Annotated in this window: 55 protein-coding genes (2 of these 55 cut by a window edge); 29 read left to right on the top strand and 26 right to left on the bottom strand. The window is 60.0% G+C overall.

All coding sequences use genetic code 11. From position 1 onward, the window contains the following. From ODQ19_RS19570 to ODQ19_RS19560, 3 genes are all read right to left on the bottom strand, one after another. A protein-coding gene (locus ODQ19_RS19570; RefSeq protein WP_330210983.1) for a neuraminidase-like domain-containing protein crosses the window boundary here: on the bottom strand, nt 1-2,648 show its 5' portion. The gene continues 2,032 nt to the left of window position 1, outside the view; 2,648 of the gene's 4,680 nt are visible here — the first part of the coding sequence; it begins with the start codon at nt 2,646-2,648; its stop codon lies off the left edge, out of view. Nucleotides 2,649-2,682: 34 nt separating this feature from the next. Then, the gene (locus ODQ19_RS19565) at nt 2,683-5,319 is read right to left on the bottom strand and encodes a Tc toxin subunit A (RefSeq protein WP_330210982.1); all 2,637 of its coding nucleotides are present in this window, start codon (nt 5,317-5,319) and stop codon (nt 2,683-2,685) included. 183 nt (nt 5,320-5,502) lie between these two features. Then, nucleotides 5,503-5,979 carry a hemerythrin domain-containing protein gene (locus ODQ19_RS19560; RefSeq protein ID WP_003191732.1) on the bottom strand — a complete coding sequence of 159 codons (477 nt, stop codon included), beginning with the start codon at nt 5,977-5,979 and terminating at the stop codon, nt 5,503-5,505. 303 nt (nt 5,980-6,282) lie between these two features. Between ODQ19_RS19560 and ODQ19_RS19555 the strand changes: the two genes are divergently transcribed. Beyond that, entirely contained in the window at nt 6,283-6,489 is a 207-nt protein-coding gene (locus tag ODQ19_RS19555) for a hypothetical protein (RefSeq protein ID WP_032896961.1), read from the top strand. A 132-nt stretch (nt 6,490-6,621) separates the two neighbouring features. Here the strand turns inward: ODQ19_RS19555 and ODQ19_RS19550 are convergent, their stop codons facing one another. Both ODQ19_RS19550 and ODQ19_RS19545 read right to left on the bottom strand, forming a co-directional pair. After that, nucleotides 6,622-7,188, bottom strand: coding sequence for a type 1 glutamine amidotransferase domain-containing protein (locus ODQ19_RS19550; RefSeq protein WP_330210981.1), 567 nt, complete (start codon nt 7,186-7,188; stop codon nt 6,622-6,624). Between the two features lie 30 nt (nt 7,189-7,218). Then, nucleotides 7,219-7,722, bottom strand: a complete 504-nt coding sequence (locus ODQ19_RS19545; RefSeq protein ID WP_330210980.1) for a DUF4142 domain-containing protein — start codon at nt 7,720-7,722, stop codon at nt 7,219-7,221. Nucleotides 7,723-7,918: 196 nt separating this feature from the next. On the opposite strand from ODQ19_RS19545, the gene ODQ19_RS19540 reads away from it, so the two are divergent. Beyond that, the gene (locus tag ODQ19_RS19540) at nt 7,919-8,137 is read left to right on the top strand and encodes a hypothetical protein (RefSeq protein WP_330210979.1); all 219 of its coding nucleotides are present in this window, start codon (nt 7,919-7,921) and stop codon (nt 8,135-8,137) included. A gap of 170 nt (nt 8,138-8,307) precedes the next feature. Next, a complete protein-coding gene (locus tag ODQ19_RS19535; protein WP_116668802.1) occupies nt 8,308-9,102 on the top strand; it encodes a class II aldolase/adducin family protein in 795 nt (264 codons plus the stop codon). Nucleotides 9,103-9,196: 94 nt separating this feature from the next. Here the strand turns inward: ODQ19_RS19535 and ODQ19_RS19530 are convergent, their stop codons facing one another. Beyond that, nucleotides 9,197-10,042 carry an AraC family transcriptional regulator gene (locus ODQ19_RS19530; protein ID WP_330210978.1) on the bottom strand — a complete coding sequence of 282 codons (846 nt, stop codon included), beginning with the start codon at nt 10,040-10,042 and terminating at the stop codon, nt 9,197-9,199. Between the two features lie 109 nt (nt 10,043-10,151). Here ODQ19_RS19530 and ODQ19_RS19525 point away from each other — a divergent pair, with 109 nt between their 5' ends. From ODQ19_RS19525 to glsB, 3 genes are all read left to right on the top strand, one after another. After that, nucleotides 10,152-10,562 carry a hypothetical protein gene (locus ODQ19_RS19525; protein WP_330210977.1) on the top strand — a complete coding sequence of 137 codons (411 nt, stop codon included), beginning with the start codon at nt 10,152-10,154 and terminating at the stop codon, nt 10,560-10,562. A gap of 73 nt (nt 10,563-10,635) precedes the next feature. Beyond that, nucleotides 10,636-10,980, top strand: a complete 345-nt coding sequence (locus tag ODQ19_RS19520) for a hypothetical protein (RefSeq protein WP_014718790.1) — start codon at nt 10,636-10,638, stop codon at nt 10,978-10,980. A 55-nt stretch (nt 10,981-11,035) separates the two neighbouring features. After that, nucleotides 11,036-11,944, top strand: coding sequence for a glutaminase B (glsB, locus tag ODQ19_RS19515; RefSeq protein ID WP_014718789.1), 909 nt, complete (start codon nt 11,036-11,038; stop codon nt 11,942-11,944). A gap of 272 nt (nt 11,945-12,216) precedes the next feature. On the opposite strand, the gene mddA is transcribed toward glsB, so the two are convergent. From mddA to ODQ19_RS19490, 5 genes are all read right to left on the bottom strand, one after another. Continuing rightward, the gene (gene mddA, locus ODQ19_RS19510; protein ID WP_330210976.1) at nt 12,217-12,984 is read right to left on the bottom strand and encodes a methanethiol S-methyltransferase; all 768 of its coding nucleotides are present in this window, start codon (nt 12,982-12,984) and stop codon (nt 12,217-12,219) included. Nucleotides 12,985-13,105: 121 nt separating this feature from the next. Next, entirely contained in the window at nt 13,106-14,374 is a 1,269-nt protein-coding gene (locus ODQ19_RS19505) for an NAD(P)/FAD-dependent oxidoreductase (protein WP_034135756.1), read from the bottom strand. Further along, the gene (locus ODQ19_RS19500; RefSeq protein WP_330210975.1) at nt 14,371-15,123 is read right to left on the bottom strand and encodes an amino acid ABC transporter ATP-binding protein; all 753 of its coding nucleotides are present in this window, start codon (nt 15,121-15,123) and stop codon (nt 14,371-14,373) included. The genes ODQ19_RS19505 and ODQ19_RS19500 overlap by 4 nt, the downstream gene beginning before the upstream one ends. Next, nucleotides 15,120-15,788 carry an amino acid ABC transporter permease gene (locus ODQ19_RS19495; RefSeq protein WP_003191710.1) on the bottom strand — a complete coding sequence of 223 codons (669 nt, stop codon included), beginning with the start codon at nt 15,786-15,788 and terminating at the stop codon, nt 15,120-15,122. Before ODQ19_RS19495 ends, ODQ19_RS19500 begins: the two co-directional genes overlap by 4 nt. Further along, nucleotides 15,785-16,567, bottom strand: a complete 783-nt coding sequence (locus tag ODQ19_RS19490) for an ABC transporter substrate-binding protein (protein WP_003191708.1) — start codon at nt 16,565-16,567, stop codon at nt 15,785-15,787. Before ODQ19_RS19490 ends, ODQ19_RS19495 begins: the two co-directional genes overlap by 4 nt. Before the next feature lie 215 nt (nt 16,568-16,782). Here ODQ19_RS19490 and ODQ19_RS19485 point away from each other — a divergent pair, with 215 nt between their 5' ends. After that, entirely contained in the window at nt 16,783-17,562 is a 780-nt protein-coding gene (locus ODQ19_RS19485; protein ID WP_330210974.1) for an IclR family transcriptional regulator, read from the top strand. A gap of 480 nt (nt 17,563-18,042) precedes the next feature. On the opposite strand, the gene ODQ19_RS19480 is transcribed toward ODQ19_RS19485, so the two are convergent. Together ODQ19_RS19480 and ODQ19_RS19475 are read right to left on the bottom strand one after the other, a co-directional pair. Next, complete coding sequence (locus ODQ19_RS19480) at nt 18,043-19,287, bottom strand: saccharopine dehydrogenase family protein (protein WP_019817179.1); 1,245 nt, start codon at nt 19,285-19,287, stop codon at nt 18,043-18,045. Nucleotides 19,288-19,315: 28 nt separating this feature from the next. Beyond that, nucleotides 19,316-20,413 (bottom strand): carboxynorspermidine decarboxylase, encoded by a 1,098-nt coding sequence (locus ODQ19_RS19475; protein ID WP_032896982.1) that lies wholly within the window; start codon nt 20,411-20,413, stop codon nt 19,316-19,318. 344 nt (nt 20,414-20,757) lie between these two features. Here ODQ19_RS19475 and metE point away from each other — a divergent pair, with 344 nt between their 5' ends. After that, the gene (metE, locus tag ODQ19_RS19470; protein ID WP_330210973.1) at nt 20,758-23,046 is read left to right on the top strand and encodes a 5-methyltetrahydropteroyltriglutamate--homocysteine S-methyltransferase; all 2,289 of its coding nucleotides are present in this window, start codon (nt 20,758-20,760) and stop codon (nt 23,044-23,046) included. Nucleotides 23,047-23,177: 131 nt separating this feature from the next. Here the strand turns inward: metE and ODQ19_RS19465 are convergent, their stop codons facing one another. Then, on the bottom strand, nt 23,178-24,332 hold the full coding sequence (locus tag ODQ19_RS19465) for a DUF1624 domain-containing protein (RefSeq protein WP_330210972.1): 1,155 nt from the start codon (nt 24,330-24,332) through the stop codon (nt 23,178-23,180). A gap of 62 nt (nt 24,333-24,394) precedes the next feature. On the opposite strand from ODQ19_RS19465, the gene ODQ19_RS19460 reads away from it, so the two are divergent. Next, complete coding sequence (locus ODQ19_RS19460; protein ID WP_116667303.1) at nt 24,395-24,937, top strand: DUF924 family protein; 543 nt, start codon at nt 24,395-24,397, stop codon at nt 24,935-24,937. Here ODQ19_RS19460 and ODQ19_RS19455 read toward each other — a convergent pair. After that, nucleotides 24,934-26,364, bottom strand: coding sequence for a hypothetical protein (locus ODQ19_RS19455; RefSeq protein ID WP_330210971.1), 1,431 nt, complete (start codon nt 26,362-26,364; stop codon nt 24,934-24,936). The genes ODQ19_RS19460 and ODQ19_RS19455 overlap by 4 nt on opposite strands. Nucleotides 26,365-26,510: 146 nt before the next feature. Between ODQ19_RS19455 and yfcF the strand changes: the two genes are divergently transcribed. Continuing rightward, nucleotides 26,511-27,143 carry a glutathione transferase gene (gene yfcF / locus ODQ19_RS19450; RefSeq protein WP_330210970.1) on the top strand — a complete coding sequence of 211 codons (633 nt, stop codon included), beginning with the start codon at nt 26,511-26,513 and terminating at the stop codon, nt 27,141-27,143. Here the strand turns inward: yfcF and ODQ19_RS19445 are convergent. After that, complete coding sequence (locus tag ODQ19_RS19445; RefSeq protein WP_116667306.1) at nt 27,102-27,386, bottom strand: hypothetical protein; 285 nt, start codon at nt 27,384-27,386, stop codon at nt 27,102-27,104. The genes yfcF and ODQ19_RS19445 overlap by 42 nt on opposite strands. Nucleotides 27,387-27,524: 138 nt before the next feature. On the opposite strand from ODQ19_RS19445, the gene ODQ19_RS19440 reads away from it, so the two are divergent. Beyond that, entirely contained in the window at nt 27,525-28,169 is a 645-nt protein-coding gene (locus ODQ19_RS19440) for an ATPase (protein WP_330210969.1), read from the top strand. Between the two features lie 46 nt (nt 28,170-28,215). Beyond that, nucleotides 28,216-28,557, top strand: coding sequence for a hypothetical protein (locus ODQ19_RS19435; RefSeq protein ID WP_116667308.1), 342 nt, complete (start codon nt 28,216-28,218; stop codon nt 28,555-28,557). Nucleotides 28,558-28,729: 172 nt separating this feature from the next. Here the strand turns inward: ODQ19_RS19435 and ODQ19_RS19430 are convergent, their stop codons facing one another. Both ODQ19_RS19430 and ODQ19_RS19425 read right to left on the bottom strand, forming a co-directional pair. Further along, entirely contained in the window at nt 28,730-29,476 is a 747-nt protein-coding gene (locus ODQ19_RS19430; protein WP_044274105.1) for a creatininase family protein, read from the bottom strand. A gap of 30 nt (nt 29,477-29,506) precedes the next feature. Further along, nucleotides 29,507-30,235 carry a murein L,D-transpeptidase catalytic domain family protein gene (locus ODQ19_RS19425; RefSeq protein ID WP_116667309.1) on the bottom strand — a complete coding sequence of 243 codons (729 nt, stop codon included), beginning with the start codon at nt 30,233-30,235 and terminating at the stop codon, nt 29,507-29,509. 39 nt (nt 30,236-30,274) lie between these two features. On the opposite strand from ODQ19_RS19425, the gene ODQ19_RS19420 reads away from it, so the two are divergent. Further along, on the top strand, nt 30,275-31,876 hold the full coding sequence (locus tag ODQ19_RS19420) for a L,D-transpeptidase family protein (RefSeq protein ID WP_330210968.1): 1,602 nt from the start codon (nt 30,275-30,277) through the stop codon (nt 31,874-31,876). Nucleotides 31,877-31,999: 123 nt separating this feature from the next. Here ODQ19_RS19420 and ODQ19_RS19415 read toward each other — a convergent pair whose 3' ends face one another. Continuing rightward, a complete protein-coding gene (locus ODQ19_RS19415) occupies nt 32,000-33,391 on the bottom strand; it encodes a sensor histidine kinase (RefSeq protein WP_330210967.1) in 1,392 nt (463 codons plus the stop codon). Beyond that, nucleotides 33,369-34,052, bottom strand: a complete 684-nt coding sequence (locus ODQ19_RS19410) for a response regulator transcription factor (protein ID WP_003191687.1) — start codon at nt 34,050-34,052, stop codon at nt 33,369-33,371. The genes ODQ19_RS19415 and ODQ19_RS19410 overlap by 23 nt, the downstream gene beginning before the upstream one ends. 375 nt (nt 34,053-34,427) lie before the next feature. Between ODQ19_RS19410 and ODQ19_RS19405 the strand changes: the two genes are divergently transcribed. Further along, on the top strand, nt 34,428-35,333 hold the full coding sequence (locus ODQ19_RS19405; protein ID WP_014718774.1) for a hypothetical protein: 906 nt from the start codon (nt 34,428-34,430) through the stop codon (nt 35,331-35,333). A gap of 229 nt (nt 35,334-35,562) precedes the next feature. On the opposite strand, the gene ODQ19_RS19400 is transcribed toward ODQ19_RS19405, so the two are convergent. Both ODQ19_RS19400 and ODQ19_RS19395 read right to left on the bottom strand, forming a co-directional pair. Then, complete coding sequence (locus ODQ19_RS19400) at nt 35,563-36,471, bottom strand: MurR/RpiR family transcriptional regulator (RefSeq protein ID WP_005787722.1); 909 nt, start codon at nt 36,469-36,471, stop codon at nt 35,563-35,565. An 82-nt stretch (nt 36,472-36,553) separates the two neighbouring features. Next, complete coding sequence (locus ODQ19_RS19395; RefSeq protein WP_133298311.1) at nt 36,554-36,757, bottom strand: hypothetical protein; 204 nt, start codon at nt 36,755-36,757, stop codon at nt 36,554-36,556. Here ODQ19_RS19395 and ODQ19_RS19390 point away from each other — a divergent pair. From ODQ19_RS19390 to ODQ19_RS19325, 13 genes are all read left to right on the top strand, one after another. Next, nucleotides 36,756-38,693 (top strand): bifunctional 5-dehydro-2-deoxygluconokinase/5-dehydro-2-deoxyphosphogluconate aldolase, encoded by a 1,938-nt coding sequence (locus ODQ19_RS19390; RefSeq protein WP_330210966.1) that lies wholly within the window; start codon nt 36,756-36,758, stop codon nt 38,691-38,693. The genes ODQ19_RS19395 and ODQ19_RS19390 overlap by 2 nt on opposite strands. Before the next feature lie 149 nt (nt 38,694-38,842). Continuing rightward, the gene (gene iolE, locus ODQ19_RS19380) at nt 38,843-39,730 is read left to right on the top strand and encodes a myo-inosose-2 dehydratase (RefSeq protein WP_330210965.1); all 888 of its coding nucleotides are present in this window, start codon (nt 38,843-38,845) and stop codon (nt 39,728-39,730) included. Between the two features lie 3 nt (nt 39,731-39,733). After that, nucleotides 39,734-40,522, top strand: coding sequence for a 5-deoxy-glucuronate isomerase (gene iolB, locus ODQ19_RS19375; protein ID WP_330210964.1), 789 nt, complete (start codon nt 39,734-39,736; stop codon nt 40,520-40,522). A gap of 26 nt (nt 40,523-40,548) precedes the next feature. Beyond that, nucleotides 40,549-41,370 carry a TIM barrel protein gene (locus tag ODQ19_RS19370; protein WP_330210963.1) on the top strand — a complete coding sequence of 274 codons (822 nt, stop codon included), beginning with the start codon at nt 40,549-40,551 and terminating at the stop codon, nt 41,368-41,370. Nucleotides 41,371-41,518: 148 nt separating this feature from the next. Further along, a complete protein-coding gene (gene iolD, locus ODQ19_RS19365; protein ID WP_330210962.1) occupies nt 41,519-43,450 on the top strand; it encodes a 3D-(3,5/4)-trihydroxycyclohexane-1,2-dione acylhydrolase (decyclizing) in 1,932 nt (643 codons plus the stop codon). Between the two features lie 19 nt (nt 43,451-43,469). Further along, nucleotides 43,470-44,480 carry a Gfo/Idh/MocA family protein gene (locus ODQ19_RS19360; RefSeq protein WP_330210961.1) on the top strand — a complete coding sequence of 337 codons (1,011 nt, stop codon included), beginning with the start codon at nt 43,470-43,472 and terminating at the stop codon, nt 44,478-44,480. 150 nt (nt 44,481-44,630) lie between these two features. Continuing rightward, nucleotides 44,631-45,659: a Gfo/Idh/MocA family protein gene (locus tag ODQ19_RS19355; RefSeq protein WP_330210960.1), complete on the top strand. Its 1,029-nt coding sequence runs from the start codon at nt 44,631-44,633 to the stop codon at nt 45,657-45,659. A 126-nt stretch (nt 45,660-45,785) separates the two neighbouring features. Then, the gene (locus ODQ19_RS19350; protein WP_003191673.1) at nt 45,786-45,962 is read left to right on the top strand and encodes a hypothetical protein; all 177 of its coding nucleotides are present in this window, start codon (nt 45,786-45,788) and stop codon (nt 45,960-45,962) included. A gap of 50 nt (nt 45,963-46,012) precedes the next feature. Further along, a complete protein-coding gene (locus tag ODQ19_RS19345; protein WP_116665694.1) occupies nt 46,013-46,948 on the top strand; it encodes a sugar ABC transporter substrate-binding protein in 936 nt (311 codons plus the stop codon). A gap of 65 nt (nt 46,949-47,013) precedes the next feature. Further along, nucleotides 47,014-48,567, top strand: a complete 1,554-nt coding sequence (locus ODQ19_RS19340; protein WP_032897009.1) for a sugar ABC transporter ATP-binding protein — start codon at nt 47,014-47,016, stop codon at nt 48,565-48,567. 26 nt (nt 48,568-48,593) lie between these two features. Beyond that, nucleotides 48,594-49,616: an ABC transporter permease gene (locus ODQ19_RS19335; RefSeq protein ID WP_003191668.1), complete on the top strand. Its 1,023-nt coding sequence runs from the start codon at nt 48,594-48,596 to the stop codon at nt 49,614-49,616. A 438-nt stretch (nt 49,617-50,054) separates the two neighbouring features. Continuing rightward, nucleotides 50,055-50,459 (top strand): TraR/DksA family transcriptional regulator, encoded by a 405-nt coding sequence (locus ODQ19_RS19330; protein ID WP_003191666.1) that lies wholly within the window; start codon nt 50,055-50,057, stop codon nt 50,457-50,459. A gap of 158 nt (nt 50,460-50,617) precedes the next feature. Further along, complete coding sequence (locus tag ODQ19_RS19325; protein ID WP_014718764.1) at nt 50,618-50,821, top strand: hypothetical protein; 204 nt, start codon at nt 50,618-50,620, stop codon at nt 50,819-50,821. Between the two features lies 1 nt (nt 50,822). On the opposite strand, the gene ODQ19_RS19320 is transcribed toward ODQ19_RS19325, so the two are convergent. The 3 genes from ODQ19_RS19320 to ODQ19_RS19310 all read right to left on the bottom strand — a co-directional run bounded on the left by ODQ19_RS19320 (nt 50,823) and on the right by ODQ19_RS19310 (nt 51,751). Continuing rightward, nucleotides 50,823-51,065 (bottom strand): DUF2789 domain-containing protein, encoded by a 243-nt coding sequence (locus ODQ19_RS19320; RefSeq protein ID WP_072434054.1) that lies wholly within the window; start codon nt 51,063-51,065, stop codon nt 50,823-50,825. A 69-nt stretch (nt 51,066-51,134) separates the two neighbouring features. Beyond that, nucleotides 51,135-51,365, bottom strand: a complete 231-nt coding sequence (locus ODQ19_RS19315) for a hypothetical protein (protein ID WP_330210959.1) — start codon at nt 51,363-51,365, stop codon at nt 51,135-51,137. 110 nt (nt 51,366-51,475) lie between these two features. Continuing rightward, nucleotides 51,476-51,751, bottom strand: a complete 276-nt coding sequence (locus ODQ19_RS19310; protein WP_165861602.1) for a hypothetical protein — start codon at nt 51,749-51,751, stop codon at nt 51,476-51,478. Between the two features lie 398 nt (nt 51,752-52,149). On the opposite strand from ODQ19_RS19310, the gene ODQ19_RS19305 reads away from it, so the two are divergent. Continuing rightward, nucleotides 52,150-52,599, top strand: a complete 450-nt coding sequence (locus ODQ19_RS19305) for a hypothetical protein (RefSeq protein WP_178088100.1) — start codon at nt 52,150-52,152, stop codon at nt 52,597-52,599. Nucleotides 52,600-52,729: 130 nt separating this feature from the next. Continuing rightward, entirely contained in the window at nt 52,730-53,737 is a 1,008-nt protein-coding gene (locus tag ODQ19_RS19300; protein ID WP_330210958.1) for an ABC transporter substrate-binding protein, read from the top strand. Between the two features lie 157 nt (nt 53,738-53,894). Here ODQ19_RS19300 and ODQ19_RS19295 read toward each other — a convergent pair whose 3' ends face one another. After that, nucleotides 53,895-55,473, bottom strand: partial view of a TonB-dependent receptor gene (locus tag ODQ19_RS19295; protein WP_330210957.1) — the 3' portion only. The gene runs 548 nt beyond the window's last position; the window shows 1,579 of its 2,127 coding nt (coding positions 549-2,127); the start codon falls outside the window, past its right edge — the gene reads right to left on this strand; the stop codon is at nt 53,895-53,897.

Below are 55,473 nucleotides of genomic sequence, written 5' to 3'. Positions count from 1 at the left end.
GGGTGGACGGGATCGAACACGTAGCGTATCCACGTTTCGGCCTCGGCGTATTGCTGTTCCTGGTTCAGGCGTTGCGCCAACAGCCAGGGCAGGTAGAGAAACAACTCCCAGTAATACGCGCCATAGGGGCCCTGGAAGTCCAGTGAGCTGGTGTCTTTTTCGTCCGGCAATGGCGGCTCGCGCCAGGCATCCGGCGCCAAGGCGAACAGCTGCTGCAAACCTGCGCCAGCGGTTTTTGCCAGGAGCCCCGCCACGCAGGTGTTGGTGCGTATGGGCGCTCGTTTGTTTTCAGGCTTATCAAGAGACTCGATGGTGGACCCGTTGAAGTCGATGAACTCTGCCGTGCCATAGGGCGGGGTAGCGAGTCGCCGGATAAACGGAGCCAGTGGAATGATCGGGGTGCTGTTATTGGGCGGCAGGGTGAAGGTCGCGGTTTTCAACGCGTAGCCCAGGATGATGGGGTCGGGGTAGTGCACATCGCTCTCCAGCAGCAATACGCCGTGAATCAGCGTCAATGAGGAAGCCGTCGTGCTAGTGAGATCCTCGTGGTAGGGGTGCAAGGTCTTGGGGGAGAGTTCTATCTGCGCTTCAAGTGTGTGCGTCTCGGACAGTTCGGTGAAGGTGTCGCGCAGGGTGCGCCGGGAGGCGTCTGCCAGGCCGACGAGTACCGTGTTATTGCGGTGGGGGCTTTCTGGTAAGGCGCTTTGTCCCTGCTTCGGATACATCAATACGGGTTTGTACAGGCGTTGTTTCTGTTGAACCTGGACCTTGTCTAGCAACAGATCGTAGGCGTGGCTGCTGGACTCCGCCTGGTGGTTGTAGAACGACAGGGTAGCGGTGTAGGTCGCGTCCGGGGTGTTGAAAAAATAGTCGAAGGCTTCCTCGCTGATGCGTTTGTCGCGCAGATTGAATGTCGTGCTTTTCGGGTTTTCTTCATCTTTTCCAATCTGCGGCAGGGTAAAGGTCGCCGGCTGATTCGCTGCATTTTTTATGAAGTGGGCATAGCTGACCCCGGTCTCATTGCACTTGAGGGTCAAGTCGATACGCACGTTGGAGAAGGTTGCCAGCTTGGCGCCCTCCAGAAATATTTCAGCGGTGGGGCCTAAAGCCAGCGTCGCGTTTTGGGCAGGCCCGCTGGTGCTGAGTGTGATGGTCAAATTGACCAGTGCATCTGCCTTGCTGAACCTGACAGTGCGGTGCGGCTCGAAGCGTTTTTCCAGGCGGGTGGTGACCTCCAGCACTGACGTCGTGCGGTCGAACCGGATATCGCTTTCAGCCGAAAGACTGCGGATATGCTGCTGATTGTCTTCGTAATTCCAGCCATTGGTGGCGTGATGGGGCGTGTGGTTCTCCAGGGAATCGACTTTGACCTGGACCGTTTCGGGCGCCCTGAACTGAAATCTGGCCCTGTTGTGGTGCCCGAACAGGGCCAGGTAGCGCCCGGCCAGTTCCGACTCTTTATGCCAGGAGAACATCCGCCGAGTGCTGCCCAGGGTTTCAAGCCAATGGACGTTGAAGTGTTGATCCAGCCGTATCGCTTGAAAGAAATGCCGATGCAGGCCGTTGTGCGAGGAAGCCGTTTGATGGTTCGGCTGTGCGCTCAGGCCCAGGAACAGTGACGGCGGTTGGCTTTTTGAATCGAGTACGGCGATGGACGCCGTGGCGCTCATCAGGTCTTCCGAGCTCAAACCGTCCAGGCCCTGTGCCAGGCTGTATTCCTGAATGCAGGCCTGCGGCACGCTCCAACTGTCATCCAGTTTTTTATAGGAAAAGTACAAGCGCAGCTGCAAGTAGGTGGTCTTGATCCGGGTTTCCAGCCGTTGCTGGTATTCCTTTTCCGATTCGAGATCGCCTCGTCCAATCGGGGTGATGTCTCTCGACGACGATGTGGGGTTGATGCATTGAGCCCACACCACGAAGAGGCGCCCATTGAACACCACCGGACGAATCGTCTGTTCGGGGACGTTATCGTCAATCGACAGCGGGATCTTTTGCCAACCGGACCAGGCTGCCGGGACGGCCGCGTCGCCCGAGGCCATCTTCAGCGTGCGCCAGTAATAGGTGTTTTCCGAGCTGGACTTGCCGGTGAAGTAATAAGTACTGCTGGCGAAGCTGTCTTTATCACCGTCTATATAGCCATTGAGGGTCTTGATGTTGGCGAGCGCTTCGAAGCCGCTTAAGTAGCTGTGGACGGCGGTGTGCAGCGGTGCAGGCTCGATACGAAATTGATTGAGCTGGTTTTCCAGTTGCCTGAAGTTGTCGCTTTTGTCATGACGCAAGGTGGGGCTCAGAAAGCTTGCCGGATAGTGCTGGAGTTGCTGGTGTGCACGCCACAGCGAATAGGACTGCAACTGGTCCTGCCACTCGGTCTGTTCGTCAACGCTCATGCCCTGTTCGTCGTAGCCAGGCTCCAGGCCCAGGTAAATGCCGTTGATGTACTGCTGCACGCTGGCAATTGCACTGGCGATACGGGTGGTGGGTACCGTATGGCTGACTTGAGGGTCGAGCAGCCAGTAGGCATAGATATCGTCGACGGACTTGACGGTGTCGGCTACTGCAGCGTCTTGGGGCAGTACGCTGTTGAGGTAAAACCCCAGCATCGCATCGCGCAGGTGTTCGTTGAGGTGTTGAGTGAGGGTGTGAGACATGGTCATTCCTTGAACCGGTCGAAATACAACGGGGTTATGGCGCTGCGGCGAACAATGCGGAGCCGACGTGTTGCCAGTCTTCATTCATCAAGGTGGCATGCAGGTCGGTGGCCTTGAGCAAGGCCCTGGCAGAAAGCCCGGTGAGCCTGACGGCTTCATGGCAACGCAGGAGCCAGTCCAGGTCGGCCAGGGTCTTCACGTGCTTGGCAGGCAGGTATTCAACGAGCAGGTTGATTTCATCGACATCCCACTGGAGCAACGCGGCCAGTTGCGCGGTGCAAGCTCCATCGTCAGTCACGGTGGAGCCTTCATCGGAGGATGAATTGGCGCACTGCAAGTAGGCGAGCACGCTGTCCTGTGCCAGCCCGTAGGTGTTGAGGCAATGGGCAAAGCGTTGCAGCAGGTACAGCGTGTTCAGCGTCAGTTTGAGCAGCGAGGCTGCGGCGTGGTCCGGGCTCAGCCAGTGCGGATGGAGCACGAAGGCCTGCAAGGCCTCACGGCTCACCGCCAGCCCCAATGACACCTCGGCACCCGGCAGGCTCAGCAGCACATTTTTCAATAGCTCCGTGGTGGATTCGGCAGTGGCAGTGCGGGCAATCTGCCGAACCATGACTTTGCGCCATTGCAGGTGCGTTGTCGGGTCGCCAGCAAGGTGCGAGGGGACACCGAGCAGCGTGTCGATTTTTTCTTTCAGCGGCCGCATTTGTTGGTAGAACGCGCCCAGCTTCTTGGCCACTGCTTGTTTGGCGTCGTTGTGCAGAACCGCATTGCGGTCCGGGTCCAGGCTCAGGGTTTGTGCTTCGATAAGCTGCACCAGCCCATTGGGCAGTTCTTTGGGCGGTGCCGGCTTGAGCTGCGGATTGCTGCGCAGCAGCCCTTGTACGAGGAGGGCATGCCAGGCAATGGGCGTCACCTTGGTGTCGGGCTCGGGCTGGGGTAATGACAGGTCAGCGAGGTCTTCTTGCACCAGCAGGCCATGTCGGGTCAGTTCGATCACGTCATTGAGTTGCGTGATATGCGTTTGCACCTGGGGCGGCGGGGACTGGGCGTCCAGGAGCAACTGGCGGCGAAGCTGATCTACCGTTTGACCCGTGTCATTGAGCCAGGTGACCAGCCAGTCCATCTGCATCAGCACATCGAGCAGGTCGGCAGGTGCATTGGCACCGGAGCGACGCAGGCTCGGGTTGACCAGTTGGGCGGTGTAAACCTTATCGCCCAGCAGCGCCGCCACATGGTAGCTGTCGAGCACTGACAGCCCGAACAACTGTGCGATCCGGGCTTGGCGATACAGCGCGCTATAAAACGTCAACGTCGGGCAAGAGGGGGGTAGATGCAGGCGGGCCTGCTTGATCAGCCAGTGCAACGAGTCCGGGGTATCGCTCAGGTGCAAGCCGGCGCAAAGCTGGTGGCGCAGGGTGGCCGGGATCTCCTCCTTCAAGACCAGCGTCAACGTGTCCAACGTCAGCGCCTGGCCTGGCAATGGGGCGGGGTTGAACAGCTCGTCATACAGTGACAGGCGAATGCCGGGTGCCCAGACGGGGATCTCATTTAACACTGCCGCAAAGGCTTGCAACGACAGGCCGCGACGGCGCTCCAGGTAGCGATACACACCCAGTGCCCGCAGGGTGTTGTCATTGGCGGGCTGGGCCGGGTCACCGTCCGGCTCGCGCCGCATGACGGCCATCAATAGGGTATCGAGTTCGTCAAAGGGCAATTGCGTCCAGCGTTGCAGGCGGATCATTCGGTGCAGGCGCTGGTAACGGTCCCACGAGGTGTTTTGCAGGTGGGCGTCACGTTTGTCCTTGGGGGCGATCGACAGGGGCGTCTGGGTCTCGGTGGCCGTGGTGATCGGACCATTCACGTACGCGGCGCCGTTATGCAGGCTCAGCGTGGTCGGCGTGGTTGGCAATGCGCTTGGTAGGACGTTTTTCGACAGCGCCGGCACATACTTGCCACAGGCCAGTAGCGCTTCGGTTTGATCGGCCGTCAGTCCGGTCATTTGCGACCAATGGGACAGCTCCTCGAGGAGCGGCTCCTGGGTACCGTAGTGGCGGGTAAAAAAATCCTTCGCCTGTAGGCTTTCAGGTCTTTGTACAAAGGGCTCCGTCAATAACATTTGCTGTGCAGGGCTCAGTCCGCTGAGCAAACGTTGCGCTTCATAGGCCTCGTGCCTGACCACTCCGTAAGTGTTTTGCGCGCGCTGGCTGGTGGGCAGCTTGAGGCTGATGCGATAACTGAGTTCGCCCAATTGTGGCTTGCCGCCGGACAAACCGAGCCAGCACTGCCGATGCGCACGTTCGAACGGCAGCACGAAGGGGAAACGTTGCTTGCCGAGCACCTCATCAAGGGAGCGACCGCGGTATTCACGACGGGTTTCTTTGAGGTGGGCGTCAATCAGGCTGGACAGGGTTTCGTTGATCATCGAGAGTTGAGGAATCACAGTGCTGAGGCTGCGTTCGTCCAGGGGCAGTGTCTTGAGTTCGGGGCGTCGCTGGTCGAGGGTGACTTTGGGCTGTTTGCCTCTACCGCTTTTTTCCAGCGCTTGGGCAAACAGGTATAACGCCTTCAGATAGGCGACCGGGGAGTCGATTGCTGCCATGGAAGACGCTGAACACAACAGGTGCCAGTCCTCTTTGAACAGGTGGGTGTAGGTGGGGGAATGCGCGTCCATTGTGATGAATCTCCTGAAAACCCCCGGCCACTGCCAAGGGCAATGGCACGCTAGCATGGGCCGCCAGGCCGGCTCGGTCGGCCGGATCGCTGAGTGAGCGAGGAGAAATCATCGGTGCAAATCGATAGCGCGACAGGGCCTGTGGGTCGCTGTCGCGCGAACCTTGCTGCGAGGAGGCAGCCGTTACGCCGCCAGCGGTTTTTTCGCCATGGCTTTTTTATGCGCGGCCTTCATCGCTTCCATCTCGGCCCCCAACTCTTCGAGCAGCGCTTTACCTAGCAGCTTTTTAGCCTGGGGGAACATCTCGGTTTCTTCCTCTTCGATATGGTGCTCAAGCAGCTCCTTGACCACTTTGACGCGACCGGAAAACTCGGTGGACGAGGGGTCGGTTTTCTTCAAGTCCGGCAGTACCAGCGAGTCGACGGTACGGTGCTCCTCCTTGGCTTCGTGGTACATGATGTCTTGTTCCTTGCCCCCGGCTTTTCTGAACGCGGGGTAGAGGATCTCTTCTTCAAGTTGGGTATGCAGGGTGATCTCCATCTCGAGTTTGGCCAACAACTCGGTACGCTTTTTTACTCCGCGTTCAGTGGATTCGCTCAACTGGGTCAGCAGGGTCTTGACGCGTTCGTGGTCGGCTTTGAGAAGGTCGATGGCATTCATAGGTAACCTCACGGAGGGTGTGCGGGCGTGTCGAAGTGCACGCCTCGTGGTGAGGGAGTTTGCATCAGGCGTACCAATTTTCAGGTTTATGAAATTCTGTTTAAAATCAAAATGTTGTGTTTATTTTTTGGCTTGGCTGTCGTGCAGCTTGCATGGTCCGGTCGCGTTGACATTGCACAACGCCTAACCGGTGGCTGACGTTCAGACGCAATGGAGCAGGGGGGCATAAAACGGGGCCTGAAAATCTAATGGAACCCTTGGGGCATCTGCTGGACCTAACCCTTAGACTTCAGGAGGTGAATCATGCAAATAGAATATATCTGGATCGTATTGGCGGTGATTCTGCTGCTCTTGGAACTCTGGGCGATCAATATCGTTTTGCGCAGCACTGGCGGATGGGAGACCAAGGGGTTGTGGGTCGTGGTGCTGGTGTTCGTGCCGCTGCTGGGGTTGATTGCGTGGGCGATGTTCGGACCCAAGCGTGAAATGGCGCAGCAGCGTAAAAGCTGAAGATCGAGCGAACAATCGGTAACCTGTGGCGAGGGAGCTTGCTCCCGTTGGACTGCGCAGCAGTCCCTTTTTTTGGGGGCGCTGCGCACCCCAGCGGGAGCAAGCTCCCTCGCCACAGTTACTGTTACTGTCTTAATGGTTTGGTCCTACAGCCTTGGCAATCGCCTCATTGAACGCCGGTAGATCGTCCGGCGTGCGCGAGGTAATCAAGGTCCAGCCATTGGCCTGGCACTCTTTAACCTCGGCCTCCACCACGCTGGCAGCGCCGGCGTTTTCAAGGTCGATGCGCACGCTTTTATAGGCGGTCAGGGTTTTGCCCTTGACCACGCCAGCGTCGATCAGTGTCCATGGCCCGTGGCAGATCGCCGCGATGGTCTTGCCGGCCTGCACGAACTCATTGATCAAGCGCAGCGCGGCGGCATCCTGGCGCAGCGTATCGGCATTGACCGTGCCGCCCGGGATGACCAGCGCATCGAAGTCGGCGCTGACGACATCCGACAGTTGCACGTCGGATTCCACGGTCTGGTCTTTTTCGGTGTCGCCGACAAATGTCTGGGTGCTGCCGCCTTTGCTGGAGGCGTGCGTCACAGTGGCGCCGTAGCCACGCAGCGTCTCCAGAGGCTTGAGCAGCTCGTCGCGCTCGATGCCGGTGTTGGAGGTGATGACGAGGATGTGCTTGCCGTTGAGTTGCGAGCTCATGGTCGAGTGTCTCCTTGGGTCATGGATGGATTAATGGGCGTATTTGGTTTGCAGTTCCTTGGCCATTTTCAGGTGGGCTTCAAGGGTGGGCAGGGTCTTGGTGGCGAAGGCTTTCAGCTCGGGATTGTCCGAGGAGGCCGATTCTTTCTTGAACAGTTCGACGGTTTTTTCATGGGCCGCCACCTGGTTGTTGGCGTAGGCCTTGTCGAAGGATTCATCGCGCATTTCCAGGATGGCTTTTTTCGCCTTGTCGGTGAGCGCAGCGTCATCGGGTACTTCGATATCGAGTTTTTTCGCCAGGGTCATCAGTTCCTGATTGGCCTTGGTGTGGTCGGTGACCATATGCTGGGCGAAGGTCTTTACGTCCGCCGAGCTGCTTTTTTCCAGGGCCAGCTTGCCCGCTTCCACCTCGGTGATACCGCCCTCGGCGGCGCTGTCGACAAAGTCGTTGGAGGTCGCCGCCATTGCGGTGGACATCGAGCCTGCGATCAGCATGAAGGTAAGGCCCATCGGTTTCATCAGTCGAGTTTTCATGGTGTCTCTCCTTGGAAATGGCGGGATGCCGTTACCTGACTGTTGAATCGAGAAGCGGGTAAAAGGTTTAAATTTTTTTGCGCTTATTTGCCCAGTGGTGAGGCGGGGCAATTGACTTGAACCAATCCGGATTCGCAGGGTTCTGCTGCATAGGGCCGTCATCTCAGGGGCCCGCCATTGCCAAGAGGATTGCACTGTGACTGATCGTAAAACCGCCGATAAAACCCCCGACCCCATCAGCTCTGAAGACGCGCAAAAAGGTAATGTCGAGGCCACCAAAGGGCAGACGCTTGAACCTGCGAATCCCAAGACCAAAACCATCGACAAAGTGGTAACGCCGACCTCGATCAAGGACATTGAACGGCAAACGGATGCAATCAACGAGACGCTCAACAACGGGCGTCGAACCTGCTGAGTTGATCGGTGGCGAGGGAGCTTGCTCCCGTGGCGGCCTGAAAGCTGCCGCGGCTGCTTTTTTATAAATAAATATAATAATTAGCTTAGATTAAAATGTGCTTTTTATTATTTATGACCATCCCCTAGTCTTGCCTGGAAGTCCCCTTAGGCCATCCAGGAAGATTTGCCATGAGCAGCGTCACGCCGATTTCCAGTGTCTTGAGCAATGTGCGCCAGCGGGTCACACCGCAAGAGTGGGAGGTACGGGTCAAGTTGGCCGCGGCCTACCGACTGGCGGCCTTGTACAAGTGGACCGATCATATCTACACGCATTTCTCGGCGCGGGTGCCAGGGCCCGAGGCGCATTTCCTGATCAATGCTTTCGGGCTGTTGTTTGACGAAATCAGCGCCTCCAACCTGGTCAAGGTCGATCTGGACGGCACCATTGTCGATGACCCCACGGGCCTGGGGATCAACTACGCCGGCTATGTGATCCACAGCGCCATCCACGGCGCACGCCATGACTTGCAAGCGGTGCTGCACACCCACACCCGCGACGGTATTGCGGTGTCGGCGCAGAAGCAGGGGTTGTTGCCGATCTCCCAGCACGCTATCGCATTCTCGGGGCGTGTGGCTTACCACGGTTACGAGGGCGTGGCCCTGGACCTGGACGAGCGTGAACGGCTGGTGGCAGATTTGGGCGACAAGAGCGTGATGATCCTGCGTAACCACGGCTTGTTGACGGGCGGCGTCAGCGTCGAGCATGCCTTCCAGCAACTACAAAGCCTGGAGCGGGCCTGCAACATCCAGATTGCGGCACAGGCAGCGGGGAATGCCGAGTTGATCTTCCCACCCGCTGAGGTGGTGGCCAAGGTCGAGCAGCAGGCCAAGGTGTTCAGCAATGGCGAAGGCCCGGGCGTGGCGCGGCATTGGGATGCGCTGGTGCGCCAGCTTGAGCGTACAGATACCGACTACAAGAACTGAGTCGAATGGACTGAATGAATTGTTCCCACGCTCCGCGTGGGAACACAGCCCAGGACGCTCCGCGTCCCAGCAGAGTGTGGGAACGATCAAAACCTCACGTCAAGGCGATAGTTGACGCGTTGCTGTGCGACCCGACGGTACTGGCTCGGTCTGCCAGGTAACGCGCCGGCGGTTGGCCCATGGCCTTGCGGAACATGGTGATAAACCCGCTGGCATTTTCATAACCCAGGTCCAGCGCCACGCTCTGCACGCTTTCGCCGTTGGCCAGGCGCTGCAGTGAAAGGATCACATGCAACTGCCGGCGCCAGCGACCGAAGCTCAGGCCGATCTCTTCCAGCAGCAGGCGGGTCATGCTGCGTTCGCTCATGCCGATGCGCACGGCCCATTCGCCCAGGGTGGATTTATCGCTGGGGTTGGCCAATAAGCTGTTGGCCAGCCGATGCAAGCGGGGGTCTTGGGGCATCGGCAAATGCAGGGCTTCGATGGGGGCCAGGGCCAACTCGTCGAGTAACGTCGCCACCAGCCGGCCCTGGGCGCCGTCTTCGTCGTAGAGCTGCGGGAAGCTGACCGCCTTGCCGATCAATTCGTGCAGCAATGGCGACACCGACAGCGTGCAACATTGCCGGGGCAAGGCGCTGGCGGCGTTCGGGTTGATCAACAGGCAGTACACATCCGCTTCGCCGGCACCGCGCGCCGCGTGTGTCACACCGCCGGGAATCCACAATGCGCATTGCGGCGGCACGATCCAGATACCCGCCTCGATCACGCAATGCACCACGCCGCGCAAGGTGTAGATCAATTGCCCGTGTTGATGCTGGTGAGGGGTGTGTTCCCAGCGTTCGGAGGTGCTCGAGGCGCCCACCGCCACCATCGAACGAGGGATCGCGGCGGCGTCGCGAACCCGGCAGGGGTCGTACTGGTCGAGGCGGTGATGAACCATGGTGGGAAATGCCTTGGCTGGATTGCGAAATATTCTGGCTATTCTATGCAATGCTGTCCAGCGTCACGCGCCCTATGATGAGAATAAATCTCATCAAAGGAGCTTTGCCATGCGACTCGACAGTTCAACTTTCCCGGTGGTGAAAATCTTTTTCGACGCGCCTAGCGAGGGAGCGCCGGAAGACGCTTTCCTGACATTCGAACGTCTGCTGGCCCGTAAGCAGCCCTTCTTGCTGCTGCACGAAAAAGCCGTGGATGAGAACAATCACGAACACGCCCACGAAGAGCGCAAGCGCGCTTCTATCTGGATGAAGAAAAACAAGGCTGCCTTACGCGCCTACGTCAAAGGCATGATCCAAGTGGAGCCCAGCGCTGCCAAGCGCCTGTCCCTCAAGCCCTTTGCCGTGACGTTCGGCAAGGCCTGGGGCTACCCGCTGCTGGTGGTGGAGTCCAAGGACCGCGCCTGGGCGCTGGCCCAGGATGTGCTGGATACAGAAGTGTCGGATGTGGCGCATTTCTGAGCCTGGCCAAAGCTCGACAGCGTCCACAATTGAACTACCTTGATTGACGAGCCTTCCCACTCGGTACTCAAGCATGCGCACTTTATGGACGCGGTACCTGGCGTTGCTGGAAAACGACCTGAGCACGCAGATTTTCGACAATGTTAAGAACCTGTTGGTCTGCGCGTTGTTGTTTGCGGCGGGGACCAACGCGCTGGTGGGACCGCGCGAGTTGCTGATCGGTATCTTCGCCTCCAGCGTCGCGGGCTGGGGCTTGATTGTGCTGTCGACGGTGCTGATGCTGTTGAACGTCAGCGACGGCATTCGCCGCCTGGCCAAATTGCGTTATCACTTGGCGTTGCAACTGTTGTTGATCCTGATCTACGTGGTGATTGCCGAGCGGGTGGTAGAGATTGTGTGGGTGTTGCGCGCCCATTGACGTATCCTCCGCGCCTCGTTTACCACTGATTCGAACAAAGATGACAGGACAAGCTATGCAGGCGCTGCTGGAGTCGATCCTCGACGAAGTGCGCCCCTTGATCGGCCTCGGCAAAGTCGCCGATTACATTCCCGCGCTGGCCGACGTGCCCGCCAACCAACTTGGCATCGCGGTATACGGCAACGACGGCACGGCCTACTGCGCTGGAGATGCAGACACGCTGTTTTCGGTGCAAAGCATTTCCAAGGTCTTCAGCCTGGTGCAGGCCATCGACCATGGCGGCGAATCCATCTGGGAACGCCTGGGTCACGAGCCCTCGGGGCAGCCATTCAACTCCATGGTGCAGCTGGAATTCGAACGTGGCCGCCCGCGCAACCCCTTTATCAACGCTGGCGCGCTGGTGATCTGCGACATCAACCAGTCACGCTTCGCCGTGCCGATTCTGTCGATGCGCGACTTTGTACGGCGCCTGTCGGGCAACCCGCAGATCCTGGTCAATAGTGTTGTGGCCGAGTCGGAAGCCCAGCATGGTGCGCGCAATGCGGCCATGGCTTACCTGATGAAGTCTTTTGGTAACTTCCACAATGATGTGGACGCGGTGCTGCACAGCTACTTCAACTATTGCGCGTTGCAGATGAGCTGCCTGGACCTGGCCCGAGCATTCAGCTTTCTGGCCAACGAAGGCGTGAGCGCCCACAGTGGCGAGCAGGTGCTGACGGCGCGCCAGACCAAGCAGGTGAACTCGATCATGGCCACCAGCGGCCTGTACGACGAGGCGGGCAATTTTGCCTACCGCGTGGGCCTGCCGGGCAAGAGCGGGGTCGGCGGCGGGATTGTCGCGGTGGTGCCGGGGCAGTTTACGGTGTGCGTATGGTCGCCGGAGTTGAACGCAGCGGGCAACTCGCTGGCGGGGATGAAGGCGTTGGAGTTGTTGAGTGAGCGGATTGGGTGGTCGGTGTTTTGAGATCGTGAGATCGTTCGCCATGTGGGAGCTGGCTTGCCTGCGATAGCGGTTTGTCAGTGCCAAATGTACTGGCTGACACAGCGCCATCGCAGGCAAGCCAGCTCCCACACTTTGATCTTTATTGTTCGTTGAACTGTGGGTGAGCCCGTCACAGCCGGAACGATCACTGTAGGAGCGAGCTTGCTCGCGAAAAACGCCCAGGCCCTGCGCTCATCCAGGTTACCCGCGTCATCGTTGACGGCCTTCGCGAGCAAGCTCGCTCCTACAGTGGGTTAGCGGCGGGGCCTGTGGAGGCGTGGCACGATCATGCCCACCTCACTTTGATAACGCCGATACCGCTCACCAAACAGCGCCACCAAATCCCGCTCTTCGAAACGGGCGCCAATGAACAGATACACCGACATCCCCAGCGCAAACAGCAGATGCCCCACGGTCATATGCGGCGTTGCCCAAAAGGCGATCAGGAAGCCCAGGTACAGCGGATGACGCACGACTTTGTAGAGCAGCGGCGTCCTGAATGTCGGGCCCGATTGTGGGGCGTTGCGCCAGCGATCAATGGCCTGTTTCAGCCCGAACAACTCGAAGTGACTGATCAAGCAGGTTGCCAGCACCACGATGCCCCAGCCCAGCCAGAACAGGCCGATCAGCAGTGCCTTGGCCCAGGCGGCGTCAACCTCCCAAACGGTCTGTGTAATAGGCCGCCACTGCCAGAACAGCAGCGCGAGCATCAGGCTGGAGAGCAACACATAGGTGGAGCGCTCTACCGCTGCCAGGGCGAAGACTGCCAGCCAGCGCTTGAAGCGTTTACGCGCCATGGCGCTGTGCTGGACGCCAAACACAATGATCAGTGACGTATTGATCATGAGTGCCAGCGCCCAGTCGATGCGCGCGCCGGAGTCGATGTGTTTGGGTACGACCACAGCCCCTACGAAGCCCATCATGTAAAGCAAGGTGAATAGGAAAACCAGGTAGCAGCAGGTGCTATAGACCAGGCCAGCCAAGCGTGCCGTGAGGGTGTTTGAAGAGGTCTGCCGTTTCATGGACGATTCCTTTCGCACATGGTGAATGGGTGAGCCAATCGATGGCTGGCTCGCTCAGACTAACGGCATTCACGGAGTCGGTAACCTGTTGAAGTTGACAGTTTCAAGAGCGATTGGCGATTTAACCGACGTTCAACCGATCCAACAAGCTATACCAGGCCACGCCCGCGCCAATGTAGAACCGCTGCAAGCGATGCAAGGGCAAACGCTGCAAGGGCGTTATCGGGTAGGCGAAGTCTGCCGTGCTGTCGCACAACCGCCCGGCCAATTGCTGACCCAGGCTGGTACACAACGCGATCCCGCGCCCATTACAACCCAATGCCAGTGTGAGCCCCGGCGCCGGTTCGTGGACATGGGGCATGAAGTCCCGCGTGATCGCGATGCGCCCGGCCCAGCGGTAGTCGAATTCCAATGGCCCCAGTTGCGGAAACAGCAGCGCCAGGGAGCGCTCCAGGTGGGCAAAATCGGCCGGCCCGGTGGGGTCGTTGAACAGGCCGCGGCCGCCCATCAGCAGGCGCCCATACGCGTCTTTGCGAAAATACAGCAACAAGCGTTGCGCGGTCGACACGGTTTCCTGGCCGGGCAAAATGCTTTCGGCTGCGCGGCCACTCAATGGCTTGGTGGCGACGATAAAACTGTTGGCCGCAAGGACGCTCTGGGCCATGCCTGGCCATAAGTGATCGCTGTAGCCATTGGTGGCCAGCACCACTTGATCTGCCGTGACCTGCGCACCGCCGGCTGTCTGCAATTGCCAAGCCGAACCCTGGCGCTGCAGGCCTGTCACCGCGCTGTGGCCATGCACCCGTGCGCCGGCCGCCAACGCCGCTGCCACCAACCCGCGGGCATACGCCAAGGGTTGAATGGCCCCGGCACGGCCATCCAGCCAGCCGCCGGCAAACGCCGAGCTGCCCATGCGTGACGCCACCGCAGTGGCGTCCAGGCGCTGTACTGGCACGCCGCGTCGGGCCCATTGTTCGGCCCGCGCATGCAGCCCGGCCACCGCCTTTTCACTGTACGACACCTGCATCCAACCCTTGCGCACGGGCGCGCAATCGATGCCATGGCGTTCGATCAGCTTGAACACCAGGTCCGCCGAGTTCGACACCGTCGCGATCAACGGCTCGGCGCGTTCCGGCCCGTACTTCTGTACCAGCTGCTGCGGGTCATATTTGAGCGTGGGGTTGACCTGCCCACCGTTGCGCCCCGAGGCACCCCAGCCTGGCTCATGGGCCTCCAGCACACACACGCGCACGCCACGCTCTGCCAAGTGCAGCGCCGTCGATAAACCGGTATAGCCGGCTCCGACAATCGCCACGTCGACCTTCACCGACTCGTTCAATGCCGGTGTTGGCACCACTGACGGCGCAGTCGCCGACCACAACGACTTCATGACAGGCTCCGCGTGTTGCCTGTGGGGTGCAGCACGCGCCGCAGGAAGTCCTGGGTGCGCGCATGCTGCGGGTTGCCCAGAACCTGTTCGGCGGGGCCGCTTTCGACAATGTAACCGCCGTGCAGGAAGCACACGCGGTCGGCCACTTCGCGGGCAAAGCCCATTTCGTGGGTGACCACGATCATGGTCATGCCTTCATCGGCCAGGGTGCGCATTACCGCCAGCACATCGCCGACCAGTTCCGGGTCGAGGGCCGAGGTGGGTTCGTCGAACAGCATGGCGTCGGGTTTCATCGCCAGGGCGCGGGCGATGGCAACGCGTTGCTGCTGGCCGCCGGAAAGCTGTTCGGGGTAGGCGTCGGCCTTGGCGCTCAGGCCGACTTTTTCCAACAGCACCAGGGCTTCTTCGCGGACTTGGCGGGGCGGTTCGCCTTTGACGTACACCGGGCCTTCCATTACGTTTTCCAGCACCGTGCGATGGGGGAACAGGTTGAAGCGCTGGAACACCATGCCCATGCGGCTGCGCAGAGCGTGTACGGTCTTGCTGCCACGCTGTACGGTTTCGCCGAACACGTTGATATGCCCGCCGTCGTAGGCTTCCAAGGCGTTGATGCAGCGCAGCAGGGTGGATTTTCCCGAGCCCGAGGGGCCGATCAGGCACACCACTTCGCCCTTGGCCACGTCGAGGTCGACGCCGTGCAGGACGTGGTGGTCACCGTAGTGTTTTTGCAGCTGGCGAATCTCGATCATGCTTTTTTCCTCCGGCCCAGGTACTGCTCCATGCGACGCAGGCCATACACCAGCGGCAGGCTCATCAACAGATAGAGCAGGGCGACCAGGGTGTAGACGGTCATGTTCTGGAAGGTCGATGAGGCGATCAGTTGGCCCTGGCGCGTCATCTCGGCGACGGTGATGGTCGACACCAGCGAGGAGTCCTTGAGCATCATCACCAGGGTGTTGCCGTAGGGCGGCAGGGCGATGCGAAACGCCTGGGGCAGGATCACCCGGCGCATCATCAGCCCCGTGCGCATCCCTAAGGCTTCGGCGGCTTCACGTTGGCCTTGTTCGACGGCGATGATGCCGGTGCGGAAGTTCTCCGCCTGGTACGCCGAGTAGGCGATGCCCATACCGATCACCCCGGCATAAAACGCCGTGAGATGGATACCCATGTCCGGCAGCACGAAGTAGATGTAGAACAGCTGCACGATAATCGGCAGCCCCCGGATGACGTTGATGATGGTGCTGGCGGTCCAGGACAGCGCGCGAATCGGCGACAGCTTGAGCAGCGCCAACACCAAGCCGAGGGCGCTGCTGAGCAGGAACGACAGCACGGTGATCTGGATCGTCACCCAGGCGCCTTGCAGCAGGATCGGCAGGAAGTCCTGGGCGTTCTGCAGGAACTCAGCCAGGTTCATGGGCGCTCCTGGGCGTCCAGCCCCCATTTCTTGAGGATGCTGTCCAGCGTGCCGTCGGCCTTGATACTGGCGATGGCGGTGTTCAGGCGCTCAAGGGTTGCGGCATCGCCCTTGCGCACCACCAGGCACACTTCGCCGACGTTAGTGGGCTTGTAGTCAGGCGCCAGTTTCACGCCTTTGAACAGCTTTTGACGGATCTGGTAGGCCACCACCGGCTGGTCACCCACGGCGGCCTTGATGCGGCCAAGGGACAGGTCGCGAACCATCTCACCGATGGAGTCGTAGGTGCGGATCTCCTTGAAGATGCCCAGCTTGTTCAGTTGGTCGTAGAAGATTGTGCCGGCTTGCACGCCGACGACCTGGCCTTTGAGCGGCATAAGGTCAGGGTAGGCGGCATCGTCGTCGGCGCTGATGATCAGCCCTTCACCATAGGCGTAAACCGGGGCGCTGAAGTCGACCACTTGGGTACGCTCCGGGGTCTTGAGCATGCCGGCGGAAATAAAGTCCAGCTTGCCGGACGTCAGGGACGGGATCAGCGCGGCAAAATTGGTCTGCTCGATCTGGCTGCTGAACCCGCCGGCCTTGCCGACGGCTTCGGCCACGTCGACCATCACGCCCTGGATGCTGTTGCTCTTGATATCCAGGAAGGTAAACGGCGAACCACTGGCGGTTGCACCGACTTTGTACGAGGACGCACTGCCTGCGTGCGCGACGCTGATGCAGAGCGTGGCGCACAGGCCGAAGGCTAGGCGGCGAAACAAGGGCGAAAGACTGTTCATCGGGTTACTCCAGACGGAAAACGGAAAGTCAGTACCGCAAGCGGCTGCCGATGAAATCGCAAGCTCTATGCCATTTCGAATCAGATAAATCGTAAATGACGCTAAAAAGTTTGAAAAATGAACCTTTCGTATCGATATGCGATATTTAATGGTCATTAATCAGCTTTTAAGGTAGAAATATCACCACGCCTGAGCCACCTGCCCGCGAGTTCGCCATGTCCGAAGACCGCAACAGTTTGCACAACCAATCCCTGGAAAAAGGCCTGTCGGTGCTCAAGGCTTTTAGCGCACAGCGCCGTAGCATGAGCCTTGCAGAGGTGGCAGAGGCCGCCGGCATGACCAAAAGCTCGGCCCAGCGCATGGTGTTCACCCTCGAAGGCCTGGGTTACCTTCGGAAACACTCGCGCACACGCCATTACCAACTCACCCCTCGGGTATTGGAGCTGGGCTTCAGTTACCTGGATGCGCATTCGTTGATCGAAGTGGCCAACCCGTTCTTGTCCGAGTTGACCCGATTGACCGGCGAGACGTCGTGCCTTACCGAGCCGGCGGGCTACGACATGACGTACATCGCGCGCTTTGTCAGCGCAGGGTTCGTGCCGGTGCATATGCCGATTGGCTCACGGGTGCCGATGTACTGCACGGCGTCGGGGCGGGCATATTTGAGTGCATTGCCGCAGGAGGAGGCGTTGGCGTTGATCGAGAACAGCCAGCGAGTGGCGCATACCAGCCGCACGCTGACCGACGTCGGGGCGATCATGGCCTTCTTGGAGCAAGTGAGGGCGCAGGGCTATGCGGTGAACACTCAGGAACTGTTCCTAGGCGACATGACCATCGGTGCGCCGGTGCTGGGCGGCAATGGCCGGCCCGTGGCCGCAGTGCATGTGGTGGCGCCGACCAGCCGCTGGAGCCAGGCGGATGCCGAACGGCAGCTGGCACCGGCGTTGTTGCAGTGCTCAAGGGCGTTGAGTAATTCTGCGCGGAATCTGGAGTGAGCCCAAGCGCCGTTTGCGCTGGAGATTCAGTGTGGGAACTGGCTTGCCTGCGATAGCGGTGGTTCAGTTGAAGAATCATTGACTGATACGCCGCCATCGCGGGCAAGCCCGCTCCCACAGGGGATTTGTGTCAGGCGTTGATTCTGTGGGCAATACATAACCAGTGTGGGAGCTGGCTTGCCTGCGATAGCGGTGGTTCAGTTGAAGAATCATTGACTGACACGCCGCCATCGCGGGCAAGCCCGCTCCCACAGTGATTTGTGCCAGGCGTTGATTCTGTGGGCGATATATAACCGGTGTGGGAGCTGGCTTGCCTGCGATAGCGGTGGTTCAGTTGAAGAATCATTGACTGACACTCCGCCTTCGCAGGTAAGCCAGCTCCCACATTTTGATCCTCATTGTTCTTCGGACTGTAGGTGAGCCCACACAAAAAATGCGCCCCTGGGGGCGCATTCTTTTTGCTCGGTCAGCTATCGCCTATCAGGCCGTCGCATCCCAGGCCCGATCACCGTTCTCGTCTTTGATCCGAGTCGGCAAGCCCATCACATCCAGCGCCTTGAGGAACGGCTCAGCTGGCAGTTCCTCGACGTTGGCCATGTGCTTCACATCCCACTCGCCACGCGCCACCAGCAGTGCAGCGGCTACCGGTGGTACGCCGGCGGTGTAGGAGATGCCCTGGCTGTCGGTTTCGGCATAGGCCTCTTCGTGATCAGCCACGTTGTAGATGAACATCTCACGCGGCTGGCCATCCTTGGTGCCTTTGACCAGGTCACCGATGCAGGTCTTGCCGGTGTAGCCCGGGGCAAGCGAAGACGGGTCGGGCAGCACGGCCTTGACCACTTTCAACGGCACCACTTCCAGGCCTTCGGCGGTCTTGACCGGCTGTTCGGAGAGCAGGCCGAGGTTTTTCAGCACGGTGAACACGTTGATGTAGTGTTCGCCGAAGCTCATCCAGAAACGCACGTTGGGCACGTCGAGGTTTTTCGACAGCGAGTGCACTTCATCGTGGCCGGTGAGGTAGAGGTTCTGCGAACCGACTACCGGCAGGTCGTCGGTGCGTTTGACTTCGAACATGGTGTTGCTGGTCCACTGGCTGTTCTGCCAGCTCCACACCTGCCCGGTGAATTCGCGGAAGTTGATTTCCGGATCGAAATTGGTGGCGAAGTATTTGCCATGGGAGCCGGCATTGACGTCGAGAATGTCGATCGAATCAATGCGGTCGAAATGCTGTTGCTGCGCCAGCGCGGCGTACGCGTTGACGACACCCGGGTCGAAGCCCACGCCAAGGATGGCGGTGATGTTCTTCTGTTTGCATTCTTCCAGGTGGTTCCACTCGTAGTTGCCGTACCACGGCGGGGTCTCGCAGACCTTGCCCGGCTCTTCGTGGATGGCGGTGTCGAGGTAAGCCACGCCCGTGTCGATGCAGGCACGCAGTACCGACATGTTGAGGAAGGCGGAGCCGACGTTGATGACGATCTGCGAATCGGTCTCGCGGATCAGGGCCTTGGTCGCTTCCACGTCCAGGGCGTTCAGCGCGAAGGCTTGGATATCGGCGGGAACCTTGAGGCTACCTTTGGCCTTGACGCTGTCGATGATGGCCTGGCATTTGGAGATGTTGCGCGACGCGATAGCAATACGACCGAGTTCGTCGTTGTGCTGCGCGCACTTGTGGGCCACCACCTTGGCGACACCTCCTGCACCAATGATAAGAACGTTCTTTTTCAATTGCTTTATCTCTCCTTTATCCGCCAGCTCAGGACAGGCTGGACAGGTAGTCGTCGTAACCAAATTCACGAACCACCTCGACTGTACCGTCGAGTTGTTTCACTACGATGGACGGCATTTTCAGGCCGTTGAACCAGTTTTTCTTGACCATGGTGTAGCCTGCGGTGTCGATGAACGACAGCCGATCGCCGATGGCCAGCGGACGATCAAATTGATACTCGCCGAAGATGTCGCCGGCCAGGCAGGATTTGCCGCACACCATATAGGTATGTTCACCCTCACTCGGCGCCAGTTTGGCGTTGAGGCGGTAGATCAGCAGGTCCAGCAGGTGAGCTTCGATGGAGCTGTCTACCACGGCGAGATTTTTGCCGTTGTAGAGGGTGTCGAGCACGGTGACTTCCAGGGAGGCGCTGTTGGTGATCGCCGCTTCGCCGGGTTCCAGGTAGACCTGCACGCCGTACTTCTCGGAGAAGGCCTTGAGCCGCGCGCAGAATGCGTCCAGTGCATAGCCTTCACCGGTGAAATGGATGCCGCCGCCGAGGCTGACCCACTTGACCTTGTGCAGCAGCGCACCGAAGCGTTCCTCGATGGTGCCGAGCATCTTGTCGAACAGGCTGAAGTCGCCGTTCTCGCAGTTGTTGTGGAACATGAAGCCAGAGATCTGATCGATCACGCCATCGATCTTCACCGGGTCCCACTCGCCCAGGCGGCTGAACGGGCGCGCCGGGTCGGCCAGCAGGTAGTCAGAGCTGCTCACCTGCGGGTTCACACGCAGGCCGCGGGTCTTGCCTTCGCTGCGTTCGGCAAAACGCTGCAGCTGGCTGATGGAGTTGAAGATGATCTTGTCGCAGTTCTCCAGCATCTCTTCGATTTCATCGTCGGCCCAGGCCACGCTGTAGGCGTGCGCTTCACCTTCGAACTTCTGGCGACCGAGCTTCAACTCATACAGCGACGACGAGGTGGTGCCGTCCATGTATTGCTGCATCAAGTCGAACACCGACCAGGTGGCAAAGCACTTGAGCGCCAGCAGAGCCTTGGCGCCGGACTGTTCGCGCACGTAGGCAATCTTCTGCATGTTGACCAGAAGCTTCTGTTTATCGATGAGGTAGTACGGCGTTTTGATCATTTTTGAGAGCCTGCGGCGGTGCCTGCCAAAAAAGGACACGCATTGTGCCCGCACTTGGAACAGATCGAAAGGTTAGCCGGCGGATTTTGCGCGCCACGTTAAGCATAGGGCGTAAGTATGACCGTTCATAAGAATCCCCCCGCCTCCTGTAGGAGCGCTCGAGCCTAAGCGAGGCCGCGATGACGGCCGCCCTGGCACCCCACACATCAACAGTAGCGCCGCTAATATCATGCCCACCTAAACATGAGTAAATCTTGTGATGATCTAGAACAAAATGAGTTTGTCTCAAGACGTGCCTCTGCCGACAATGACCGCCATCAATCACACCATCGGAGTTGCAAGTCATGGCAGTCGCTCATTCTCTCGGGTTTCCACGCATTGGACGCGATCGTGAACTGAAAAAAGCGCAGGAAGCGTTCTGGAAGGGTGAGCTCGACGAAGCCGGCCTGCGCGCCGTTGGCCGTGACTTGCGCAGCACCCACTGGGCGCTGCAACAGCAAGCTGGCATCGAACTGCTGCCGGTCGGTGATTTCGCCTGGTACGACCAGGTGCTGACCCACTCGTTGATGTTCGGCGTGGTCCCTGAGCGGTTTCGCCCGGCAGATGGCCAGGCCACGTTGCACACCTTGTTCGCCATGGCCCGTGGCGTCAGTGACAGCTGCTGCGGCGGTGCCCATGCCCAGGAGATGACTAAGTGGTTCGACACCAACTATCACTACCTGGTGCCGGAGTTCAGCGTCGATCAGCAATTTCACCTGGCGTGGGACCAACTCTTCGAAGAGGTCCAGGAAGCCCTCGACCTGGGGCACAGCGTCAAGCCGGTGGTGATCGGCCCGTTGACCTACTTGTGGCTGGGCAAGGCCAAGGGCGCTGACTTCGACAAGCTCGACCTGCTCGAGCGCCTGCTGCCGTTGTATGGACAAGTCTTCCAGCGCCTGGCCGAATTGGGCGTGGAGTGGGTGCAGATCGACGAGCCGATCCTGGCGCTCGATCTGCCCCAGGACTGGAAGAACGCTTTTGAGCGTGCCTATAACCTGATCCAGCGCGACCCGCTGAAAAAATTGGTGGCCACTTACTTCGGCGGCCTGGAAGAAAACCTCGGCCTGGCCGCCAACTTGCCGGTGGACGGCCTGCATATTGACCTGGTGCGTGCGCCGGACCAATACCCGACCATCCTCGATCGCCTGCCAGCGTACAAGGTGCTGTCCCTGGGCGTGGTCAACGGCCGTAACGTGTGGCGTTGCGACCTGGAAAAAGCCCTGGCCACCTTGCAGCATGCCCATGAGAAGCTGGGCGATCGCCTGTGGGTCGCGCCGTCGTGCTCGCTGCTGCACAGCCCGGTGGACCTTGAGCGGGAAGACCAGTTGGATGCCGAACTGAAAAGCTGGCTGGCCTTCGCCGTGCAAAAGTGCGCGGAAGTGGCGCTACTGGCCAAGGCGGTTGACCAGCCGTCAGCACCTGACGTGCTCGCCGTCCTGGCCGAAAGCCGCGCCGTGCAGGTGGCTCGTGCTGCGTCGTCACGTATCCATAAACCCGCTGTTCAGGCCCGTGTCGACGCCATCACTGCGCAGGACAGCCAGCGTCAGTCGCCGTTTGCCCAGCGCATCGAAAAACAGCGGGCCGGGCTTAACCTGCCGCTGTTCCCGACCACCACCATCGGCTCGTTCCCACAGACCGCGTCGATCCGCCTGGCGCGCCAGTCGTATAAGGCTGGCAAGTTGAGCGAAGCCGAATACATCGAAGCCATGCACAGTGAGATCAAGCACGCTGTCGAGGTGCAGGAAAACCTCGGTCTGGACGTGCTGGTGCACGGTGAAGCCGAGCGTAACGACATGGTCGAGTACTTCGCCGAACAATTGGATGGCTACGTGTTTACCCGGTTCGGTTGGGTGCAGAGTTACGGTTCGCGCTGCGTGAAACCTGCGGTGATTGTCGGTGACCTGAGTCGTCCCAAAGCCATGACCGTGGAATGGATTCGCTATGCTCAAGGCCTCACCGACAAAGTGATGAAGGGCATGCTCACAGGCCCGGTAACCATGCTGATGTGGTCGTTCCCACGGGAAGACCTGAGCCGCGAAATGCAGGCCCGGCAACTGGCCCTGGCGATTCGTGACGAAGTGGTGGACCTGGAAGCGGCCGGCATCAAGATCGTGCAGATCGACGAAGCCGCCTTTCGTGAAGGCTTGCCGTTGCGCCAGGCGCAGTGGCAGCACTACCTGGACTGGGCTACCGAAGTGTTCCGCCTGTGCGCCAGTGGCGTGGGCGATGAAACCCAGATCCACACCCACATGTGCTACAGCGAGTTCAACGATGTGATCGAGTCCATCGCCGCCATGGATGCCGACGTGATCACCATCGAAACCTCACGCTCGGACATGGAACTGCTCGACGCGTTCGAAGCCTTCGCCTACCCGAATGAGATCGGCCCGGGGGTCTACGACATCCACTCCCCACGGGTGCCGGATGCCTCGGAAATGGCCAACTTGCTGCGCAAGGCCGCCAAGCGGATTCCGGCAGAGCGCTTATGGGTGAACCCCGATTGCGGCTTGAAGACGCGGGGCTGGCCGGAGACCGAGGCGGCGCTCATTCATATGGTCACCGCCGCTCGCCAACTGCGTGCTGAACTGGCCTGATTTCTGAGCCCGGCGCGGTTAAAAACTGTGGGAGCGGGCTTGCTCGCGAATGCGGTCTTTCAGTCACAGCAGCAGTGGCTGACACACCGCCTTCGCGAGCAAGCCCGCTCCCACAGTTTGCCTGCATCAGGTCAGAGGTATTTAAGCCACGCCAGGTCCCGCCGCCGTGCTTTCAGGCCGGCGAACCAACGTACCGGCAAGTACAGGGCAATCGGCAACAGCAGCGCTGCCAGCCACACCGCACCGATACCGTCGAAGCCAAAGTAATTGCCATGGTTGAGGCCAAACAACGCAACGCAGGCGACATAGAGGATTTTCAACACGTACAGGTGCAACAGATAAAAGAACATCGGCGCCGCGCCGAACACCGCCAGCACGCCGATCCAGCGCTTATGGCCGGCGCGTTCAAACGCCAGCAGCAACAGCAAGCCAACCCCCAGGGTCAACGCCAGGAACAACAGCGAAGGCGGGTACTTGGTGATGTTGAAAAAACTCATCAGCGTCAGCATGCTGCTGTCATACACCTGCCAAGGCTGCTCACCATAGCCGTTGAGCGCTCGCAACAACCCAAAGCCCACCAACGCGCCCACCCCCGCGACCAGTAAATAACGCTGACGCACAGCCGGCAGCGTGGCATTGGCAAACCATGGCCCGAGGCCGTAACCCAGGGCAATCACACCGATCCATGGCAGCACCGGGTAAGTGGTGCGCAGCCGCAGGTTTTCAGAGAGTTCAATCCAGTTGCGTTCATGCAAGATCGTCCACGGCACATGCAACATCGAACCTGCTGCGAAGTGCAGCCCATCGAGCAGGTTGTGCCCGGCGATAATCACCAACGCCAACCCGATCAGCCAGGCACGCGGTAGCCAAACCAAAGCGGCAAGGGCGATCATGCTGATGCCAATGGCCCAGATTACTTGCATATAGATCACGCTGGGCGGCAGTTGGAAGGTCCACGCGAAGTTGACCAGGGTGAATTCCAGCACCACCAGGAACAGCCCGCGCTTGAACAAGAATGCCGACACGTCGCGACGACCCTGATATTTCTGGCCGTACAGCCAAGCCGACAATCCGGTGAGCAGCACAAATACTGGCGCACACAAGTGAGCCAGGGTGCGGCTGAAAAACAACGCAGGCTCGGTGCTGTCTATGCTCATGGGGTCGCTGACCTGGCGGTGCAGCAAGAAGGTTTCACGCACGTGGTCCAGCAACATGAACAGGATCACCAGGCCGCGCAGGGCATCGATGGACAGCAGGCGTTTGCGTAAAGTCATAGCGTCAGTCATAAGTTAAGGATCACACGCAGGCAAAATATTGACGTTATTCTATAACATTAAGCGAGGCGCTGATGACAAGCATGACCCCACAATCGGTAATCGCGTTCTGGAAACAGGCGGGGCCCAAGCGTTGGTTCGCCAAGGACGAGGGGTTCGATAGGGACTTTCGCGATAGATTTAACGCGGCTCATATGCAGGCTGCACGGCGTGAACTCGAAGATTGGTTGAGCACGGCGCACGGGGCGCTGGCGTTATTGATCCTGCTGGACCAGTACCCGCGCAACGCCTTTCGCGGCACGGCCCATATGTTCGCCACCGACCCGCTGGCGCGGTTGTATGCGCGAAAGATGGTGGACGCGGGGCTGGATCAACAGGTTGAACCTCAATTGCGTGCGTTCTGCTATTTGCCTTTTGAACATTCGGAAGACCCGCAGGACCAGCAACGCTCCCTGGCCCTGAACCAGCAGCTGGATGCCAGCACCTTTCACTGGGCCAAGGAGCATGCCGATATCATTGAGCGGTTCGGGCGGTTTCCGCATCGCAATGGGGTGTTGGGCAGGACGAGCACCGACGAAGAACGCGCCTTCCTCAACGCCGGTGGCTTCGCCGGTTAGGCGTGCTCTGGCGCCAGGCTTCGCTGGGCGCCAACACGGCGAAACCGCCGCACCCCCTTAAGGTCAATCGCCCAACGCAACGCTTCGGTCGCCGAAGGACGCGGGCCCTGGTTGATCGCCTGTTCATCCTTGCCCAGTGCACTGAGGTAACCCTGTGTACCGCCGCGTTCGCTCCAATAGTGAGTGTGGCTCAACCAGGATTTGGCCAGCCAGCCTTTGCCGTTGCCCACGGTCACCGGCAAGTCCAGCACGCCGCCGCCCATTACCGGCTTGACCGGGCCGCCGACGATGTCGCCAAACAGGCCGAAGGGGGCAGGGAAGTACAGGTTGGTCCAGCGCGTGACGGCAAAGGCTGCGGCGTGGTGCAGGTAGTGCGGGGTGAAGGGCTTTTGGCCGAGCATCAGCGGTTGGCGAGCGTTGTAGCCGTAGCCTTGGGTGTCTTCGGTAGGCGGGCAGGCCGGGGCTTCGCGGCGTTCCATGCGCTGCTGGAAGTCGCTGACGCTGCGGCCCAGCAACAGGCTGGCGTGGGCCATTGGGCTGCCGACCGTGACCAGGTCGGTGATGCGCCAGGGGTTGCCCAGGCCGCGCTGTTCGGCAAAAGCTTCGGTCTGTTGCTGACGAAAATTCAACAGGCTGCTCAGGCTACCGTCCAGCAAGGCGCCGGCGGCGGGCAGGGCATCCTTGACCACCGGTTGCAGCGGTTCGCGGTTGGCATAACGGGCCGCCAGCTCACGGTTGCTGGGGGTCAGTTGGTCGTGGTATTCATGCCAGAGGTAGCCAACGATGTCATAGGCGATCACGCTGCCGAGGCTGTGACCCACGACGATGATGCGCTCGTAGTCGCCCTGGTTGTGCAGGGCACGCAGCAGGTCGACACCATCAGCACGGATCTGCTCGCGGACCCTCACGTTCTGCGGGTTGGGGCTGAGGTAGCGTGCGGCGTCTCCCAGGTACGCCAGCGCCGAATAGCGCAGCCCCAGTCCCATCGCCGCGAGCAGCAGGGGGATCAGCGCGAAAGGGTTGTCGTGGGCGGGCAATTGGCCCCAGGCCGTGGCCAATGTACCGCTGGCAACCAGCAGCAATAACACCAGCACCGTCCAGCGCGTGCTGCGCCAGATCGGCACGATAGCGTCGGGAATGTCGCGACGCGGGCGCTTGAAGATGTCCCACAGCCAGCCCAGCAGATGGCCGAACTTGGTGCCCTGCATCTTGTGGGCCCAGTAGTACTCATAGAAATCCGTCGAGGTGCGGCCCGAGGACTTCAGTACGCGCAGGTCGAAGTTGCGCGACAGCCGATCCGGCTTGCTCCAGTACCGAGGTGTGCCATCGGGGGTGTCCGTAGGGATCATCGCTTCGACAAAGCCGCGCAAGGTGTCCATTGGGCGCTGTTCGCCGATGCCGTGGATAACCACAACTGCTTGTTTCATGTGCTGTTCCTTCCTTGAAAATCAGCGGTAGCCATAATATTGCCACTAGCCGCGCTATTCCCGCCAGGAATGCCCCCATAAAAACCCTGCATTGTCTTTATCGGCCCGGATCTCGTAGCGTGATGCCTCACCCCAGGAGATTGCCCATGAGCCAAGGTCCGCTGCACCTCTACGTTGATTCGCTGTTCACCAGCCCCTATGCCATGTCGGTATTTGTCGCCTTGCGCGAAAAAGGCCTGGCGTTCGAGACCCTCACCCTGGACCTCGATGCCGGGCAAAACCAGGCGGCAGATTTCGCCCGACGCTCCCTGACCCAGCGAGTGCCGACCCTGGTAGACGGTGATTTTGCCTTGTCAGAGTCTTCGGCCATCACCGAGTACCTGGACCAGGCCTACCCCGAGACCAGCGTGTACCCGGCGGATGTGCAGCAGCGGGCGAGGGCGCGACAGGTTCAGGCGTGGCTGCGCAGCGACCTGCTACCGATTCGCCAGGAGCGCTCGACGCTGGTGGTGTTCTGTGGGCAGAAGAGGCCGCCGTTGTCCGCAGACGCTCAAGCCGCCGCGACCAAGTTGATCAGCGCGGCGCAAGCGTTGCTGGCGGATAACCGCGAGTACCTGTGCGGCCAGTGGTCGATTGCCGATGTGGACCTGGCGGTGATGCTCAATCGCCTGATCCTCAACGGTGACGCCGTACCCACGCAGCTGGTGGCCTACGCGCAACGCCAGTGGCAGCGGCCGTCAGTGCGGGAGTGGGTCGAGCTGCGACGGCCCGCGCTCTAGCTCTGCCTGCTGGACGACACGCCGGTCGAGGTCTTCCCAATCAGCCATGCCCAGCACGCGCATGGTGTTCAAACCGCGCAAGTAGCCGCGCAGTTGCTCGGCGCTGGCGCTGCCTTTTGCGGCGTCGGCGTTTGAGTCCAGCAGCACGGTTTCGTACTCGACCAGGTAGTCGGCGACCCGCTCGCGAAACTCTGGCAGTACTGCCTCGCGGATACGATCGAAGATTTTCTGGTAGGGCTTCATGGCGGGGTCCTTATAGATTTTATGGGCGGCCTGACACTATCGGTTCAAATGATAGTCACCATCAAGGATCACAAGTTCTGTTTTTTCGCCAAACGCGCAGAATCGGCACATCGAGACGCAGCCCAAGGAAAATGCGCGATGAGGACGATTATCCAGTTGGCTTTGATGGCCCTGATGCTGGGCACCGCGGTCATGACCACCCCGGCGATGGCCGATGAAGTGCGTGCAGGCCATTTGCTGCCGCTGGTGGGTAGCGTAGACTCCCTGCAGCGTGCCCAGTCGGTGGGGGTGTTGTTCAGTGAAAACACCCGCGACAACCTCAGCTACCTTGAACGCTACCACGCCATGGCGCTGAACGGCGCCAAGGATGCGCTGGATGGGCGGATTCGCGAGGCGTTCGTCAACAGCTCCGACCCGGAACTGGCGATCGACTGGTTGATGCACTCGTTGCAGGGCACTTTTCTCTCGGTGACGGTCTATAGCAGCCTGGATACCCTGGTGCAGGCGCACCCGGATGTGGTGGTGGTGCTCGATACCCATAACCAATTGCTCACCCAGCGTAATGACCGGGTCGAGGCACGCTTTGTCGCACGCTTCTATGACGCGAACCTGCAGTTTATCGCCAAGGCCGAAGGCTCGGTGGACAAGCACGTGCCGTCAGTGTGGATGCACGACAAGGCAGCGCCGGAGATTGCTGCACTGATCGAGCAACAACGCGATGTACAGCAAGATGCCCTGAAGCAGTTCGATGCGTCGCTCAAGGCCCTGGTTCGCGCAGGTTGACCCGCGAATGGTTGTGAACCCTATTTGGTTATTTTCAGGAATGTTTATGCGCTCTTTCTTCGCCCCGGCCCTGGCTTGTGCTTCGTTGCTGCTGACCGGTTGTATCACGGCGCCCAATGCTCCATCGCTGACCCTGCAAACCAACAAGACCCCCGACGGCTATGTGCAATGCGTATTGCCCAAGCTGGAAAAGCACGGCATCACCTCGACCGTCTCCCAGAACTCGCGCCACGCCAAGGTGCTGTTGACCAGCAAGATTGCTGCCGATGATGTGCTGGAGGCCTACAAGTCCCAGGACGGCACCAAGGTGTTCCTGTATGAGCGCAAGCCGTTGGCTTCGGCGATCAAGCCATCGCGGCTCGAGCAGGCCGCCCAGGATTGCAAATAAACCCAGGCACAACGCAAACCCAAATGTGGGCGGGGGCAACCTCTGACACCCTGTAGGAGCGAGCTTGCTCGCGAAAAACTCATAGGCGCCGCGTTTATTCAGGGAGCGCGCGTTATCGTTGACGTCTTTCGCGAGCAAGCTCGCTCCTACAGGGTAGTGGCGCCCATCTGGATCAGGGCTTGGCTTCGTTGCTGAAGCTGTCGACAGTCTTGACCAATCCCTGCGCCGCCAACGCCACCAACTCACCGCCTTTCTCCACAGTGGCCAACGCCGGGTCCGAGCCCATGCGGCCGTCAGGGAAGCGCGCACGGAAGTCCAGGGCTTCACGGATCGGGCCAGTGTTGGCGATTTGCGGTGAGTACTCGGCAGACTTGATCGAGTCCGGATACGCCCACTGCGTCACGGCAATTTCCGATGGTGTGGCGTGGCTGCCATGCCCGACCGGGAATTGACGCTGGGCCAGGTCAGTGACGCCTTCCAGGTCCCACCAATTCACCAGTTTCAGCGCAAACCCGGCCGGGCGGCGGGCGAAGCTGGCTTCGGCGTACAGCTCGGAGAACGCCGCTTCAATCGTTGCGATGTTGCCGCCGTGGCCGTTCAGGAAGAGGATCTTTTCGAAGCCATGCCCGGCCAGCGAGCGCACCCAGTCGCCGATCGCAGCGATAAAGGTGGAAGGGCGCAGGGAGATGGTGCCGGGAAAACCCAGGTGGTGTTGGGCCATGCCGATATTGAAGGTCGGGCCGACCAGGATGTCGGCGTGCTTCTGGGCATGGTGGGCGATGATCTCCGGGCACATCCAGTCAGTGCCCAGCAGGCCGGTGGGGCCATGTTGCTCGTTGGAACCGATGGGAATCACCACCGTGCGGCTGCGTTCCAGGAACTGCCCGATTTCGATCCAGGTGGAGGTGTGTAGAAGCATGCGACGCTCTCTTTTATCAGTGGGGACAGGCTATCCGCCACGGATTGTACGACTACTCGCCACCTGTTGGGGTTTGCAATTGAGGTAGGTCGATGACTTCAGCCAGCGCTGGTCGGGGTACCACGAAAACATGAACTGCCCGTCCTTGAGCTTGTCCACCACTTGGCGGGCAACTTGCGGGCGCACGGCCGGGCAACCCTGGCTGCGGCCGATGCGGCCTTCGCGCTTGCTCCACAAGGGGCTGACGTAGTCGGCGGCATGAATCACGATGGCGCGGTCGCGGGCCAGGTCATTGAAGCCGGGCTCCAAACCGTCCATGCGCAGCGAGTAGCCATGGGCGCCCAGGTAGCTTTCCTGGGTGCGGAACAACCCCAGGCTCGACTGGTGGCTGCCTTCGAGATTGGAGAACTGGGTGGCGAAGTTTTCCCCGGACTTGGCACCGTGGGCCACCAGGTCGCGCAAGACCAGGGTCTTTTTGCGCAGGTCGAAGATCCACAGGCGACGGGCGGTCGAGGGCTGGGAGTAGTCAATAACCGCAAGGCGATCGGAACGTTCCTCGCCGTTATTGACCGCGCACTGCACGGCGCTCAGGGCGCTTTTCAGCACGGTGGGATTGAGTTCTGGAGCCGAGCGCGCCAGGCTGCTATATAGGGAAGGAGAGGTGCCATTGGCGGCGAGCGCAACATTGCTCAATAAAGCCAGGCACCCAGTGATCAAACCCAGGCTGGTTAGCCTACGCCTGCGTATAAAAGTCAGCATCTACAGTCGAGTCCCCGCTGTGGAGTGGAGCTAAGTCAATTGTTCAAAAAACACGCATGTTACTTGAGCATTTGCCTGCTCGTTGCACCATTGGTCGCTACAGCCGAAACGCTGCCGGTGGAACCGCTGCCCGTCACCACCCCTGCACCGGTCGCGCTGGCGCCGTTGCAACAGGCATTGGCGCAGTTGACCAGTGTCTGCCCGCACCTTGCTCCGCGTATCGATGCTGCCACGTTGGCGCGCCTGCAAGCCTTTTACCAGCAGCAGGGCGATGCCCCGCTATGGTCGGCTGACGAACGCCGGCAAGCCTTGCAAAGCCAGTTGCTGATGCTTGCCGACGATGGCCTGGACCCTTCCCACTATAGCTTGCCTGCGGCGGATGCCACGGCCAACGTGCTGTGCAGCGATATCGCCAACAGCCAGCAATACCTGCAAGCCCTGCAGGATTTGCACTACGGGCGCCTGCAGCAATCGCGCTTTGAGCCCCTCTGGCATTCCCAGCCACCCAGTGGCGATTCGAATACCGAGGTGCTGGCGTTCGCCGCCACCGGCCTGCGAGACATGGCCCAAGCCTTCGATCAGGCCCGGCCCAGCGCCGATTTGTACCGCAGCCTGCGCAATGCCTATGCCGGCGTGCGCCAGCAACCGCTGCCCCATTGGGACCCGGTCGCCGATGGTGCGTTGTTGCGCCCGGGGATGAACGACCCCCGCGTGCCGGAACTGGCGCGGCGCCTGCACAGCGGTGGCTACCTGGCCCAGTTGCCCAGCGGTAACGGCAAGCAATACCAGGGCGAACTGGTCAAGGCGGTGAAAGCCTTCCAGCTCCGCCACTCGTTGCAGGCCGACGGTGTGATCGGCGCCGGCACCGTGGCCGAACTCAATATCAGCCCGGCGATGCGTCGTGAACAACTGCGCATCAACCTGGAGCGCTTCCGCTGGCTGGCCCAGGACTTGGAGCCTGAAGGCGTCGTGGTCAATGTGGCCGCCGCGCAACTGAGCGTGTACCAGAGCGGCATCCCGGTGTGGCAAACCCGCCTGCAAGTAGGCCGTGCCGAACGCCAGACGCCGTTGCTCAAGTCGCGCATCACCCGCCTGACCCTCAACCCCACCTGGACCATCCCGCCGACCATCATGCGTGAGGACAAGCTGCCCGCCATCCGTCTCAACCCTGAATACCTGCGCCAGCAAAACCTGCAAGTGCTCGACGCCGAAGGTCACCCATTGACCGCCGACCAGGTCGACTGGGCACGTCCCGGCAATATCCTGCTGCGCCAGCAGGCCGGCCCGCGTAACCCGCTGGGCAAAATTGTGATGCGCTTTCCCAACCCGTATTCCGTATATCTGCACGACACCCCCAGCCAACCCTTGTTCACCAAGGGGCCACGGGCGTTCAGTTCGGGATGCGTGCGGGTCGAGCAACCGTTGTTATTGCGCGACCTGCTGGTGACGCCCGCCGAACGCACCCGCACCGACGAGCTACTGGCGACAGGCGAAACCCATGAGTTCAGGCTGGCCACGCCGGTACCGGTGCTGTTGGGGTATTGGACGGTAGAAGTGGATCGCCAGGGCGAGCTGGTGTACGCACCGGATATTTATGCGCGTGACCCGGTGTTGATCAAGGCCATGGGCAGCGTGTTATAGCGTCAGATGGTTTGATACGAATGTAGAAGCGAGCTTGCTCGCGAAAAACGCCAACGATAACGCGTGCTTCCTGAATGAACGCGGTGTCTGTGAGTTTTTCGCGAGCAAGCTCGCTTCTACGTTCTATTCCGGCATCAATTGCTGGCGGCATTCCAGCACCAGCCGGGCGCCGCCCAACTCACTGGTGCCCACCTCCAGCTTGAAACCGTGCAGATTGATGATCGCCGCCACAATCGACAGGCCCAGCCCAAAGCCGCCTTGCTGATCACTTTCATCGACCCGATAGAAACGCTGGAACACCGACGCGCGCTCGGCAGCCGGAATGCCTGGCCCGGAGTCGAGCACTTCGATGCGCGTACTGCCCAGGTCGTTGACTGCCCGCAGGATCACCTTGCCCTTGGGCGGGGTGAACTTGATCGAATTACTCAGCAGGTTGGCCAGGGCTTCGAATAGCAGCGCACGGTCACCGGTAATCCACGGCAGTGAATCAGGCGCTTGTAACACCAGCTCCAGTTCGCCTTCTTCGGCCAGAGGCAGATAGAAATCATGCAGTTCGCGCAGCAACGGCAGCGGGTCCAGTACCAGGAAGCCGGAGCGGCGCTGGTGGTCTTCCAGTTCTGAGATGCGCAGCAGCCCGCGAAAGCGCGCCATCAACGTGTCGGTTTCGGCGATGGCGTCATCGAGTTTTACCGCGTGGGCCGAGTTTTCCTCGGCTTGTTGCTTGATGCGGTAAAGCTGGGCGCGCAAGCGGGTGAGCGGGGTGCGCAGGTCGTGGGCGATGTTGTCGCACACGCCCTTGACCTCGTTCATCAGTTTTTCGATGCGGTCGAGCATCGCATTGACGATGGCGGCGAGCATGTCCAGCTCGTCGCGCCGGTTGGACAGCGGCAGGCGGTGCGTGAGGTCACCGGCGACGATGGCCTCGGCGCTGGCCTGGATCCCGCGAATGCGCCGCAACGGGCGACGGCGCAGCAAGTGCCAGCCGGCAGCGCCAGGAATGATGGTCAAGGACAGCGCCCACAACAGGGCGTGCCAGATAATCCGTGTTACCCCGAACAACGAGCCGTTGGCGCGCACCAACACCAGCCAGCGGCCGTCTTCGGTGTGGGTGGCCACGGCGTCGCAGCTGTCCTTGGGCAGTTTGGGGTCATCGGATTGCACGCAATTGGTCAGGGCGTGGATTTTGCCATCCAGCGGCAAGTCGGGTGGCACGGCGCGGATCGGCCCGCTCAAGGGGCGAAACTGCTCGTCAAACAGGCCATAGGCGTCTACGCCCTTCATGTCGAAGGTCATGCTGGTGGTAAGCGCCTCCACCAACTCTTCGCCGTCGAAACGCTGGAACAGGTGCTGGCGCTGCAGCAGGGAATGGCGCGACAAATCGCTGAGGTAGCCCGACACCTCGTAGTACAGCACCCCCATGAGGATGCAACTCCACGCCACGAACAACGAACTGTACAGCGCCAGCAAGCGGCTGCTGGAAGAGCGCCAGCCTTTAGAGGGGTTCAGCAATGACATAACCCGAGCCTCGTACCGTGCGGATCAGCGGCGTGAGGCCCGGTGGGTCGATTTTCTTGCGCAAACGGCCAATGTGTACGTCGATCAGGTTGGTGCCGGGGTCGAAGTGATAGCCCCAGACTTCCTCGAAAATCATCATCCGCGACAGGATCTGTCCGGTGTTGCGCATCAGGAATTCGAGCAGTTTGTATTCAGTGGGCAGCAGGGTCAGCGGCTGATCGGCCCGGCTGGCTTCGCGGCTGATCAGGTTCAGTTCCAGGTCGGCCACGCGCAGGGCGGTTTCGAATTCCTGGACCGTACTTTTACGCCGCAGCAGCACCTCGACACGGGCGGCCATTTCATCCGAGGCGAACGGCTTGGTCAGATAGTCATCGCCGCCGGCACGCAGGCCGCGTACGCGCTCGTCGACATCGGAGAGGGCGCTGATCATCAGGATCGGCGTGGACACCCCAATGGTGCGCAACGTGGTCACGATGGCCAGGCCATCCAGTTCGGGCAGCATGCGGTCGAGGGTGATCAGGTCGTAATCACCACTCACGGCACGGACCAGGCCCTCGCGGCCGTTGTCCACCCAATCTACGTCCAGTCCATGGCTACTCAGCTCGGCGACAATCTCGCGGGCCGTTACGGCGTCATCCTCGATGGTCAAAATGCGGGTCATAGGATTACCTGGTGAGCGTTCACACTAGAAGTGGCGACATTTTGCCAAGAAGTTGCTGAATGTTTCCTAAATAAAACTTCATCTTCCTGAAACTAACACCGCAGTGTGGGAGCTGGCTTGCCTGCGATGGCGGCTTACCCGCTGGCATATTCACTGCCTGTCATGCCGCTATCGCAGGCAAGCCAGCTCCCACAGGGGAGTGCATTACGCCCGCCTGATATCGTCGTTTATTGCAACCTGCATGATCTGGTTAAGTTCAATTTAAATAACCTATTGAAATTAAAGAGTTTTATTTTTTGTGGCGACTGGCACGCTGCCTGCACTGTCCGTTTTGAGACTTGTAACATCATTTTTCGTGCCTGGAGCAAAACAACAATGATCACATCCTCATCCACGCTGCAAGAATCAAGCACGCTCTCCGGGGTTTCCTGGGGGGCGATTTTCGCCGGTGCCGCTGCGGCGGCCGCCTTGTCATTGATCCTGGTGTTGCTGGGCTTCGGCCTGGGCTTTTCGGCGGTGTCGCCTTGGGCTGACAGCGGTATCAGCGCCAAGGGCCTTGGCATTTCCACGATTGTCTGGCTGGCGTTCACCCAGATTGTTGCTTCTGGCCTTGGCGGTTACATCGCCGGTCGTTTGAGGGTGAAGTGGGCCAATATGCACGGCGACGAGGTGTACTTTCGCGACACCGCCCATGGCTTCCTGGCGTGGGCAGTGGCCACATTGATCACGGCGATGCTGGTGGTCGGCTCGGTCAGCAGTGTGGTCAGCGGCGGCGTGAAAGCTGGCGCCAGCGTGGCATCGGGCGCCGCCAGCGGCCTCACCCAAGCTGCGGGCAGCGCGGCAAAGGGGGCCGACAGTGGTGACTTCGGTTATTACGTGGACAGCCTGTTCCGCGATGATCGCCCTGCGGCGGTCAGCGATGATGCAGCCCACGCCGTGGTCGGTCGCATCCTGACGCGTACGTTGAGCAACGATGGCCAACTGGCAGCGGAAGATCGCGCCTACCTGGCCCAACTGATCAGCCAGCGCACCAACCTGAGCCAGGCCGATGCCGAAGCCCGTATCGACAAGGTGTATGGCGATGCGCGCAAAGCCGTCGAAGACGCCAAGCTCAAAGCCAAGCAAGCCGCTGAAACCGCGGCGAAAGTAGCGGCCTACACATCCCTGTGGACATTCGTGGCCCTGCTCATCGGTGCGTTCTTCGCCAGCTTCGCCGCTACCTTTGGCGGTCGCCGCCGGGATGCCGTGGTGTACGTCGAAACCGAAAACTACGTTCGTTAATTCAAGGCCCATTCATTTAAGGAAAACATCATGCGCTCATTACTGCTGTGGTTCCTCGGCGTGCCGATTCCGGTGATCATCCTGATCGCAATTTTCATGCACTAATTGTAGGAGCGAGCTTGCTCGCGAAGAACTGCTGGGCGCCGCGTTCATTCAAAATGGCCGCGGCGTTCTTGCGTTTTTCGCGAGCAAGCTCGCTCCTACAAGGGCAGGGGTAGGGCAAGCCCCGTCAGTCGTCGAACCCGACCTGCTCATGAATTTCATCCACCTTCAATTCCAACCGATACGCCACAGCAATGAACAACGCCTGGCACAGGCACAGCGTGGCGCTCAGCGAACGGAAAGCAAACGAGGAACCTTCATTGACCAACAGCACCGCGTTCGCCCGCTTGGCCAGGGGCGACAGGTTGCTGTCGGTGATGATCAGGGTCTTGGCCTGGTGATGCTGCGCGATGCGCAGGCAGTGCTGGGTCTCTTTGCCGTAGGGCGTAAAACTGATCGCAATCACCAGGTCATTGGCGCGCACGCTGCGCATCTGCTCGCGATAACTGCCGCCTAGCCCCGAGATCAGGTGGATGCGCTTGTTGGTGTGCTGCAGGTTGTAGACCAGGTAGTCGGCCACCGCAAACGAGCGGCGCACACCGACCACGTAGATGTTGTCGGCATTGACCACCAGGTCCACGGCTTTCTCGAAGGCAGCGTCGTCCAACTCCAGCCCCAGACGTTCGATGCCCGACAGGGTGGCGTTGACGCATTCGCGCGCCAGGTCGCCGCCGCTGGCCTTCTGGGACTTGTTGGCGATCATGCTGCGGATGCGCTGTTGGTAGTTCTGTACCGGCGTGGTCTTGTGGGTATACGCCTCGCGAAACAGTGCCTGCATCTCACTGAACCCGCTGAAGCCGAAACGTTGGGAGAACCGCACGATGGCCGAGGGGTGCACTTCGCATTCCCGGGCGATGTCGCTGATGCGGTCGACCATGATCCGGTCGCTCTGCTGGCTCATGTAGCTGGCGATGCGCTTGAGCTGGCGCGGCAGGCTCTCGTATTCGTCGGTGATCAGCTGCAACAGGCGTTCGGCATTGATCGGAGGGCTGGCGACAGTTTCTTCCAGGGTGGTCTCGGGATCGGTGCGGGACATGGGCAATCCTTCTGGCGTGTTCGTCTGATGCGCTGATAGGTGGCGCAAGTCTACAGGGTAGGCGCAAAAAAATACCCCGGCATCACGGCCCGCGTGGCTTGCTGAAACGATGCATGGGCGCTGGCGTGTCGCTATCCTGAGGTATTGGAAAAAATATTCCACTAAAAATAATTATGGAATAAATATTGATTGCTGCCACCGGACGTTCTAGTCTGCTCCCACCAAGAGCGTTTGCCGTCGCCACGGCGGCACAACGCAGGCTGATAAAAATAACAGGAGCCAGCATGGGCCAGACTCGTTTTGCCAGTGGGCGTCAATTGGATCTGATTTGCCTCGGGCGCCTGGGCGTCGATCTCTATGCGCAGCAAGTCGGTGCGCGGCTTGAGGATGTGTCCAGCTTCGCCAAGTACCTCGGCGGTTCTTCCGCCAATATCGCTTTCGGCACGGCCAGGCTTGGGCTCAAGTCGGCGATGCTGAGCCGGGTGGGCGATGACCACATGGGGCGTTTCCTGGTGGAATCCCTGGCCCGCGAAGGCTGTGATGTCAGCGGCATCAAGGTCGACCCGGAGCGCCTCACCGCCCTGGTGCTGCTGGGCCTCAAGGACCGCGAAACCTTCCCCCTGGTGTTCTACCGCGAAAACTGCGCCGACATGGCCCTGCGCGCAGAAGACATCAGCGAAGCCTTTATTGCCTCGAGCAAGGCGCTGTTGATCACCGGTACGCATTTCTCCACCGACGGCGTGTACAAGGCCAGCCTGCAGGCCCTGGATTACGCGGCCAAGCACAACGTCAAGCGCGTGCTGGACATCGACTACCGCCCCGTGTTGTGGGGCCTGGCCGGCAAGGCCGATGGCGAAACCCGTTTCGTCGCCGACCAGAATGTCAGCCAGCATGTGCAGAAGATCCTGCCGCGTTTCGACCTGATCGTCGGCACCGAAGAGGAATTCCTGATTGCCGGCGGCAGTGAAGACCTGCTCACGGCCCTGCGCGCCGTGCGTGAACTGACCCCGGCCACCCTGGTGGTCAAGCTCGGCCCCCAGGGCTGCACGGTGATCCACGGCGCAATCCCGGCGCGCCTGGAGGACGGGGCCATCTATCCTGGTGTGCGGGTTGAAGTGCTCAACGTGTTGGGCGCAGGCGATGCCTTTATGTCGGGCTTTCTCAGCGGCTGGATCAATGACGCCAGCGATGAGCGTTGCAGCCAGTTGGCCAATGCCTGTGGCGGCCTGGTGGTGTCGCGCCACGCCTGTGCGCCAGCGATGCCGACACTCGCCGAACTCGATTACCTGTTCAACAGCCCCGTGCCCATCACCCGGCCGGACCAGGACGTGACCCTGCAACGGCTGCACCGTGTCACGGTGCCGCGCAAGGCCTGGAAGCAACTGTTCGTGTTTGCCTTCGACCACCGCTGGCAATTGGTGGAGCTGGCGCAAAAAGGCGGCCAGGCCCCTGAGCGTATCAGCGACATCAAGCAGTTGTTTATCCAGGCCATCGAACGCGTGGAGCGCAAACTCAGCGAGCAGGGCGTCGAGGCCGATGTGGGCCTGCTCGCCGACCAACGCTTTGGCCAGGATGCACTCAACGCCGCCAGCGGTCGCGGCTGGTGGATCGCCCGCCCGGTGGAAGTACAGAACTCGCGGCCCCTGGCGTTCGAGCACGGGCGCTCGATTGGTAGCAACCTGATTGCCTGGCCCCAGGAACACATCATCAAGTGCCTGGTGCAATTTCATCCTGATGACGAGCCGATGCTGCGCCTGGAACAGGAAGCGCAACTCAAGGCGGTGTACGAGGCGTCGCTGGTCAGTGGCCACGAACTGCTGCTGGAAGTCATCCCGCCCAAAGATCACCCGTCCATCTACCCGGACGTGCTCTACCGCAGCCTCAAGCGCCTCTACAACCTGGGCATTTACCCGGCCTGGTGGAAGATCGAAACCCAGTCGGCCGAAGACTGGAAAAAGCTCGACGACCTGATCCAGGAACGCGACCCCTACTGCCGTGGCGTGGTGTTGCTGGGCCTGAATGCTTCCCCCGAGTTTCTCGCCGATGGTTTCAAGCAGGCCAGCCAGAGCAGCACCTGCCGTGGGTTTGCCGTGGGCCGCACGATCTTCCACGAGCCGAGCCGGGCGTGGATGGCGGGGGAGATTGATGATGAAACGCTGATCCAGCAGGTGCAGCAGACCTTCGAACAGCTCATCAATGCCTGGCTCAGCGCCCGAACCTGATGCATGACCGATACCTGTAGGAGCAAGCTTGCTCGCGAAGATCGTTAACGATTACACGGGCATTCTGGCGAAACGCGCTGCCCTTGCGTTTTTCGCGAGCAAGCTCGCTCCTACAGTTGAGAAGCGACTTGAATAATAAAGGTGCAGCCATGCCCGCAATCCGAATTGGCATCAACCCGATCTCCTGGAGCAACGACGACCTCCCGGCCCTCGGCGGTGAGACCCCGCTGAGCACGGCCCTGAGCGAAGGCAAGGACATCGGCTACGAAGGTTTTGAACTCAACGGCAAATTCCCCAAGGATGCCAAGGGCGTCGGCGACGTGCTGCGCCCCTATGACCTAGCCCTCGTCTCCGGCTGGTACTCCAGCCGCCTGGCTCGTCGTTCGGTGGCCGAGGAAATCGAGGCTATTGCCGGGCATGTCGAACTGCTCAAACAAAACGGCGCCAACGTACTGGTGTACGGCGAAGTCGCCGACTCGATCCAGGGCTCGCGTATCCGCCTCATCGAGCGCCCGCGTTTTCACAGTGAACAGGCCTGGCAGGCTTACGCCGACAAGCTTACCGAGCTGGCGCGCTTCACCTTGTCCCAGGGCGTGCGCCTGGCCTATCACCACCACATGGGCGCGTACGTCGAGTCCCCCGACGACATCGATCAGTTGATGAAACGCACGGGCCCGGAAGTCGGCCTGCTGTTCGATTCGGGCCACTGCTACATGGGCGGCGGCGAACCCCTCGACGTGCTGCGCAAGCATATCGACCGCGTCTGCCATGTGCATTTCAAGGACGTACGCAAACCCGTGGTGCAACTGGCGCGCAACCAGATGTGGAGCTTCCCGGACTGCATCGTCAACGGCACCTTCACCGTGCCCGGCGATGGTGATATCGACTTCGCGCCGTTGCTGGATGTGTTGCTCGCGGCGAACTACAAGGGCTGGCTGGTGGTGGAAGCCGAGCAGGACCCGGCCGTGGCGCCCAGCTATATCTACGCGAAGAAGGGTTACGACACCCTGCGTGCGCTTCTCAACCAGAGGACTTGAGTGATGAGCTTGTTGGTCAAAAGCAGCAAACGCGGGCAAACCATGGTTGCCCTGGAGGCGGGTCGCCTGGAGTACGTAGGCTTTGCCGCCTACCGCCTGAGCCTGGGCGAAACCCTGCCGGTCAGCGCCGGTGATCAGGAACTGTGCCTGGTGCTGCTCAGCGGTCGGGTGAATATCGAAGGTGAAGGTTTCAATTGGCAGAACCTGGGTGATCGCCAGTCGGTGTTCGAAGACAAATCACCGTTCGCCGCCTATTTGCCGCCGGGCACCGACGCCCAGGTCACGTCCCTGAGCGATGTGCAGATCGCCGTCTGCGCAGCGCCGGGTGCCACGGGTTTTGCCCCGCGCTTGATCCGCCCCGAGCAGTGCAAGCGCAGTGTGCGCGGCAAAGGCGCCAATACCCGCTACGTGTGCGACATCCTGCCCGACAGCGAGCCGGCCCATTCGCTGCTGGTGGTGGAAGTACGCACGCCGTCCGGGCATTCCTCCAGCTACCCGCCGCACAAGCACGACACCGACGACCTGCCGCACCAGAGCTTTCTGGAAGAGACCTACTACCATCAGGTCAACCCGCCCCAGGGCTTCGTGTTCCAGCGCGTGTACACCGACGATCGCAGCATCGACCAGGCCATGGCGGTGGAAAACAGTGACCTGGTGGTGGTGCCCAAGGGGTATCACCCGGTCAGTGTGCCGTATGGCTACGAGTCTTATTACCTGAACGTGATGGCCGGCCCCAAACGTGCCTGGCATTTCCATAACGACCCGCAGCACAGCTGGCTGCTGGACCTGTAAACGGTGTTGCACGGAGAACAAAAACAATGAAGTCGCCGCTACGTTTTGCCCTTAACCGCATGGTCGCCCCCAACCTGTCCTTGCCGGATTTCATCCAGTTGGCGGCGGCTCTCAACTGCGAGGCCATTGAGATCCGCAACGACCTCAAGAACCGTGAAATCGAATACGGCACACCCGCCAGCCGCGTGCGTGAGTTGTGCGCAGCGCAAGGCATCAAAGTGCTGTCGATCAACGCGCTGTACCCCTTTGATGTGTGGAACGACGAACGTCGTGCCCAGGCAATCGAACTGGCCACCTACGCCCATGAGTGCGGGGCCCAGGGCCTGGTGATGTGCCCGTTCAATCAGCCTGGCGATACGCGCAACGACGCGCAGCGCGCTGCCGGTTTGCGCACGGCGTTGAGCGAACTGGCGTTGATCCTGCGCGAGTACGGCATTCTCGGTTTCATCGAACCTCTGGGCTTCACCGTATCCGCCCTGCGCCGCAAGCGCGTGGCAGTGGATGCAATCAAGGCCATCGGTGGCCTCGATGTGTTTCGTGTGGTGCACGACACCTTTCACCATCACCTGGCCGGCGAGCATGAGTTCTTCCCGGAACTGACCGGGCTGGTGCATATCTCCGGGGTGGAAGACCGCGAGGCGCCGCTGGACTCGATCCGCGACGGCCACCGCGTGCTGGTGGGCGAGGACGATATCCTCGGGAATGCGGCGCAGATCGACACCTTGCTGAGCACCGGCTACAGCGGCTATTTGTCGTTCGAGCCGTTTGCCGAAAGCGTGCATGGGTTGGCGGACATCCGGCAGGCATTGGGCAGCAGCATGGCGTACTTGCAAAAGCCCCTGCCATAACGCGATCAAAATGTGGGAGCTGGCTTGCCTGCGATAGCGGTCTATCAGTTGCACATGTATTGCCTGACATACCGCTATCGCAGGCAAGCCAGCTCCCACACTGGATCGGTGTTGAACACTTCAATTGCAGTCACACAAGGTGCAAGTAATGACCACAACACGATTGACCATGGCCCAGGCCCTGGTGAAGTTCCTGGATAACCAATACATCGAAGTCGACGGCGTACAGAGCAAGTTTGTCGCCGGGGTGTTCACTATTTTCGGGCATGGCAATGTGTTGGGCCTCGGCCAGGCCCTGGAGCAGGACAGCGGCGACCTGGTGGTGCATCAGGGCCGCAATGAGCAAGGCATGGCCCACGCTGCCATTGGGTTCGCCAAGCAGCACCTGCGCCGCAAGATCTATGCGTGCACGGCCTCGGTCGGGCCGGGCGCGGCGAATATGCTCACCGCCGCAGCCACCGCCACCGCCAACCGCATCCCGTTGCTGTTGCTGCCGGGCGATGTCTATGCCAGCCGCCAGCCCGACCCGGTGCTGCAGCAGATCGAGCAATTCCACGACCTGAGCATCAGCACCAACGACGCCTTCCGCTCCGTGAGCAAGTACTGGGACCGCATCAACCGCCCCGAGCAACTGATGACCGCGGCGATCCATGCCATGCGCGTGCTGACCGACCCGGCCGAAACCGGCGCGGTGACCCTGGCCTTGCCCCAGGATGTACAAGCCGAAGCCTGGGACTACCCCGACTATTTCCTGCAAAAACGCGTGCACCGCATCGACCGACGCCCGGCCACCAGCGCCATGATCGGCGACGCGCTGGCGGCGTTTCGCGGCAAGCGCAAGCCGCTGATCATTTGCGGTGGCGGGGTCAAATACTCCGGCGCCAACCAAGCACTGCAAGCCTTTGCCGAGCGTTTCGATATTCCTTTCGCGGAAACCCAGGCGGGCAAGAGCGCCGTGGTTTCCAGCCATCCGCTTAACGTCGGCGGCATCGGCGAGACCGGCTGCCTGGCGGCCAACCTGCTGGCGCCCGAGGCGGACTTGATCATCGGTATCGGCACCCGTTATACCGACTTCACCACTTCGTCAAAATCGCTGTTCAAGCACCCCGAGGTAAGGTTTCTCAACCTCAATATCAGCCCCTGCGATGCGTTGAAGCTGGACGGCGTGCAGGTGCTGGCCGATGCAAAAGTCGCCCTTGAAGCACTGGCCAATGCCCTGGGCGATTACCGTTCGGGCTGGGGCGAGCAGATCACCGACGCCAAGGCGCAACTCGACGCCGAAGTCGACCGCGTGCATCAGGTGCACTACCAGGGCGATGAGTTTGTCCCCGAAGTCGACGACCACCTGGACCGTGCCGTGCTGCGGGAATTCATTGAGCTGACCGGTTCGTGCCTGACCCAAAGCGCTGTGCTTGGCGTGCTCAATGCACGCCTGGCCGATGACGCAATCATCGTGGCTGCCGCCGGCAGCCTGCCCGGCGATTTGCAGCGTGCCTGGCGCAGCAAGGGCGTCAACACCTACCACGTCGAGTATGGCTATTCATGCATGGGCTACGAGATCAACGCCGCCTTGGGCGTGAAGCTGGCCGAGCCGAGCAAGGAGGTGTACGCCCTGGTCGGCGATGGCTCCTACATGATGCTGCACTCGGAGCTGGCCACCTCGATCCAGGAGCGCCGCAAGATCAATGTGGTGCTGTTGGACAACATGGCGTTCGGTTGCATCAACAACCTGCAAATCGGCAATGGCATGGACAGCTTCGGCACCGAGTTCCGCTACCGCAACCCCGAGAGCGGCAAGCTCGACGGGGGCCTGGTGCCGGTGGACTTCGCCATGAGTGCGGCGGCTTATGGCTGCAAGACCTACAAGGTCAGCACGCTGGAGCAGTTGGAAGCGGCGTTGGCCGATGCGCGCACGCAAACCGTCTCCACGCTGATCGATATCAAGGTGCTGCCCAAGACCATGATCCACGGCTACCTGTCGTGGTGGCGGGTGGGGGTGGCGCAAGTGTCCACCAGTGATCGCACGAATGCAGCGGCAAAAAAACTCAATGAACACCTGGCCAAGGCCCGGCAGTACTAACAACAAGAGGAGTGTTTGCATGTCTTTGAAGCTTGGAGTGATTGGTACGGGCGCCATTGGCCGGGACCATATTCGTCGTTGCAGCCAGGCCTTGCTTAACAGCCAGGTGGTGGCCGTCACCGACATCAACCTTGACCAGGCGGCCCAAGTGGTGGCGGATTTGAAGCTGGACGCCGAGGTGTACCCGGACGGCCATGCGTTGATCAACTCGCCAGAGGTCGAAGCGGTACTGGTGACGTCCTGGGGGCCGAGCCACGAAGAATTTGTGCTGGCCGCGATTGCCGCCGGCAAACCGGTGTTCTGTGAGAAACCCCTGGCGGTGACGGCCGAGGGCTGCCGCAACATTGTCGAGGCCGAGGTAGCCCACGGTAAGCGCCTGGTCCAGGTGGGCTTCATGCGCCCTTATGATCAAGGTTACCGCGCCCTCAAGGCGGTGATCGACAGCGGCCAGATTGGCGAGCCGTTAATGCTGCACTGCGCGCACCGTAACCCCACGGTGGGCGAAAACTACAACACCGGCATGGCGATCACCGACACCCTCATCCATGAGCTGGACGTGCTGCGTTGGCTGCTCAACGACGACTACGTGTCCGTGCAGGTGGTGTTCCCGCGCAAGACCAGCAAGGCGCTGGCGCACCTGCGCGACCCGCAGATCGTGCTGCTGGAAACTGCCAAAGGCACGCGTATTGACGTGGAAGTGTTTGTGAACTGCCAATACGGCTACGACATCCAGTGTGAAGTGGTGGGGGAGAGCGGTATCGCCAAGTTGCCGGAGCCATCTCAGGTGCAACTGCGCAGCGACGCGAAGCTGTCCAACGCGATCCTGATGGATTGGAAGGATAGGTTTATCGGTGCCTATGACGTGGAGTTGCAGGCGTTTATCGACAGCGTGCTGGCCGGGCAGGTCGGCGGGCCGTCGGCGTGGGATGGGTTTGCGGCGGCGGTGGCGGCCGATGCGTGCATTGAAGCCCAGGGCAGTGGGCAGATTGTGAAAGTCAGTCTGCCGGATCGCCCACACTTCTACGGCTAACTCACTGAAGAAATGTGGTTGACACTGTGTGAGCTGGCTTGCCTGCGATAGCGGTCTATCAGTGGCAGATTCAGTGCCTGACACACTGCTATCGCAGGCAAGCCAGCTCCCACAGTTGCTTGGGTTCCCAAACCAATTCTGGAGTTGAGCATGCGAATCGGACTAGTGGGCTACGGCCACGGCGGGCGCTTTTTTCATGCGCCGCTGATCGCCACCCTGCCTGGGGCCACCTTTGTCGGCGTGGTGACGCGTTCACCCGAACGTCGCCAGCAATTGAGTACTGATCTTCCAGGTGTCAAAGCCTTCGACTCCATCGGCCAGATCGTCGAAGCCGGCGTCGATGCCCTGGTGATTTCCACCACGCTCAAAGGTCGCCCGGCCCTGGTGCTGGAAGCCATCGAGCACGGGGTGGCGGTGGTCAGCGATAAACCCTTTGCCGCCAACGCCGAACAAGCCCAGGCCCTGATTACCGCGGCCGAGCGCCAGGGCTCGCTGCTCAGTGTTTATCAGAATCGGCGCTGGGATTCGGATTACCTGACCCTGCGCAAACTGATCGACGCCGGCGCCCTGGGCACCATCACCCGCTTTGAATCCCGCGTGGAGCGCTACAGCCCGCAAGCTGTGGGCAATGCCAGCGGTGGCGGATGGCTGCGCGACCTGGGCAGTCATTTGGTGGACCAGGCGCTGCAACTGTTCGGCCCGGTGGATCGGGTGTTCGCTCAATTGCACTACACCCCTGAACATCCCACCGTGGACCACGGCTTCTTTGTCTCCCTCACCCATGCCAACGGCGTGATCTCGCACCTGTGGGGCAACGCGTTGCAGAACAGCCAGGCGCCGCGATTTCGCGTCAGTGGCAGCCTGGGTTGCTACACCGTCGAAGGCCTGGATGGCCAGGAAGAAGCGCTGCTGGCCGGCAAGTCGCCGAAAACCGAGGGTGAACACTGGGGCGCTGAGGAGCACCGACGCTGGGGCTGGTTTGAACAAGGGCCGGAGCGTGAGCGGGTGCCGTCGGAGAAGGGCTGCTGGCCCCAATTCTATCGGCAGTTGCAAGCTGCCGTGGTGGGGCAGGGGCCGTTGCCGGTCAGTGCCTATGACGCCCTGGAAACCACCCGTATATTGGACGCCGCACGCCTGAGCGCTGAGCGTCAGCAGGTGGTTTCGACAGAAATAGAATAAAATTCTAAAACAGGTTGATATGGAAATTATTTTCTAATACAGTCTTTTCCAGGTTGCATAAAGTACGTCCCGGAAGCTACGGGCGACTCAACAAAAACAAGATCAAAAACAACCAGGTACCGTCAGATGAAAATCTTCAACGCTGTACTGCGAGTTTTACGCCCCCTCCAAGCGCCACGCGGACTGCCCCGCGCCCGGCCGTTCTACTTCTCCTTTCTGAATGTGCTGTGCGTCGAAAACCAGGGCGCACTGGTGTGCTGCATTCCAGGCGCGCCGGTGGTGCGACTGACAGCCGAGTCCTGATCAACGCAACGTCGAAAAAAAACCAACAAGAAAGTGGAGACAGACCGTTCATGAAGACCCCGATCCGTTTTACCGCCCTGGCCTTGTCCATGCTGCTGGCCAGTGGCGTGGCCGTCGCCGCCGATCTCAAGGTGGGCGTGACGATGTCCGCGTTCGATGACACCTTCCTCACCTACCTGCGCGAGGACATGGACAAACAAGCCAAGTCCTACCCAAAAGGCGATGGCGTGCAACTGCAGTTCGAAGATGCCCGCGCCGATGTGGTCAAGCAGTTGAGCCAGGTCGAGAACTTCATCAGCCAGAAGGTCGACGCGATTATCGTCAACCCCGTCGATACCGCGTCGACCAAGAACATCATCAGTGCCGCCACCAAGGCGGGGATCCCTCTGGTGTTCGTCAACCGCCGCCCCGACCAGAAGGACTTGCCCAAGGACGTGGTGGCCGTGACCTCCGATGACGTCGAGGCCGGTCGCCTGCAAATGCAGTACATCGCCGAAAAGCTCGGCGGCAAGGGCAAGATCGTGATTCTTTTGGGCGACCTGGCGAACAACTCCACCACCAACCGCACCAAGGGCGTGAAGGAAGTGCTGGCCAAGTACCCGGACATCAAGATCGAGCAGGAGCAAACCGGCATTTGGTTGCGTGACAGGGGCATGACCCTGGTCAACGACTGGCTGACCCAAGGCCGGGAGTTCAATGCGGTGCTGGCCAACAACGATGAGATGGCGATCGGTGCGTCCATGGCCCTGAGATCGGCCGGCAAGGAAAAAGGCAGCGTGTTGATTGCCGGTGTCGACGGCACGCCCGATGGCTTGAACGCGATCACCAAGGGCGACATGACCGTGTCGGCCTTCCAGGACGCCAAGGGCCAGGCGGTAGGTTCGGTGGAGGCAGCGCGCAAGATGGCCAAGAAGGAGCCGGTCGAGCAGAACGTGGTGATCCCGTTCCAGTTGATCACCCCGGACAACGTCAAAGACTTCAAGTAGCCCTGACACCACAACAATAAGCCGGCAGGGCGGTCACGGCCGCCCTGCAGATGGAGTACCTCCCTATGCTTGCTCAAGCCGCCACGTCGCAGCCCGCCGCCCACCCGGCGCTGGCGCTGGACGAACCCTACCTGCTGGAAATCCTCAACATCAGCAAAGGCTTTCCCGGTGTCGTGGCCCTGGACGATGTGCAGCTGCGGGTGCGCCCCGGCACGGTGCTGGCGTTGATGGGCGAGAACGGTGCGGGCAAGTCGACGCTGATGAAAATCATCGCCGGCATCTACCAGCCCGACGCCGGCGAGATTCGCCTGCGTGGCAAGCCGATCACCTTTGAGACGCCGCTGGCCGCGCAAAAGGCCGGGATCGCGATGATCCACCAGGAACTCAACCTGATGCCCCATATGAGCATCGCCGAGAACATCTGGATCGGCCGCGAGCAGCTCAACAGCCTGCACATGGTCAACCACCGCGAAATGCACCGCTGCACTGCCGAGTTGCTGGCGCGCCTGCGCATCAACCTCGACCCGGAAGAACAGGTCGGCAACCTGAGCATTGCCGAACGGCAGATGGTCGAGATTGCCAAGGCGGTGTCCTATGACTCCGACATCCTGATCATGGATGAACCCACCTCGGCCATTACCGACAAGGAAGTGGCCCACCTGTTTTCGATCATTGCCGACCTCAAGTCCCAGGGCAAAGGCATCGTCTATATCACCCACAAAATGAACGAAGTGTTCGCCATCGCCGATGAAGTGGCGGTGTTCCGCGACGGCCAATACATCGGCTTGCAACGTGCTGACAGCATGAACAGCGACAGCCTCATCTCGATGATGGTCGGGCGTGAACTGAGCCAGCTGTTCCCGGTGCGCGAAACGCCGATTGGTGACCTGCTGCTGTCGGTGCGCGACCTGAGCCTGGACGGCGTATTCAAGGACGTATCGTTCGACCTGCACGCCGGGGAGATCCTCGGGATCGCCGGGCTGATGGGCTCCGGGCGCACCAACGTGGCGGAAACTATTTTTGGCATCACCCCAAGCTCCAGCGGGCAAATCACCCTGGACGGCAAGGCGGTGCGCATTACCGACCCGCATATGGCCATCGAGAAAGGCTTTGCGCTGTTGACCGAGGACCGCAAGCTCAGCGGCCTGTTCCCGTGCCTGTCGGTGCTGGAGAACATGGAGATGGCGGTGTTGCCGCACTATTCGGGCAACGGTTTTATCCAGCAGAAGGCCTTGCGTGCCCTGTGTGAAGACATGTGCAAGAAACTGCGGGTGAAAACCCCGTCCCTGGAGCAATGCATCGACACCTTGTCCGGTGGCAACCAGCAAAAGGCCTTACTGGCGCGCTGGTTGATGACCAACCCACGCCTGCTGATCCTGGATGAACCGACGCGTGGTATCGATGTGGGCGCCAAGGCCGAGATCTATCGCTTGATCGCTTTTCTCGCCAGTGAAGGTATGGCGGTGATCATGATTTCTTCCGAACTGCCCGAAGTGCTCGGTATGAGCGACCGGGTGATGGTGATGCACGAAGGTGAACTGATGGGCACCCTGGATCGCGCCGAGGCGACCCAGGAAAAAGTCATGCAGTTGGCTTCCGGGATGACCGCAGTCCACTGATCTACAGAATAAGAAGGTGATGGGTTATGAACGCAATAACAGACAACAAGCCGGCAACCGCACCGGTCAAGAACCGTCGACGCATGCCCACCGAGCTGAGTATCTTCCTGGTGCTGATCGGTATCGGCCTGGTGTTTGAACTGTTTGGCTGGATCGTGCGCGACCAGAGCTTTCTGATGAACTCCCAGCGTTTGGTGCTGATGATCCTGCAGGTGTCGATCATCGGCCTGCTGGCCATCGGTGTGACTCAGGTGATTATCACTACGGGCATCGACTTGTCGTCCGGCTCGGTGCTGGCCTTGTCAGCGATGATCGCCGCCAGCCTGGCGCAGACCTCCGACTTTTCCCGAGCGGTGTTTCCGTCCCTCACCGATTTGCCGGTGTGGATCCCGGTGGCGATGGGCTTGGGCGTGGGGCTTTTAGCGGGCGCGATCAACGGAAGCATTATTGCGGTCACCGGCATTCCGCCGTTTATCGCAACCCTGGGCATGATGGTCTCGGCCCGTGGCCTGGCGCGCTATTACACCGAAGGTCAGCCGGTGAGCATGCTCTCGGACTCCTACACGGCGATCGGCCATGGCGCGATGCCGGTGATTATCTTCCTGGTGGTGGCGGTGATCTTCCACATCGCCCTGCGTTACACCAAGTATGGCAAGTACACCTATGCCATCGGCGGCAACATGCAAGCGGCGCGCACTTCGGGGATCAACGTCAAGCGTCACTTGATCATCGTCTACAGCATTGCCGGGCTGCTCGCAGGGCTGGCTGGCGTGGTGGCTTCGGCCCGCGCCGCGACCGGCCAGGCCGGGATGGGCATGTCCTATGAGCTGGACGCGATTGCCGCGGCGGTGATCGGCGGGACCAGCCTGGCCGGTGGAGTAGGGCGCATCACCGGCACGGTGATCGGCGCGTTGATCCTCGGGGTAATGGCCAGCGGGTTTACCTTTGTCGGGGTGGATGCGTATATCCAGGACATCATCAAGGGCCTGATCATTGTGGTGGCGGTGGTGATCGACCAATACCGCAACAAGCGCAAGCTCAAGCGCTGAGTTCCTGCCCCTGTAGGAGCGAGCTTGTGTGGCGAGCAAGCTTGCTTGCGCTGGGGGGCGAAGCACCCCCAATAAAAGCCGGAGACTGCTGCGCAGTCGGCGGGAGCAAGCTCCCTCGCCACAGCAAGCTCGCTCCTACAAGGGATGAGGCACTTTCAACCGTTTGTCTTCTATATAGCTCCACAACACTGAATTTCTTGCTATAAACGCACTCCGATGACCATTCGCCAAGCCCGTCCTGGTGCCTTTGGGGGTTAATCGGGAAAAAATGCCTGTCTTTTCAGTTGCTGCGCCCTCAAGTCGGCCTTAGACTGCCGCCCCTCGTAAATTGAGTGCCGGGTGGCGCTTGAAATGGACGGCGCCCTTCCGAGACCTGCACAGGCCTTGCGGAACGCTCCCTTATTCGCCTTAATGCACGTATTTTTTATAGAGAAATCAATGACAAAGGAAAAGTTGCTGGCCATGCCGGCGGATGACTACATGAATGCCGAACAGCACGCTTTTTTCGAGAAGTTGCTGCAAGACATGAAAGTGGAACACCACGAGCGCATTGAGCAGAACCGTATCGCCATTGAAAGCCTGGATACCCCGGCCGACCCGGCTGACGCGGCTTCTGTCGAAGAGGAGCGCACCTGGCTGGTGAACGCCATTGACCGCGACCAGCGCATGCTGCCGCAACTTGAGCGTGCCCTGGAACGCATCAAGGAAGATTCCTTTGGCTGGTGTGACGACAGCGGCGAGCCTATCGGCCTCAAGCGCCTGCTGATCAGCCCCACCACCAAGTACTGCATCGAAGCGCAAGAGCGCCACGAGCAAATCGACAAGCACCAGCGTCAAGCCTGATGCGCTGAATGGGGCGGCTCTCGAGCTGGCCGCCCCCGTCTCTACATTGTTGCTGTTTATGCAATGAAGCTATTCCGTAGATAGCTTTTTCCAACTGGAATAAAACCGTAGCATGGCCAACATTGTTAGCCAGCTAACTAATGCTGCGGAGAAGCTCCATGCAAAACAAAGTCGATGTGGCCGTGATGATCGGCAGTGGCGTGCCTGAAACCCTGCGTGCCCTGGGCCAGCGCGCCTGCTGGGTGGTGTTGCTCAACGGTGAGCAGCGCGGCACCGCGTTCGCCAGCCGGGACGAGGCGCAGGAATGCCAGGCTGCCTGGCAAGCTCTGTTGCGCAGTGAAGAGTCAGACAGCCTGCATTGAATCAAACGTGGGGACGTTCATGCAGCAGCGCATTGAGGTCATCCACTGCGGGTGCCCACTCTGCGTCGACGTGCAATTGTTCCCTGAGGAAGTTCGCCTGCTGTTCGCTCCAGAATGGCGCGTCGATGAGTTTTACCTCATCGGGCAGGCGATGTTCGGCGGTGAAACGTTCGATGGCTTCCTGGCTGGAATCCAGGCCCAGTTGTTCGAACAGGGTTTCAAGGGTTGGGGTGGTGGTGTCCATAACGTTCTCCATGCGGGTTTATCGTCATGCATGTGAGGGGTAGGGGGACGCCAGAGTTCTATCGGATTGTCAGGAATTGAGCGCGCCGCAATCCACGGCGGCTTTCAGTGCCTTGGCCGCCTCTTTGCCAGCGACGGCTGCTGCGTCGGCGGTTTTGAACCAGCGGTCTTTTTCCACTTGATGCGCGGTGACCTTGTTCAGCGGCGGTTTGGCTCGCATGATGATGACCGCTTGAAACTCACCCTCTACTTCCCTCGCATCGCCGTGGATAATAAATTCGCCAATATCAAATTCCGTCACGTATAGCCTTCCCTTCAAGGTAACTGCGCTGATGAAACCTGACCCGCAGGGGGCAAACTTCAATGGACGGGCGAGTATGGCAGTTGTTGAAGGAAGGTGGCGCAGTAAAGTCAGCCAGGTGACGAAACGACGCCACCGCAACGAGCGTGCAGCTTGGCTTCCAGGACCTTGGCCAGTTCGCAGGCCTTGTTGTGATCGCTGCGAAAACCCTTGATCCTGCCACTGGGCACTTCAAGAATATGAAAAAAGTTCTTTCCTGCCGGTACAACTTGATACAGAACTGAATTCAAGTACCCGTTAAGGTTAAGCAAGCAGTAGTATTGGCGTTCGTCTGGACATGATGAACGAGTGTGGAAAGACGTAGCGTCGTGTTGACGTCGTTGCATGCTCAGCTCCTGTCGATCGATCTTGTTAGCCTGTGGTTAGCGTTACCGGTGGTTTTGACCCCGGTTGCTGTTTTAGTATTGTCGTCGGCAGTTCGCGACTGGTTCCATGCCTTGAGTGTCTTTTTGTGTTAGGTGTCGGAAAACTGCATTTTTAATCGGGTTATTCTCTGAAGTTGGTCGACCCGTATTCTCGGGTCGTTGAACCTGTGATTTGCTGTACCACCGGATGACCTTTTATGAGGTCATCGGCAGATGTCTGTACTAGCCTTACGAGTTCTCTTCAGTTTTTTAATGACGCTGTGATCGTGTCGTAACGGCCATTTTTTTGTGCTGCTCGCTTTGGCGACCAGTGCTTTTTTTGATGTGGGGGCGTTTCCTTGGCAGTCAGTAATCTGGATATGCACGCGTTATTCGTGCTGGGTGATTTGCGCGCTAAGTTGGTCAAGCAGTTTCAATCCCGGTTTGTCTACGTCACTGAGCAGACGCCGGAAGGCATTTATATCGCCGAGATCGATACCGAAGCGGCGATGGTCGTGGATGACAAGCCACGTCTGGAACTCAAAGTGGGTGACCATTTTCGCGCGTCGGTGTTGCCCAGCCGTGAAGGTGGCAAGTTCGAATTGAGGTTTCGCGATATCAAGTTGACCGTGTACGGCATCGGCGACTATGCCTTTGTGTCGTCGAATGAAGGCCAGGGTATTGTGTTCAAGGAAGGCCACAGCGTGATGCTGGTATTCGCCGCCCATGAGCAATTGCAGGAAGGGTTGACCAAAACCCTGAAGGCCGTGACGGGCAAAGCCGCCAAATGGCGCAAGGGTGAGCTGGTGACCTTCAAGGCCAGCGAGTAGGCGATAAACACGCTGTGTATTTTTGACTTTTGGAACCTCTACTACAGTTGAGTTGACTTAACTATTCATAGGCTTCGCGCATTCGCAGCAAAGCCGTTCGCCATGACTGCGAAAAGCGAGGTGCAAAGGCATGAAAGGATTGAAGTCACTGCTGGCGGCGGGCCTGACGACCCTGAGTCTGTCACTGCCGGTATCGGCAGCCCAGGCGCCGGTGCATTTTGCCGACCTGAACTGGGAAAGCGGCAGCCTGATCACTGAAGTACTGCGTTTTATCGTCGAGAAGGGCTATGACCTGCCCACCGACACCTTGCCTGGCACCACCATCACCCTGGAAACCGCCCTGGCAAAGAATGACATTCAAGTGATCGGCGAGGAGTGGGCTGGCCGCAGCCCTGTGTGGGTCAAGGCTGAAGCCGAAGGCAAGGTGGCGGGCCTGGGCGATATCGTCAAAGGTGCTACCGAAGGCTGGTGGGTGCCGGAATACGTGGTCAAGGGTGACCCTTCCAAAGGGCTAAAACCCCTGGCTCCAGACCTCAAAAGCGTACAGGACCTGGCGCGCTACAAGGACGTGTTCAAAGACCCTGAATCTCCAGGCAAGGGGCGCTTTCTCAACAGCCCCATTGGCTGGACCTCCGAAGTGGTCAACAAACAGAAGCTCAAGGCTTATGGCCTGGACGACAGCTACGTGAACTTCCGCAGCGGTTCGGGGGCGGCGCTGGATGCGGAGATTGCTTCGTCGATTCGTCGGGGCAAGCCCGTGCTGTTCTATTACTGGTCGCCGACCCCGTTGATGGGCCGCTACAAATTGATCCAGCTGGAAGAACCAGCGTTTGATGCAGACGCGTGGAAGACCCTGACTGACGCCGACAACCCGAACCCGAAGCCGACACGCTCATTGGCTTCCAAGCTGAGCATTGGCGTGTCGACGCCGTTCCAGCGGGAACATCCACAGATTGCCCAGTTCTTCGAGAAGGTCGAGTTCCCCATCGAACCGCTTAACAAAGCCTTGGCGACGATGAGCGAACACCACACGCCACCTCGGGAGGTCGCCCAGGCGTTCCTCAAGGAACATCCGCAAGTGTGGAAGGCCTGGTTGACGGACGATGTGGCGCAGAAGGTCGAGGCGAGCCTCAAGTAACCGCCAGTCGTTGTATCGAGTGAAGATCAAAATGTGGGAGCTGGCTTGCCTGCGATGACTGAGTGTCAGACAACACTTTCTGATGCTGACCCACCGCTATCGCAGGCAGGCCAGCTCCCACATTCAATTGCATTTCAAGTCAACGGTCGTTGTAGCGTTAGAACTTGGTCTGTACGGCCAGTTCAAAGGTCCTCGGTGACCCCAGATAATACGCCGGCGACACATGGGCAAACTCCGCATACACCTCGTTAGTCAGGTTACGCACCCGCCCGGTTACCGAGGTGTTCGCATCCAGCTTATAACGCAGGAAGGTACCGAACAGCGTATAGGCCGGTACGGTCTGGGTGTTGGCATTGTCTGCATACACCTGGGCGACATAGCGCGCTTCCACCCCACCTTGCCAGTCCTCGGCAAAATCGTAGGTCAGCCACAGGTTGCCCACGCGCTTGGGCACGTTGGTTGGCGTATTGCCCTTGCGCGACACCACGGCGCCGCTGGCGATTTTCTCGTTGAACTCATCGTACTGCGCGTCTACCCAGGCGAAGTTGCCTTCGGCCAATAGCCTCGGCGTGATGCGCAGCGAGCTGGCCAGTTCAATGCCCTTGGACGACTGCGCGCCCACCGGGATGCTGCTGGTCGGGTCCAGCGGGTCGGTGACGGCAAAGTCCTTGCGTTCGATCTTGTAGGCGGCGACCGTGGCCGAGCCCCGACCTTCCAGGTAATCGAACTTGCTGCCGATTTCCCATTGCTTGCCCGTGGACACGTCGAACACTTGGGTGGTGGTATTGGGCTGTTCGACGGCGGTGCTGTATTGCACATAGACGTTGGCGGACGGGATGAACTGATAGGTCAGGCCCACCCGGCCCGTTACCGGTTCCCAACTGCGCTTGAAGTGCCGCGGGTTGGTGGCGGTGATGGTGCGGTGGTTGGTCACGTCCAGGTCGATGGCGTCATAGCGCAGGCCGGTCAGCAGCGAGAGCTTATCCGTCAGTCCCAGACGGTTTTCCACGAACAGTGCCTTGGTGGTTACTTGGTTGGTCGTGCCCTTTTCAAACCCCGGTTTCATACCTGGGATGTCATAGAAATGCCCTGGACCGTAGTCGTTCGGGTCAACTGTACTGTTACCCGAAGCTTTAAGCGGGTGGCTCGTGGTGCTATTGACCTTGTACTCAAAACCACCCGACCAGGTGGTGGCAAGGCCGAACATGCTCGTGTCATGGCGCAGTTCGAACTGGTTGCCGTTCTGCTCGCCCTGATGCCGCACCTGATAGGCCGTTGAGCGGTTCACCGCGCTGTTGTCGGCGTTGTACTGGTAAGTCTCCAGGTTGCGGTAATCGCGCTGGCTGTCGAGGTGGTAGAGGGTGTTTTTCAGCGTGGTGCTGTCGTTGATTCGGTAGTCGATGATCGAACGTGCCCAGATTGTTCGTTGCTCATAACGGCCGTCGGCAACGTTGTAGTTATTGAAGCGGTTGTGCTTGTCGATCTTCAGTTCACCGGCCTTGGGGTTGAGCACCGGTGTGCCCCAATACGGGCTGTCTTCATGCTCGTCCTGATACTCCAGGGCCAGGGTGTGGGACAGATTTGGGGTGAGGTCGCTGAGCAGGGAAAACGCCATGCTCCAGGCATCGCGCTGGTCGCGGTCTATGTAGCTGTGGTTGGTGTTGCGGCTCACATCCAGGCGGGCGTAATGCTGCACCTCGGCGCCGGGGTCGGTCAGCGCATGGTTGAGGCCAAAT

The sequence above is a fragment of the Pseudomonas sp. AM4(2022) genome (assembly GCF_036346515.1).
GTDB lineage: Bacteria > Pseudomonadota > Gammaproteobacteria > Pseudomonadales > Pseudomonadaceae > Aquipseudomonas > Aquipseudomonas paracarnis.
This window is presented reverse-complemented; position numbering and strand designations above follow the sequence as displayed.

What these genes read in the sequence shown, in the direction of transcription:
- ODQ19_RS19335 (WP_003191668.1), top strand. Translation starts at nt 48,594, where the DNA reads ATGAACGCAATAACAGACAACAAGCCGGCAACCGCACCGGTCAAGAAC.
- iolE (WP_330210965.1), top strand. Translation starts at nt 38,843, where the DNA reads ATGCCCGCAATCCGAATTGGCATCAACCCGATCTCCTGGAGCAACGAC.
- iolD (WP_330210962.1), top strand. Translation starts at nt 41,519, where the DNA reads ATGACCACAACACGATTGACCATGGCCCAGGCCCTGGTGAAGTTCCTG.
- ODQ19_RS19330 (WP_003191666.1), top strand. Translation starts at nt 50,055, where the DNA reads ATGACAAAGGAAAAGTTGCTGGCCATGCCGGCGGATGACTACATGAAT.
- ODQ19_RS19535 (WP_116668802.1), top strand. Translation starts at nt 8,308, where the DNA reads ATGAGCAGCGTCACGCCGATTTCCAGTGTCTTGAGCAATGTGCGCCAG.
- ODQ19_RS19475 (WP_032896982.1), bottom strand. Translation starts at nt 20,413, where the DNA reads ATGATCAAAACGCCGTACTACCTCATCGATAAACAGAAGCTTCTGGTC.
- ODQ19_RS19500 (WP_330210975.1), bottom strand. Translation starts at nt 15,123, where the DNA reads ATGATCGAGATTCGCCAGCTGCAAAAACACTACGGTGACCACCACGTC.
- ODQ19_RS19485 (WP_330210974.1), top strand. Translation starts at nt 16,783, where the DNA reads ATGTCCGAAGACCGCAACAGTTTGCACAACCAATCCCTGGAAAAAGGC.
- ODQ19_RS19495 (WP_003191710.1), bottom strand. Translation starts at nt 15,788, where the DNA reads ATGAACCTGGCTGAGTTCCTGCAGAACGCCCAGGACTTCCTGCCGATC.
- ODQ19_RS19560 (WP_003191732.1), bottom strand. Translation starts at nt 5,979, where the DNA reads ATGAATGCCATCGACCTTCTCAAAGCCGACCACGAACGCGTCAAGACC.
- ODQ19_RS19430 (WP_044274105.1), bottom strand. Translation starts at nt 29,476, where the DNA reads ATGCTTCTACACACCTCCACCTGGATCGAAATCGGGCAGTTCCTGGAA.
- ODQ19_RS19460 (WP_116667303.1), top strand. Translation starts at nt 24,395, where the DNA reads ATGACAAGCATGACCCCACAATCGGTAATCGCGTTCTGGAAACAGGCG.
- ODQ19_RS19530 (WP_330210978.1), bottom strand. Translation starts at nt 10,042, where the DNA reads ATGGTTCATCACCGCCTCGACCAGTACGACCCCTGCCGGGTTCGCGAC.
- ODQ19_RS19390 (WP_330210966.1), top strand. Translation starts at nt 36,756, where the DNA reads ATGGGCCAGACTCGTTTTGCCAGTGGGCGTCAATTGGATCTGATTTGC.
- ODQ19_RS19320 (WP_072434054.1), bottom strand. Translation starts at nt 51,065, where the DNA reads ATGGACACCACCACCCCAACCCTTGAAACCCTGTTCGAACAACTGGGC.
- ODQ19_RS19310 (WP_165861602.1), bottom strand. Translation starts at nt 51,751, where the DNA reads ATGCAACGACGTCAACACGACGCTACGTCTTTCCACACTCGTTCATCA.
- ODQ19_RS19405 (WP_014718774.1), top strand. Translation starts at nt 34,428, where the DNA reads ATGATCACATCCTCATCCACGCTGCAAGAATCAAGCACGCTCTCCGGG.
- ODQ19_RS19550 (WP_330210981.1), bottom strand. Translation starts at nt 7,188, where the DNA reads ATGAGCTCGCAACTCAACGGCAAGCACATCCTCGTCATCACCTCCAAC.
- ODQ19_RS19505 (WP_034135756.1), bottom strand. Translation starts at nt 14,374, where the DNA reads ATGAAGTCGTTGTGGTCGGCGACTGCGCCGTCAGTGGTGCCAACACCG.
- ODQ19_RS19525 (WP_330210977.1), top strand. Translation starts at nt 10,152, where the DNA reads ATGCGACTCGACAGTTCAACTTTCCCGGTGGTGAAAATCTTTTTCGAC.
- ODQ19_RS19465 (WP_330210972.1), bottom strand. Translation starts at nt 24,332, where the DNA reads ATGACTGACGCTATGACTTTACGCAAACGCCTGCTGTCCATCGATGCC.
- ODQ19_RS19400 (WP_005787722.1), bottom strand. Translation starts at nt 36,471, where the DNA reads ATGTCCCGCACCGATCCCGAGACCACCCTGGAAGAAACTGTCGCCAGC.
- metE (WP_330210973.1), top strand. Translation starts at nt 20,758, where the DNA reads ATGGCAGTCGCTCATTCTCTCGGGTTTCCACGCATTGGACGCGATCGT.
- ODQ19_RS19355 (WP_330210960.1), top strand. Translation starts at nt 44,631, where the DNA reads ATGCGAATCGGACTAGTGGGCTACGGCCACGGCGGGCGCTTTTTTCAT.
- ODQ19_RS19565 (WP_330210982.1), bottom strand. Translation starts at nt 5,319, where the DNA reads ATGGACGCGCATTCCCCCACCTACACCCACCTGTTCAAAGAGGACTGG.
- ODQ19_RS19555 (WP_032896961.1), top strand. Translation starts at nt 6,283, where the DNA reads ATGCAAATAGAATATATCTGGATCGTATTGGCGGTGATTCTGCTGCTC.
- mddA (WP_330210976.1), bottom strand. Translation starts at nt 12,984, where the DNA reads ATGAAACGGCAGACCTCTTCAAACACCCTCACGGCACGCTTGGCTGGC.
- ODQ19_RS19435 (WP_116667308.1), top strand. Translation starts at nt 28,216, where the DNA reads ATGCGCTCTTTCTTCGCCCCGGCCCTGGCTTGTGCTTCGTTGCTGCTG.
- ODQ19_RS19520 (WP_014718790.1), top strand. Translation starts at nt 10,636, where the DNA reads ATGCGCACTTTATGGACGCGGTACCTGGCGTTGCTGGAAAACGACCTG.
- ODQ19_RS19345 (WP_116665694.1), top strand. Translation starts at nt 46,013, where the DNA reads ATGAAGACCCCGATCCGTTTTACCGCCCTGGCCTTGTCCATGCTGCTG.
- yfcF (WP_330210970.1), top strand. Translation starts at nt 26,511, where the DNA reads ATGAGCCAAGGTCCGCTGCACCTCTACGTTGATTCGCTGTTCACCAGC.
- ODQ19_RS19300 (WP_330210958.1), top strand. Translation starts at nt 52,730, where the DNA reads ATGAAAGGATTGAAGTCACTGCTGGCGGCGGGCCTGACGACCCTGAGT.
- glsB (WP_014718789.1), top strand. Translation starts at nt 11,036, where the DNA reads ATGCAGGCGCTGCTGGAGTCGATCCTCGACGAAGTGCGCCCCTTGATC.
- ODQ19_RS19440 (WP_330210969.1), top strand. Translation starts at nt 27,525, where the DNA reads ATGAGGACGATTATCCAGTTGGCTTTGATGGCCCTGATGCTGGGCACC.
- ODQ19_RS19410 (WP_003191687.1), bottom strand. Translation starts at nt 34,052, where the DNA reads ATGACCCGCATTTTGACCATCGAGGATGACGCCGTAACGGCCCGCGAG.
- ODQ19_RS19455 (WP_330210971.1), bottom strand. Translation starts at nt 26,364, where the DNA reads ATGAAACAAGCAGTTGTGGTTATCCACGGCATCGGCGAACAGCGCCCA.
- ODQ19_RS19350 (WP_003191673.1), top strand. Translation starts at nt 45,786, where the DNA reads ATGAAAATCTTCAACGCTGTACTGCGAGTTTTACGCCCCCTCCAAGCG.
- ODQ19_RS19415 (WP_330210967.1), bottom strand. Translation starts at nt 33,391, where the DNA reads ATGTCATTGCTGAACCCCTCTAAAGGCTGGCGCTCTTCCAGCAGCCGC.
- ODQ19_RS19340 (WP_032897009.1), top strand. Translation starts at nt 47,014, where the DNA reads ATGCTTGCTCAAGCCGCCACGTCGCAGCCCGCCGCCCACCCGGCGCTG.
- ODQ19_RS19490 (WP_003191708.1), bottom strand. Translation starts at nt 16,567, where the DNA reads ATGAACAGTCTTTCGCCCTTGTTTCGCCGCCTAGCCTTCGGCCTGTGC.
- iolB (WP_330210964.1), top strand. Translation starts at nt 39,734, where the DNA reads ATGAGCTTGTTGGTCAAAAGCAGCAAACGCGGGCAAACCATGGTTGCC.
- ODQ19_RS19325 (WP_014718764.1), top strand. Translation starts at nt 50,618, where the DNA reads ATGCAAAACAAAGTCGATGTGGCCGTGATGATCGGCAGTGGCGTGCCT.
- ODQ19_RS19545 (WP_330210980.1), bottom strand. Translation starts at nt 7,722, where the DNA reads ATGAAAACTCGACTGATGAAACCGATGGGCCTTACCTTCATGCTGATC.
- ODQ19_RS19395 (WP_133298311.1), bottom strand. Translation starts at nt 36,757, where the DNA reads ATGCTGGCTCCTGTTATTTTTATCAGCCTGCGTTGTGCCGCCGTGGCG.
- ODQ19_RS19445 (WP_116667306.1), bottom strand. Translation starts at nt 27,386, where the DNA reads ATGAAGCCCTACCAGAAAATCTTCGATCGTATCCGCGAGGCAGTACTG.
- ODQ19_RS19305 (WP_178088100.1), top strand. Translation starts at nt 52,150, where the DNA reads ATGCACGCGTTATTCGTGCTGGGTGATTTGCGCGCTAAGTTGGTCAAG.
- ODQ19_RS19370 (WP_330210963.1), top strand. Translation starts at nt 40,549, where the DNA reads ATGAAGTCGCCGCTACGTTTTGCCCTTAACCGCATGGTCGCCCCCAAC.
- ODQ19_RS19425 (WP_116667309.1), bottom strand. Translation starts at nt 30,235, where the DNA reads ATGCTGACTTTTATACGCAGGCGTAGGCTAACCAGCCTGGGTTTGATC.
- ODQ19_RS19360 (WP_330210961.1), top strand. Translation starts at nt 43,470, where the DNA reads ATGTCTTTGAAGCTTGGAGTGATTGGTACGGGCGCCATTGGCCGGGAC.